Genomic DNA, 42,795 nt, shown 5'->3' with positions numbered 1-42,795 from the left:
AGGAAGAACAGGATGTTCGCGTGGGCAAAGCCTTCCTGCAGCTGCATTGCCGTGGCGTCCTGCTCGACATAGTCGATCTTGCGGCCGTACTGCGCATCGAGCTTGCTCCTGGCGTGCGTCAGCTCGTTCTTGATGATGTCGGCGATCACGACCTTGTTCGCGCCCGAGCCCACGGCCGCTTCCACGGTGCGGGGGATCACGTTGCCGAAGGCGCAGGAGGTGATCAGGATCTTCTTGCCCTTCAGGTTGGTGGCGCGCAGGCCCGCCACGATCCGGGAGACCAGCCGGTGGTACTGGAACAGCAGGATGGCCGAGATGATCGGCTGGAAGTCCACCAGCTTGATCAGCCGCATGTTCGAGTAGATCGGGTACACGTGCGAGTCGGCGCTGCGCTGGCCGGCCAGCCCGCGCACGATCAGCGTGCCGCGGGTGGTCACGAAGAAGAACAGGGCGGTCGCGGCCAGTGCCAGGACCAGCCCGATGAATGCGTTGGTGGTGAACGTGCTCATCGCTGCGTCCCCTGGTTCTGGACCCGCGCTGCGGGCCGGTTGGTGCTGCTCATGATCTTCCTTTCGATGCTGTTCTTGCTGTTCGTCGAAGCTGCCGCGAACCCCGGTGCGACGCCTGCGGCGTGGTGGCGTGCGGCCCGAAACTGTGGTTGCGGCATGGGAAGTACTGTGCCGTGACGGCGCGCCGCGCGACATCGGCGCGCCACTGAATGTTGCGGTGGGAAGAGTCCCATTTGCCGGCCTCAGACTGCCGAGCCCGGCTAGGAATCGTCCGAGCCCCGGCCGATCGGCTGGCGCGGCAGCCTGGCACGGCGTGCTAGTGGCAGGTCGCTTCGCGTGCCACGACCAGCACGCAGGCCGGCCCGTCCGATTCCGAGCAGTCCAGCCGCTGGACGACGCGGACCGGCACCGGCTGGCGGGTGCGGCCATCGACCAGGAAATGACGCTCCAGAATCTCGTCGCGTTGGGGCACGCGCTCCTCGGTCGACTCGGGCTGCAATTTGAGCAGCGAGTCGCGCGCCGACGGGTGCAGCACCCAATGCACCGTGGTCCACGCCGCATCGGTGGTTGCTGCACTCTGACTGAAGTCTGTGATTCGCGAACTCATGGGAGCAACGCATAGCGCCCGGCGACCGCGACCTTGCGCTGCAACAAGGGCGCGCCCGATTTCAGCGCCAGCGTGCTCTTGTTCTTAGATGAGTTTGCGGGAAGTTCAAGGAATTTCTCGCGCCCCTTGCCGAGCCGCAGGCCGTGGCACGCCCGTCAGCCCGCCGGCTTCGGGTCGCGCGCCGGGTCGGGCTCGACCGGCGGCGTCTCTGCTTCGGCAATCAGCCCTTCCCGGGGCTTGGCCGCCAGCGACTTCGCCAGGAATGGAAGGATGCTCGCGCTGCCGCCGCCGGTGCGTCGCCCCGGCGGTGGGATGGTCGGATCGTCTTCCCAATCGCGTTCGGACATTCGGTGATTTTCCTCCAAACACGGCCGTTCGGTGCACCTTCTGCGGCTCGACCGTGGCCGGTGGAACCATCCAGCGCAAGAGCGCGGCGGGCGCGCCCGGGCCTACCGCCGCTTGGTCGCAGTTCCTACACGTCGCCGGCCAGCCGCTGTGGATGATGCGGCCCAGCGCCCACGGCGGCGCGAATCGTGTCCCCGGGGGCACCCAGCAAATGGCAGCCTCTTGCGAAACCACCACCGACGGCTGCGCCGTGCGCAGGCGCGGCCTGGTGACGCTCGGCCTGGCCGCGCTTGCGCTGCTGGCGCTGCCCCCGGCCGCGGTGGCCGCTGGCCAGCACGCGCCCGGCACCAAGGGGCGCCGCAGCCGCAAGCAGGTCGGCAAGGCCTCCATTTACTCGCGCAAGTTCGCCGGGCGCACCATGGCGGACGGAACCCGGATGTCGCCCCACGACGACAACGCGGCGAGCAGGACGCTGCCGCTGGGCACGCCGGCCAGGGTCACCAACCTGGAGACCGGCCAGAGCACGGTGGTCACCATCCAGGATCGGGGGCCGCATGTGTCCGGCCGCATCATCGATCTCTCGCCGCGGACGGCGCGCGAGATCGGCCTGACGCAGCGGCAGGGCGTGGCGCAGGTCGAGGTGACGCCGATCGGCCCGCCCAGGTCCGATCGCCGGGATCGCGGCCCCTGACGCGCACGGTGGCCTGGGGCAGCGGCGTTCAGTCGCGGGGCGGTGCGTCCCGCTGGCCGCGCAGCAGCTCGCGCAGCGGCGGCTCGGACTGCCGGTGCAGCACCTGGACGCTGCGCCAGCGCACGACGCCCCCGCCTTCGAGCCGCTGCTCGCCGGCCGCGTCGACCGACCAGCCATCCGCGCGCCATTGCTCGACGCGCTCGGCGAGGTCGCACGGACCCAGTTGCTGCAGCAGCGCCGCCGCCTGCTCGGCCTCCTGCTCGCTGTGCGTGTCCACCACGACCACGCTGCTGCCGCGGCGCACTGCTTCGGCATAGGTGGCTGCGTGCGACCGATGCTGGGTGCGTCCCAGCAGGCGGTCGAAGAAGTGGTCCAGCGCCGACATGGCATGCGGTCCCACCGCCACCTCGCGCTCGGGACTGGCGAGGGCGCGGCTGCTGAGGCGGTCGTCGGCCTGGTCCGCCGCCGCCGAGCCGTGCAGGTGCACGTCGTCGCGCGCGAAACCTTCCTGGACGAGCCGCTCGACCGCACGTCGCGCCGCCTCGCGGTCGTCAAAGGCACTGAGCACCGTATGCATGTGTTTTCTCCCTGGTTGAGTTCGCGGGGAACGCCGCCCGCCGGCGGTCATCCCACCACACTCTAGATCAGCCGGGCGACGCGTGGGGCCGCGGCCGCACCAGGCTCGGCGGCACGGCATTCGACACTTGGCCACTGACGGCGCCATCGGCCCGCGTCGCGGGCGGGCCGCGGCACCGCGGCAGTTGCGATGGGTCAACCCCGGCGCGATGCGGCGACCTAGGCTGCAATCATGATTTCGCCCGTGGTCCCGCGGACGGCTGCCTGTCGCGCCCGGGCGGCCGTCGCACTCGCAGCCGCCTGGCTGCTGCCGGGGTGCGTCGCCCCGCCCCCGCCGCGGCCGGGCGAAGCCGTCGCGGTGCCGCCGCAATGGGCCCAGCCGCTGCCGCCGCAGGGCGCGGGACCGATCGCCGGCTGGTGGTCCGTGTTCGGCGACCCGATGCTCGTGCAATTGGTCGAGGCGGCGCAACAAGCGAACACGGACATCGGCGTGGCTGCGGCGAACCTGCGGCAGGCCCGCGCCGCCCGCGACGTGGCCGCCGCCGATCGGTGGCCCGGCGTGTCGGTGTCGGCCGCCGCCCGTCGCAGCCGGGCCGCGGGCGGCGATGGCGCCACCCGGTTCGACGCCGGCTTCGACGCGGCGTGGGAAGCCGACGTCTTCGGCGCGACCGCCCGCGGCGTCGCGGCGCAGCAGGCCCTGGTGCGATCGAGCGCGGCGACGCTCGCGTCGGTCCAGGTTTCGGTGGCGGCCGAAGTCGCGCTCGCCTATGTCGACCTGCGCGGCGCGCAGGTCCGCACCGCCGTCGCGCTGGAGAATCTGGCGAGCCAGGAAGAAACGCTGCAGATCAGCCGCTGGCGATTGCAGGCGGGCCTGGCCAGTTCGCTGGAGGTCGAGCAGGCGGTCGGCGCGGTGGAGCAGACCCGGGCGCAGGTGCCGGTGCTGCGGGCCGCCGCTGCTCGGTCCGCCCATGCCCTGGCGCTGCTGACCGGCCAGCCGCCGGCTGCCTTGCTGGAGCGCCTCGCGCCGGCCGGGGCACTGCCGCAGCCCGAGCGCGGCCTGGCGGTGGCGATTCCGGCGGCGGTGCTGCGCCAGCGCCCGGACGTGCTCGCGGCCGAGCAGCAGCTGCGGGCGGCTGCCGAACGGGTGGCGCAGGCCGACGCCCGGCGCCGGCCCAGCGTCAACCTGGCGGCGTCGCTCTCGTGGAGCGGCGTGACCCTGGGTGGGCTCGGCAGCGCCGGCGCGGCCCGCCTGCTGCTCGCTTCGATCGCCCAGCCGCTGTTCGACGCGGGCCGGCTCGACGCGCAACTGGCCGCGCAGCGCGCCGACTACGAGGCGGCGTCGCAGCGTTATCGCGCCAGCGTGCTGGGCGCCTTGCGCGAGGTGGAGGATGCCCTGGCGGGCCTGGCGGCGGCCCGCGAGCGCGCGGTCTCGCTGCAGCGGGCGCTGGAGGCGGCGCGCAACGCGGCGCTGCTCGCCACGCAGCGCCATGCGAGCGGCCTGATCGATTTCCAGACCGTGCTGGAGACGCAGCGCACGCTGCTCAACGTGCAGGACGGCGTCGCCGGCGCGCAGGCCGAACTCGCGGCCGACCATGTGCGCCTGTACAAGGCGCTCGGCGGCGGCTGGCGTGCGGTCCCGCCGGAGCAGCCATCGTGAACCGGACCGATCCGCCCCTGCACGCGGTGCTCGGCGACGCTGCCTTGCGGCCGCGGTGGCGCCGGCTGGCCGCCTGGCTGGTGCTGGTGGGGATCGTGCTCGCGCTGGCGGGCGGCTGGTGGTGGTTCGACGCCGGCACGTCGCAGTCCCAACCGCGCTTCGTGACCGAGCCGGTGGTGCGCGGCAATTTGGTGGTGAAGGTGACGGCCAACGGCACCTTGCAGCCCACCAACAAGGTCGAGATCGGCAGCGAGCTCTCGGGCACGGTGGCGCGGGTGCTGGTGGACGTCAACGACCGGGTGGCCAAGGGACAGACGCTCGCCGAGCTCGATACCAGCAAGCTGCGCGACCAGGTGGCGCGCTCGCGCGCCGGGCTCGAGGTGGCGCGGGCGAACGTGCGGCAGGCCCAGGCGACGGTGCAGGAGGCCAGCGGCAACCTGCAGCGGCTGCAGGAGGTGGCGCGCCTGTCCGGCGGCAAGGTGCCGTCGCAGGCGGAGCTGGCGTCGGCCCAGGCCGCGCTGGCGCGCGCGCAGTCGGGCGTCGCGAGCGCCGCGGCCGGCGTCGCCGATGCGCGGGCGGCGGCCAGCGCCGACCAGACCAACCTGCGCAAGGCCTCGATCCGCTCGCCGATCGACGGCGTCGTGCTCTCCCGTTCGGTGGACCCGGGCAATGCGGTCGCCGCCTCGCTGCAGGCGGTCACGCTGTTCACCCTGGCCGAGGACCTCACGCGCATGAAGCTGGCGGTGAACGTCGACGAGGCCGACGTCGGGCTGGTCGGCGACGGCCAGCAAGCCACCTTCACGGTGAGCGCCTATCCCAGCCGCAACTACCCGGCGACCATCACCCGCGTGAGCTACGGCTCCACCACCAAGGACAACGTGGTGACCTACGTCGCGGAGCTGCAGGTGGACAACAAGGACCTGACCTTGCGGCCCGGCATGAGCGCCACCGCGTCCATCTTGGCGACCGAACGCAAGGACGTGCTGCTGGTGCCCAACGCCGCGCTGCGCTTCGCGCCGGAAGCCGCGGCGCAAGCGCCGGCGCCGAGCGGGCTGGTGACCAAGCTGATGCCGCGCCCGCCCAGGGACGGCGCGCGCAAGGCGCGCACGACCACCGCTGCCGCGCGCCGGGTGTGGGTCCTGGAGGACGGCAGCGCGCGCGCCGTGGCCGTGGTGCCCGGGGTGTCGGACGGCCGGCTCACCGAGGTGGCGAGCGACACGCTCCAGCCCGGCATGGCGGTGATCATCGACCAGGCGGGCGGGAGCGCGAAGTGAATGCCGCGGCGGCGCCCCTGATCCAGCTGCGCGGCGTGAGCCGTGTCTACGGCGCGGGCCAGGCGGCGGTGTACGCACTGCGCGACGTCGACCTGCAGATCGCCCGCGGCGAGTTCGTCGCGATCATGGGGCCCAGCGGCTCGGGCAAGTCCACCGCGATGAACATGATCGGCTGCCTGGATACGCCGACCAGCGGCGAGTACCTGTTCGAGGGCCTGCCGGTCCACCGCATGACGCGCAACCAGCGCGCGCTGCTGCGGCGGCACCAGCTGGGGTTCGTTTTCCAGGGGTTCAACCTGCTGCCGCGCACCTCGGCCCAGGAGAACGTGGAGCTGCCTTTGCTGTATCGCGGCGCCGACGCCGCGGCGCGGCGCGAGCGGGCCTTCCAAGCCCTGGCGTCGGTGGGCCTGGCCGGCTGGGAGCACCACACGCCATCCGAGCTGTCGGGCGGCCAGCAGCAGCGGGTGGCGATCGCGCGGGCCCTGGTGACCGATCCCACGGTGTTGCTGGCCGACGAACCCACCGGCAACCTGGACAGCCAGCGCGGGCGCGAGATCATGGAACTGCTGCGGGCGCTGAACACCGGCCGCGGCATCACCATCGTGATGGTGACGCACGAGCCCGACATGGCCGCCTACGCGGCGCGCACCGTGCGCTTCGTCGACGGCCGCATCGCCAGCGACAGCCGCAGCCCGGCGGTCGCGCCGGCGGCGCGGGCCGGGCAGGCTGCCTGACATGTGGTGGAACACCTTCCTGCTGTCGCTGCGGGAGATCCGCCGCAACCTGATGCGCTCGTTCCTCACGGTGCTGGGCATCGTGATCGGGGTGGCGGCCGTGATCACGATGGTGACGCTGGGCAACGGCGCCACCAAGGCCGTCTCCGACCAGATCTCCAGCCTGGGCAGCAACCTGCTGATGATCCGGCCCGGCCAGCGCCTCGGGCCGGTCGGGGACGCGGCCGGCGCGCAGCCGTTCAAGGAAGCCGATGCGCAGGCCGTCGCCGTGCAGGTGGGCGGCATCCGCACGGTGGCCCCGGCCCAGAATGCCGGCGTGACGGCCGTCTACGGCGCGCGCAACTGGTCGACGCGCGTGACGGGCAGCACCAACGCCTACTTCGAGACCAACAACTGGCGGCTCGCCGATGGCCGCATCTTCACCGAGGCGGAGGAGCGCAGCGGCGCGGCCGTGTGCCTGATCGGTGCGACGGTGCGGCGCGAGCTGTTCGGCCCGCAGGATCCGGTCGGCGAGCAGGTGCGGGTCAAGCAGTTCTCCTGCCAGGTGATCGGCGTGCTGGCGTCCAAGGGCCAGGCCGCGATGGGGCAGGACCAGGACGACACCGTGGTGCTGCCGCTGCACACCGTGCAGCGCCGGCTGACGGGAAACCAGAACGTCGGCACGCTGCTGGTCTCGGTGCAGGATGGCGCGGACGCCGAGCGCGTCAAGCGCGGCATCCGCGAGCTGCTGCGCGAGCGCCGCAAGCTCAGCGAGAACGACGAGGACAACTTCAACGTGATGGACACCCGCCAGATCGCGGAGACCCTGTCCGGCACCACCCGCGTGATGACGACGCTGCTCGGGGCCGTGGCCGCCGTCAGCCTGCTGGTCGGCGGCATCGGGATCATGAACATCATGCTGGTGAGCGTGACCGAACGCACGCGCGAGATCGGGGTGCGGCTGGCGATCGGTGCGCTCGAGCGCGAGGTGCTGCTGCAGTTCCTGATCGAAGCGGTGGTGCTGGCCTGCGTTGGCGGGCTGGTCGGCGTGCTGCTGGCCACCGGCGCGTCCGTGCTGCTGGCGCGGGTGATGGCGGTGCCGTATCTGTTCGATCCCGGCATCAACCTGCTGTCGTTCGGCTTCTCGGCCGCGATCGGGGTCGTGTTCGGCTACTTCCCGGCACGCCGCGCCGCGCGCCTCGATCCGATCGAGGCGTTGCGGCACGAGTGAGCGGCGAGGGTGCTCAGCCCGTGATGATCAGTTCGTTGTTGACCGACTTCACGCCTTCGATCCGGCGCGCGGTTTCCTCGGCCTTCTTGCGCAGGGCGAAGGTCTTGACCTCGCCGCGCAGCCGCACGGCGCCTTGCGTCGTGTCCACGTTGATCTTGAGCGCGCTCAGCTCCGGGTCGGCCGCCAGGGCCGCCTTCAGCTTGGTGCCGATGGTGACGTCGTCGACCGCCTGCCCGACCGTCCGGTGCTCCCCCGGCCCGCCGCCCATCGTCCCGCAGGCGGCCAGGCTCGCGGCAACCATGGTCGCCAGCAGCAGTTTCTTCATCATTGTGGTGTTCCTCGACAGATGTTGTGGTGCGGCGAAATGTAAACCGACACGGCGCCGACACGCGTAGGACTGGTTTGACAGGGAGGCGAAGTTGTCACGGTTGGGTACTACTGATGCGCATGTATCCAACCGTACGGGAAACGGCTGTGGCATTCTTGCTGTGCTTCGCCTTCCGCGCCGCTGCTCCTCCATGAACCTCGTCGTCGCCTCCCGTCATAACGACCGCCACGTCCGTTTCGACGTGGAGGGGCGCTGGGCCAACGGCGATGCGCTCAAGCTGGCCTACATGGTCAAGGCGGCGGTGGCGCGCATGCGCCAGGATCAGGTGCTGATCGACCTGCGCCGGGTGGCGACGCCGCCCGGCGTCGACGGCAAGTTCCTGATCTGCGACCGGCTGCGCCGGGCGCTGGCACCGACGATCCGCGTCGGCGTGGTCGCCACGCCCGAACTGGTGGACGACGACCTGCCGGGCGTGCTGTCGCAGTGCGCGGACATCGCGCTCTTTGCCGCCGAGCCCGAAGCCGTGCGCTGGCTCACCCATAAGCAGGTCGCCCGCGCCAAAGAAAAAATCCCTCGGCCGTGAAGCCGAGGGATCGAAGAGCCGGGGGAAGAAACTTGAAGAAAACCCGGCCACTGCGTTGGAGTCTGCCTCCGGCGCCGGGTTCCCGGCAAGCGGTTTTTCACTGCAAATTTTCTGGCGGAACTTCGCGCGCCTTGCGACGGTCCAGCAGTGTCGCGAACGATCGCATGTCGACGACCGGCACCAGCGCAGCTTGAACCGTTGCGCGCGCGCGGCGGGCATCGCGGCCGAGCTGCGTGAATATGTCACGTGCCAGCTGTCGACCACGATTTTGATACCCATGGACGTAGCCCGTGGACTCTTGATTCTGTAGGATTGCACTGACACAGGAGAGCTCTGCCCGGCACTTCGCCAGCCGGGTGGCGGTCGAACAAGAAGACATTGCAGCGGCGATCCCGATCGGGTTGGTCCCGATCTCCGAAACAACCACGGATGCGTTGCCAGGACGTGTCCACCATGCGAGTCACCAAGGACTGTATGTCTGATCTGTCGGCCAGCCCGCAACCCACTCCCGAATCGATCCGATCCGAAGACGACCCGCGCAGCCTGTGGCTGCTCGTGAAGAAGGGCGCCGCCCGCGTGCAGGACTGGTTCACCATCCAGTCGCTCGCGGTCCGCGTGATGGTCGTCGCCGTGGCGGTGATGATTCCGGCCCTCGGCCTGTACTCGCTCGCGCTGATGCACAAGCAGGCCGCGGTCGCCCAGGAACTCAGGACGATGACGGCGGGCCAGGCCGCCGCCGCCCCGGCGCCGTTCAACACCAGCCTGCCGGTCGTGTTCGGCACCGGCTCGGTGCTCGGCTTCCTCGAGTCGCAACCGGTGGAGCGGATCACGGTGATCTACAAGCCGCTGCTGTGGAACATCTCCGAGCGCTTCGTGCTGATCGAGTCGCAGGGCAAGCAGTACGCCTATTACCCCAGCGACATGGAAACCAAGATCTTCGCCGACAAGGCGGTGACGGCCGGCTGGGGCGGCAAGCTGAATTTCGTGCCGCGCGCGGATCTCGACCGTTCCAGCATCGAGATGCTGGAGCGCCTCGACCAGCGCTTTGCCGGCGCCCGCCCGCAGTCCGAGAAGGACGGCTGGAAAGCCGGCGTGAGCGGCGTGCTGTCGGCCGCGCTCACGGTGGGACTGCTCGGCTTCCTGGCGTTCCAGTTGAAGGGCCAGTTCAAGTCGCTCAAGTTCCTCGAGCCGGGCCAGGTGCACGGCAGCATCGGCGACCTGGTCGGCATGGACGACATCAAGAGCGAAGTCGCGCAGATCAAGGACCAGTACCAGCGCCGCGCCGAATACGCCGAGTACGGCATCAGCAAGCCGTTCAACGTGATGTTCAGCGGCCCGGCCGGCACCGGCAAGACCAAGCTCGCGAGCTACCTGGCCAAGGAGCTGAACCTGCCGATCCTGTTCCATTCGGCGGCCAACCTCGAGACCGGCTATGTGGCCGGCGGCTCCAACACGCTGGCGCGCATCGCCGCGATGGCCAAGCGCCGCAAGCGCTGCATCGTGTTCCTGGACGAGGCGCAGGACCTGTTCATGAAGCGCGGCGGCCACCGCAAGTTCGACGACGACACGCAGAACTCGCTGCTGGCGATCCTGGACGGGGTGCGCAGCAAGAGCGAGGCCGAGATCATCTGGATCGTGGCCAGCAACTTCAACAGCGAGTCCATGCAGATGGACGAGGCGATGCTGCGCCGCTTCCAGATGAAGGTGGACTTCCGCCTGCCCAACAAGGAAGAGCGGCTGGCGATCGTCAGGCACTACCTGTCGCAACGGGCCGAAAAGGTGCTGCCCGAGCTCGACCTGCGCCATCTGGTGGAAGTGACGGAAGGCCGCAGCCCGGCCGACCTCGAAACCATCGTCAACCAGGCCGGCATCACCGCCGTGCAGGCCGGCGACATGATCGGCGCCGACACGCTGATGCACGCCGCCGAGCGGGTGCTGGTGGGCAACGTGAACGCCAACACCACCAAGGAGCGCGAACGCGATCGCCGCATCATCGCGATCCACGAGTGGGGCCACTTCCTGGTCGACTTCGAGCGCGAGCGCAAGCAGGCGAACAACGACTGGGAACGGATCCTGGCCGAGATGAAGACGATCAAGATTTCGCTCAAGGCGAATCCGCGCAACAACGCGCTCGGCTTCGTGTTCCACAAGCAGGGCGCCAACCTGCTCAAGACCAAGGGCGACATCGAGCACGACGTGCGCGTGCTGCTCGGCGGCATGGCCAACGAGGAGCTGTTCTTCGGGGAAGACGGCACCACCAACGGCGCCCACAACGACATCACGCGGGTGACCAAGCTGCTGCACCATGCCGTGGCCGAGATGGGCATGTACCGCAAGACGCGCCTGAACTTCGGCGCGCTGTCCAACGACGGGCAGGGCGGCGGCCGCCACGTCGACGAGGAGACCCGCGGCATCATGGAAGCGCAGAGCGAACGCCTGTACGGCGAGACCAGGGCGCTGCTGTCGCGGATGAAGCCGCTGACCGAGCACCTGGCGGGCAAGCTGATGGAGAAGGGCGAGATGGACCTGCGCGAAGCGCTGTTCGAGATCCGCAGCTTCGAGGCGGCGTGCCACGAGTTCAGCAGCCGCGCCGGCCTGGCGAACGCATAGCCGGCGAAAGCGCACGGCCGGCCGCGCGGCGGCGACTGGCGCGGCGCAGCAGCCGCAGGCAAGGAGGATCGGGGCACCGGTCCTCCTTTTGTTTTATGTGCGGTCCGGTGCGGCGGCCTGATGCGCGCCTGGGTCCGGCGGCTCCCCTGTTCACGGCGTAGGCCGCGCCGAGCCTGCCGCTCATCGGTTGTCCTACAGGGCGCCGGCTCCTTTGGTCACGCCCGTCTCATGCGTTCTCCGGCGCGGCCTCCGCGCGCGGCTGCCTACGCTGGGGGCCGGGACAAGAACAGGAGATCAGCCATGCCGGAAGACAAGACGAAGCACCAGGCCGACGAACTCGTCATCAGCCTGGAGCACGAGTGGGAACGGCGCAACTGGACCAACTGGCTGCATTGCAGCGAGCCCGAGTTGCGGCACGCGGTGGAGTCGGTGGGGCCGGATCCGGACAATGTCCGGCGGTTTCTGCGGCAGGCCCGGTAGGGCGGCGGCCGCCGGCGCGCGAGCAGGGGGCGTGCCCCCGCAGCGAGCGTTACTTGCTGGCCGGCTTGGCCGGCTTCGCGGCGCCGGATGCCGCCGGCGGCTTGGCCGTCGAGGGGGTCACACCCAGGCGCTTGGCCACGGTTTCTTCCAGCGCGCGCACCTTCGGTTCGACCGTCGAGCGCGTGTCGGCGACCAGCTTGTCGGCCAGCACCTTGTGCATGTCGTCGCCCATGGCCTGGAAGCGGCGATAGATCGGCGATTCGACGATCGAGGCCAGCTGTTTCAGTTCGTCTTCGCTGAACTTTTCTTCCAGCATGGCGCCGATGCTGGCCGGGGCGATGGCCACGGCGCGCTGCTGCACCGGCGGCACCGTGCTTTCCAGGTACTTCTGGACGTCGGCCTGGATTTCCTTGGCCAGCCCCTCCTGCTTTTCCTTCGGCACCCGGGCCTGCAGCACGTTGCCGGCGCCGCCGAGCACGTCCAGCGCGGGTTGTTCGACCAGCGATCGGGCGATGCTCTCGATGCCGGGCTGCTGCTGCTTCAGGATGCGCGCGACCAGGTCTTTCTTGGCCGGCGAGGACGGAGCGGGTGCCTGCGCATGCGCGGCAAAGGCGAGGCCCAGTGTGAGGGCGAGGATCGAATGTTTGAGCATCCGGCCATCTTACCTGCGTGCTGAAGAGCCCGCCCGACCGCGGCGCCGGGCTCCGGGTGCCGGCCTCGCGGGCCAGCGGCCCGCCAAGTCAGCTTGGTGCCGACGGCCCCGGCGCCGGCGCGAGACGCTTGACATCCAGCGACTGCATGGCGCTCACGGCCGCCTCCCAGCGGCCCTCGGCACAGAGCCCGGCGATGCCCGCGTCTTCGTACGCGGCCAGCGCCGCTTCGATACAGGCCTGGCGCACGGCCTCCAGCAACTGGGGATCGGTCATGGCCCGATTGTCGGCGCAAAGGCGGCGATCGCCGGCGGCTGGCCCTGGCAGGGGCACGGATTCGAACGCGGTCGCCCCATGGTGCGACCACCGGTGCCGCGAGGCCGGGCCACGCTCGCGCCGTCAGTAGCGGCGCGGATCGTTCGGTCGGGCATCGCGCCGGTTCGGCACGCCGTCGCCGTCGCGGTCGCGGTCGTAGCGGTCGGCGATGCCGTCACCGTCGCGATCCCGCCAGGCCGAGCCGCGGCGATGGCCATACGCCGGCGCGGGCTGGACCGTGTACGGGACGCCGTTGCCGTAGTACACCGGTCCGCTGGAGTACGGGACCCCATACGCGCCGTAGGCTCCGTAGGCACCATTGGCGCCGTAGGAGGGGTCGCCGCCATAGACGGCGCAACCGGACAGGCCGGCCGCCGCCAGCAGCGCAATCAGCAATTTCATCTCGTTCTCCTGAAGGGCCGGGGAGCCCATGGGAGCGATTCGATGCCCGCGCCGTGTCGCCGGCATGTCCCCTGGATGCACCTTGGTGTCGCTGGGTGACCAGGTGTGTCAGCCGCCCTGATGCGGCCGCTTGCCGGGGTTCTTCTTGCTGCGGGTGGCGACGCCGCGCTCGAGGCTGATGCGCTGCCCGCCGCCGCTGCGCCGCGGGGTGTAGCCCTCGGTCGCCGGCGGCGCCGGCGAACGCTTGCGATCGGCTTCGGTCACGATCTTGTTGCCCATCAAATGCTCCCTGAGTGGATTTGGAAAGCGGTATTGCGCCACAGCGGCGCGGCGCCCCTTGTAGGACAAGCGTGACGATCGGGTGGCCGCTCACGGGCAGTTCACGAGCCCGCCCTGCACGCTGCAGACGCCGCCCGGTCCGACCAGCAGGGGCCCCATCTGGTTGAGTCGCCGGCCCTGGCTGTCCCAGCAGCCGCCGGGATCGCAGGTGGTGACGACGGTGGGACGCGGGATGACCGGCGGCGGCGCGGCGACCGCCGGCGGCGGCGTTTCGCGCATGGCGGCTGCGGCGGTCGGCGGCACGACGAGCGCCGGTTCCGGCGCGCCGGCGCGCTGCGGCCGGCCGCTGGCCCGGCCCAGGCACAGGTCGGCGGCGCGGCGGCGGGCCTGTTCCAGGCGCGGGTCCGGTTTCGGGCCAAGCTGGACCAGCAGCGCCTCCAGTTCGCCACGGGCGGCCAGACACTTGGGCGTGAGCATGGGATCGGCGTCGGCGGCGCCGGCCAGCAGGGGGGCGAGCGCCGCCAGCAGGCAGCTCCAGGCGCGGTTCATGGCGATTGGAGCGAGCGGCGGCGCGCCAAGTTCTCGCGGCCTCGTCCGACAGCGTGCCGCCGCGGCGCTGCCTACGCTCGACGCATGGCTTCCCGAGCAGACACCAGCCCCAGCCGCGCCATGTCCGGCGAGCACAGCCCCGCGCATTCGATCCCGGCGTCGAGCGACGCCGGCGACAACAGCGCCAGCGAACTGATCGAGGCGCCACTTGCGTCCGACCACAATCCCCTGGACCCGCACGATTTCCGCGACGGCGGCGGCGGTGGCGGGGGCGAAGCGTTCCGCCGGACACCGCGCCCGGGCGCCAGATAGTGCGGCGGCCGCCTGCTGTTCAGGACGGCTTGTTCGCGTCCTTGTCCTTGAGGAATCCGGCCTGGTTGATGTCCGAGCCGGGTTTCGCGCTCCCGGCATCCCTGGCCCGCCCGCCTTCGCGGCGCCGCGGCTGCCCGTCGCGATCGGTTCGCGGTGCGCCGGCGGGGCCCGCGGGCGCCGCCGCGTCGGGCGCGTCCTCGCCCAGGAAGTCGGCGTTGGCGGCAACGGTGGAAAATCGGATCATGGTGGGTCTTTCGGTGCAGCGTGGCCCCGGGGCGCGGCTGCGGTGTTCGGGAGCGGTTCGGCCCACTATGCGCCGACCGTTGCGGCGGCCCTGTAGGACGGCGCCTCAGTGCATGTCCGGCGCCGCGCCGGGCCACCGCGGCGCGCGGCGATGGGCGAAGATCGCCGCATGAAGATCGCCACCTTCAACGTCAACGGCATCAAGACGCGGCTGCCGAACCTGCTGGAATGGCTCGAGCGCGAGCAGCCCGATGTCGCCTGCCTGCAGGAGCTGAAGGGGCTCGATGCCGCCTTCCCCGAGGACGCGCTGCGCGGCGCCGGCTACGAGGCCATCTGGAAGGGGCAGCGTTCCTGGAACGGCGTGGCGATCCTGGCGCGCGGCCACAAGCCCGTGCCGATCCGGCGCGAGCTGCCCGGCGATCCGGCGGACGAACAGTCCCGCTACCTCGAGGCCGCGGTCGACGGCGTCGTGATCGCCTGCCTCTACCTGCCCAACGGCAACCCCCAGCCCGGGCCCAAGTTCGACTACAAGCTGGCCTGGTTCGAGCGGCTGATCGCGCATGCGGCGACGCTGTATGCCTCCGGACACCCGGTGGTGATCGCCGGCGACTACAACGTGGTGCCGACCGATTTCGACATCTACAACCCCCGCTCCTGGCGCAAGGATGCACTGCTGCAGCCGGAAACGCGCGCCTGTTACCAGCGGCTGCTCGACCAGGGCTGGGTCGACGCGATCCGGCACCTGCATCCGGACCAGGCGATCTTCACCTTCTGGGACTACTTCCGCCAGCACTGGGACCGCGATGCGGGCCTGCGCATCGACCACCTCCTGCTGAACGCCGCGGCGCAGCCGGCGCTGGTCGGCGCCGGCGTCGACCGCTGGGTCCGCGGACAGGCGCACGCCAGCGACCATGCGCCGGCCTGGGTCGACCTGGCCGGGGGCCGGCTCGCCCAGGCGCGGCCGGCAGCGCCGGCCAAGCGCCGTCGCACCACCTGAGCGGGCGGCCGGCCGCGCGTAGGCATCCACCTACCGGTGCTGGCTTGAAACCCCGACCCGCCGTCCACGGCCGTTGACGCCACACTGCAGGTTCGGGCCGCCACACCGGGCCGGCCGGCGTCAGGAGGAGTCACATGCCGAAAGTCATCAACGCATTCGACGATCACGAGCGCGCGCAACGCGCCGTGGACCGGCTGGTCGAGGCCGGTTTCTCGCGCGACGAGGTCGCGATCCAGGCGCGGCCCCAGCCTTACCTGTTTCCCGCGAGCCCATCGTCCGGCGCGCCGGCTGACCACCACGGCCAGGGTGTGCTGGCGTCGATCGGCCACGCGATGGCGAGCGTCTTCGGGATGGACACCCCGGACGACGAGACCCAGGCCTACCTGGAGGCGGTGCGGCGCGGTGGCACGGTGGTGGCCGTCCACACGATGAACGACGACGAGACGCGGCGGGCCGCGGCCATGATGCGCGAGCTGGGGGCGATGGACATCCGTGAACGCGCCCGGCAGTGGCGACTCGAAGGCTGGAGCGGCCGCACGCTGCCGGCCCAGGCCGGACGCGCGCCGGCGGCGAACGACGAGGTCGAGCGGATGCGCGCGGCCGACCGCGCCATGGCGGCCGACCAGGCGAGCAGCGAGCGCGCCTGGGGGTTCGAGGGACCGGCGGGGGAACGCGCGGACAAGCCGGGCGGCAGCCAGCGCTGAGCCGTTGGCGCGGCTCGCCGCGTTGCGAGTCCCGTGCGACGCCCGCTCGCGGTGTGTTCCTACAAAACGCGCCCTCGCGCCTCCTTAGCCTCACGCGCAATCGCACTCACCGGCCAGGAAGATGCGCTTTCACTTCATCATGCTGCTCATCGTCGTGCTCGTCTCGCTCGGCATGCACGGCATCGCGACGGCGGCATCGCTCGCGGGCGCCGAAGCGCGCGGGGAGGCGGCGCCAGGCCGTCGGTCACCGGACTGGGCGCCAGTGCTTCGTTGAACGGAGACGGCCCGGCAGACGCCGCCGGCCTTTCACGCGCCCATGAAAAAGGGGCGCCGCGGCGCCCCTGGTCATTGGATTGTGCGATGGATGCCGCGGCACCCGTCCGGTCCACCTCAGCGGTTGCGGCTGCCCTGACCGCCTTGACCGCCCTGGCTGCCTTGGTTGCCCTGGTTGCCCTGGCTGCTGCCGCGCTCGCGCTGGCTCGAGCCCATCTGGTCGTCGTCGAGGTTCGACTGCTGGCCCATGTCGCCACGGCTGGCCTGCCCACGATCCTGCTGCTGCTGGCTGCCGCTGCGCTGCTGCCCGCCCTGCTGGCCGCTTTGCTGGCTGCCCTGTTCGGCCTGACCGCGATCCTGCTGGTTCTGCTGCTGCTGGTTCGAGCCCTGGTTGGACCGGGAGCCCTGATCCTGCTGCTGCGACCCGCGCTGGCTGCCTTGGTTGCCCTGGTTGCCCTGGTTTTGCGCCATCTCTGTCTCTCCTTCGAAGTTGAACACTGCCGTGGCCGCTGGCAGCCACGAAGCCACTCTACGAATCGCCGCGGCAGCCGGTGTCGGACGGCATTCCGGATGCCCTGTAGGAAATGGCCTTGCGCATTTACCGCTCGCGCGCAAAACGCACGGGTGGAAACACGCCGCCCGGCCTCGCAGCCTCAGCCGTTCATGTCGCCGGGTGCTGCCGCATCAGAGGCGCCGGACCCGCGCTGGTGCTGGCGGCCGGCCAGCAGATCGATGAACGCCGCGTTGAAGGCCGGAAGGTCGGCCGGCTTGCGGCTCGACACCCAGTTGCGGTCCACCACCACCGGCTCGTCGCGCCATTGGGCGCCGGCGTTGCGCAGGTCCGCCTCGAGCGTGCGCCAGCTGGTGAGCGTGCGGCCGCGCACCAGGCCGGCCGACACCAGCAGCCACGCTCCATGGCAGATGACCGCGACCGGCTTGCCTTGCCGGTCGATGGCGCGCACGAACTCCTGGGCATGGCGGCTGCTGCGAATCATGTCGGCGTTGCGCACGCCGCCGGGAATCAACACCGCGTCGAACGCCTCGGCCCTCGCCTCGGCGAGCGTGAGGTCGACGTCGAAGTGGTCGGCCGGGTGGTCGTGATGGAAGCCCTGGATGCGGCCGGGGCTCACCGCCAGGATGCGCGTCGCCGCGCCGAGGTCCTCCAGCGCGCGCTTGGGCTCGACCAGCTCGGCCTGTTCAAACCCGTTGCCGACGACGATGGCGACGGCGAGGCCGGCCAGCGGGGCTTGGGACGGTGATGCCTGGTTCATGACCCGGCAGCGTAGGCGCGGCGGGCGGTCAGCGCTGTCGGCCGGTCGGCGCAGCGGGCGTAGGACCGCGCGGCTGCCGCGTCACGGACGGCGCAGCAGTGCCTATGATTGCCTCATGGACGGGAAGAACCCACCGCCCGGCCAACCGCCGGTTCCCAGGCCAGACTGGCGCTTCACCCTCTGGTATCTCGTCTTTGCGCTGATCGCGATCGCCTGGACCCGCGACCTGTGGGTGGCCGGCCGCCGCACCGAACCGGTGGCCTACAGCGAGTTCGTGCAGCAGGTCAAGGATGGCCGCGTCGAGTCGGTCATCGTCGGCAGCAAGGTCATCGAGGGCAAGCTCAAGACGCCGATGCCGGACGGGCGCACCCACATCGTCGCCAACCGGGTCGAGCCGGCGCTGGCCGGCGAACTCATGCAGCCCGGCGTGAAGGTCAGCGGCGCGATCGAGAGCACGTTCCTGAGCGAGATGCTCTCCTGGCTGCTGCCGGCGGTGCTGCTGTTCGCCCTGTGGGGCTGGCTGGCGCAGCGGGTGGCCAAGGGCGGCGCCGGCGGCCTGGGCGGGCTGCTGTCCATCGGCAAGAGCCGCGCCCGCGTCCACCGCGAGAACGAGGTGAAGGTGACCTTCGCCGAAGTGGCCGGGGTCGACGAAGCCAAGGAGGAACTGCGCGAGTCGGTGGAGTTCCTGAAGGACCCCAAGTCGTACGGCCGGCTGGGCGCGCGCATGCCCAAGGGCGTGCTGCTGGTCGGCCCGCCCGGCACCGGCAAGACGCTGCTGGCCCGCGCGGTGGCGGGCGAGGCCGGCGTGCCGTTCTTTTCGATCACCGGCTCCGAGTTCGTCGAGATGTTCGTGGGGGTCGGCGCCGCCCGGGTGCGCGACCTGTTCGAGCAGGCGCGCGCCGCCGCACCCTGCATCATCTTCATCGATGAACTGGATGCGTTGGGCCGGGCCCGCGGCGTCGGGCCGCTGTCGGGCGGCCACGACGAGAAGGAGCAGACGCTCAACCAGCTGCTGGCCGAGATGGACGGCTTCGATGCCAGCACCGGCGTGGTGATCCTGGCGGCCACCAACCGGCCGGAGATCCTCGATCCGGCGCTGATGCGGGCCGGCCGCTTCGACCGGCAGGTGCTGGTCGACCGGCCCGACCGCAGGGGCCGCGTCGACATCCTCAAGGTGCACCTGCCGAAGGTCACGCTGGGCCCGGACGTGGACGTCGAGGCCGTTGCCGCGCTGACCCCGGGTTTCGCCGGCGCCGATCTGGCCAACCTCGTCAACGAAGCGGCGCTGCTGGCGACGCGGCGCGGCGCGGCGGCGGTGACGATGCAGGATTTCACGGCCGCCGTCGAGCGCATCGTTGCCGGCCTCGAAAAACGCAACCGCGTGATGAGCGACGTCGAGCGGCGTACCGTGGCCGTCCACGAGATGGGACACGCGCTGGTGGCGATCGCGCTGCCGGGCACCGACCCGGTGCACAAGATCTCGATCATTCCGCGCGGCATCGGCGCGCTGGGCTACACCTTGCAGCGGCCGACGGAGGATCATTACCTGGTGCGGCGGGCCGGACTGGAAAACCGCATCGCCGTCCTGTTCGGCGGGCGCGCCGCGGAGGCGCTGGTGTTCGGCGAGCTGTCCACCGGGGCGGCGGACGACCTGGCCAAGGCGAGCGAGCTGGCGCTGGACATGGTCACCCGCTTCGGCATGGCCGACGAAGTGGGGCAGGTCACCTACGAGCGGCCGCGCAGCCCCTTCCTCGACGCGCAGGGCCAGTTGCATGCCGAGCGGCCGCACAGCGAAGCGACGGCGCGCGCCATCGACCGCGCCGTGCGGCGCCTCGTCGACCAGGGGTTCGAGCGGGCCACCGCGATCCTGCGTGCGCGCCGCGACCTGCTCGACGAAGGCGCGGCGCTGCTGCTGGCGAAGGAGACGCTGACGGAAACCGAACTCGCGCCGCTGGTCGCCAGGGCCCGCGCGGCCGCCTAGATGTGCACGCCGGCCTTGGCCAGCAGCCACGCCATCGCGGCGTAGGCGCAGGCGGTGGCGGCGCAGGCCAGGGCGAGGGCCGGCCAGAACGGCCAGCCCGCGCGCAGCAGCAGCGGCAGGGCAAGGAACAGCACCAGCGACGGCAGCACCAGCCACAGGATGTTCCGGGACAGCGCGGCGATCTGCTGCGCATCGCCGCCGTCCAGGTGCAGCCACACGAACGCGAGGATCGACGTGAGCGGCAGCGAGGCCAGCGCCGCCGCCCAGAACGAATTGCGCTTGGCGATCTCGGCCACTGCCACGATGACGGCCGCGGAGACGGCGACCTTGACCGCGTACTGCCACATGGCTTCAGTCGCTCACCGCGCCGACACCGCCGCCACCACGGTGGCCAGTCCGAGCAGCAGGTTGAGGGCGACCATCTGGCGGATGCGCAGGAGGTCGGCGCCGGCGGCGGGCCAGTCGGCCGCGGCGCAGTGGTCGCGCAGCTGCGGAAACAGCGCCAGCCAGACGTAGCCGAAGACCGCGATCATGACCAGCCCGATCGTGAACATCGCGTGCCAGCCGGCGGGCGCGTTGGCGAAGCCGACCTGCAGCAGCATGGCCAGCCCGCTGCCGAAGATGGCCGCGACCGCGAGGGCCGCGAGCGGCAGGAAGCGGGCGAACGTGGCCGACCACAGCGGCAGCCGCAGCGGCGGCTGCAGCACCTTGGCCGCGGCCGGGCGCAGGCAGAAGTACGCGAAGAACATGCCCCCGATCCAGGCGATGACGCCCAGCAGGTGCGCAAGCAGCAGCAGTTGTCTCAGCATGCCCCGAGTGTAGGCGGCGGCCGCGAGCGTGCCGGCGGCTCGCCGCTCACGGCCCCGGAATCTCCGCTTCCACCAGCTGCAGCAGCAGCGCCAGCGATTCCTGCCAGCCGAGATGGCACGCCTCGGGCGGGATCACGGCCGGGATGCCTTCCTGCACGATGGTCAGGTCGGTGCCGCAGGAGACCGGCGCCAGCGTCACCGTGGTCTGCATTTCCCCGGGCAGGTTCGGATCGTCGAAGGTGGCGGTGTAGCGCAGCCGCTCGCCGGGCACCAGCTCGAGGTAGCGGCCGCCGAACGAGTGGCTGTGTCCGGTGCTGAAGTTCGTGAACGACATGCCGTAGCTGCCGCCGACCTGGGCCTCCAGGCGGTGCACCTTGCCGGTGAAGCCGTTGGGCGGCAACCATTTGGCCATGGCATCGGGGTCGAGGAAGGCGCGGTAGAGGCGCTGCGGCGTGGCCCGGACCACGCGGTGCAGGCGGACGGTATGGCTGGACATGATGGCTCCCGGTTCGGCGGAGGAAGACGCACTGTCTACACGACGGGCCGCCGTGGTCAAGATCGGCAGTGCCGGGCCCCGGGCAAACCCTGGGCCGGTCCTGCGCGGGGCCGGACGGCCAGCGCGACAGTTTCGCGGCGCAGCGGCACCGAGCACTTCCGTCGCTATGGTTCCCCCTAATGGCCCGGCCGGGTGGCTCCGCTAGATTGCCAAGTTGTCCGACAACTTGCTTTGCAACACCAGGAGACACCGATGTTCATGCGTTCCCGCCGCTGCCTGATGGGCGCCGCCGTGCTGGCGCTGGCCGCCGCCGCGCTGCCAGCCGCCGCCCAGACCTATCCGACGCGCCCGATCACGCTGATCGTTCCGTGGGGCGCCGGCGGCGGCACGGACGCCACCGCCCGGATCATCGGCAGCCTGATGGAGAAGGAGCTCGGCCAACCGGTGAACGTCGTGAACCGCACCGGCGGCAGCGGCGTGGTGGGCCACGCGGCCATCGCCTCGGCGCCGCCCGACGGCTACACCATCGGCCTGGCCACCGTCGAGATCGGCATGATGCACTGGCAGGGGCTGACCGAACTCACCGGCGCGTCGTACACGCCGATCGGCATGGTCAATGCCGACCCCGCCGGCATCCAGGTGCGCGTCGATGCGCCGTACAAGAACGTGAAGGACCTGCTGGCCGCGATCAAGGCGAATCCGGGCAAGTTCAAGGCCTCGGGCACCGGGCAGGGCGGCATCTGGCACCTGGCGATCGCCGGCATGCTGCGCGACCAGAAGATCGACCCGGCCTCGGTGCCCTGGGTGCCCAGCAACGGCGCCGCCCCCGGCCTGCAGGACATGGTCGCCGGGGGCGTCGAGATCGCGCCGGTGTCGCTGCCCGAGGCGCGTTCGCTGATCGACGCCGGCAAGGTCAAGAGCCTGGCCATCATGGACGTCAAGCCGTCGGCGCTGTATCCGAAGGTCCCGACCTTGAAGGCGGAGACCGGCAGCGACTGGACCATGGCGGCCTGGCGCGGCATCGTCGCGCCCAAGGGAATTCCCAACGACATCCGCGACAAGCTCGCCGCCGTGGTCAGGAAGATCGCCACCGGCAAGGAATACAACGACTTCATGGCCAGCCGCGGCTTCGGCGTGGTCTATGCGCCGCCGGAGGAGTTCGGCAAGTTCATGGCGAAGTCCGACGCCGACCTGGGCGCGACGATGAAGGCCGTGGGGCTGGTGAAATAACCGGCCCGTGAAACTCAACGACGCGATTTTCGGGCTGGCGCTGCTGGCCCTGGGTGCGGCCGTCCTGTTCGGCGTGCAGGGCTTTCCCAGGATTCCGGGCCAGCCGGTGGGGCCGGCGCTGTTTCCCGGCATCATCGCCGGCGGCCTGTGCATCGGCGGCGTGGTGCTGCTGGCGCGCGGGCTGCGGGCCCGGGCTCGCGCCGGCCAGCCCTGGCTGGCCTGGGACGACTGGGTGCGCTCGCCGCGCCACGTGGCGGCGCTGGCCGTGCTGATCGGCTCGGTGCTGTTCTACATCGCCGCCGCCGGCGCGCTCGGCTTCCTGCCGACGTCGGCGCTGATCCTGCTGGTGATGTTCACCATGCTGCGGGTGCCGGTGCCGCGGGCGGTGCTGCTCGCCGTCGTGGCGACGCTGGCGATCCACTTCGTCTTCTACAAGCTGCTGCGCGTGCCGCTGCCCTGGGGCGTGTTGACGCCGTATGCCTGGTGAGCGCCGCGCGCGCTTCGACCCCATAAAGGAACCACCGCATGTGGACTGCCGTTGTCCAGGCCTTCGGGATGGTGTTCGAGCCATACACCATCGCGGTGATGGTCGGCGCCTCGCTGTTCGGCCTCTTCGTGGGCGCCGTGCCCGGGCTCACCGCCACCATGGCCACCGCGCTGCTGGTGCCCGTGACGTTCTTCATGCCGCCGATCCCCGCGATCGCGGCGATGGTGACCGCCACCGCCATGGCCATCTTTTCGGGCGACATTCCCGGCTGCCTGTTGCGCATCCCGGGCACCCCGGCGTCCGCCGCCTACACCGACGAGGCCTATGCGATGACGCGCAAGGGCCACGCGGAGCTGGCGCTGGGGGCAGGGCTGGTGTTCTCCGCGGTGGGTGGCCTGTTCGGCACCGCGGTGCTGATCGTCGCCGCGCCGGCGCTGGCGGATTTCGCGCTCAACTTCAGCTCGTTCGAGTACTTCTGGCTGGTGCTGCTGGGCCTGACCTGCGCCGTGTTCATCACCTCGAGCCAGCCGGTCAAGGGCATCGTCACGCTGCTGCTGGGGCTGCTGGTCGCCTGCGTCGGCCTCGGCAATCCGGCCGGCTTCCCGCGCTTCACGTTCGGCAACGCCGAGCTGACGGGCGGCATCGGAATGATCCCGATGATGATCGGCATGTTCGCGATCTCGGAGATCATCCGCTACGTCGTGGACACCAGTCCGCCGGCCGAACTGGTGGTGGAGAAGGTCGGCAACGTGATGGCCGGGCAGTGGACCCTGGCGAAGAAGTACCCGGCGCAGATCCTGCGCGGCAGCGTGCTGGGCACGGCCGTGGGCGCGCTGCCGGGCGCGGGCGCCGACATCGCGGCGTGGATGTCGTACGCGATGAGCAAGAAGTTCTCCAAGGAGCCGCACAAGTTCGGCACCGGCCACGTGGAAGGCATCGTCGAGTCGGGCTCCGCCAACAACAGCGCGCTGGCCGGCGCCTGGATTCCGGCGCTGGTGTTCGGCATTCCGGGCGACTCGATCACGGCGATCGTCATCGGCGTGCTGTACATGAAGAACATGAACCCCGGTCCGACGCTGTTCACGACCAACCCGCAGAACATCTACGCGGTGTTCCTGCTCTTCATCATCGCCAACATCATCATGGTGCCGCTGGGCCTGCTGTGCATCAAGGCGGCCAAGCGCATCCTGCGGGTGCCGCGCAACGTGCTGATGCCGCTGATCCTGCTGTTCTGCATCGTCGGCACCTTCGCCATCAACAACACCGGCTTCGAGGTGGGCGTGATGCTGGCGGCGGGGATCGTGGCCTACGTGCTGGAGGCGAATTCGTTCCCGATCGCGCCGGCCATCCTGGGCGTGGTGCTGGGCGGAATGCTGGAGGAGAACTTCATCACCTCGATGATCAAGTCCAACGGCGATCTCGGCGCCTTCTTCGCGCGGCCGATCGCGCTGGGGCTGGCGGTGCTGACGATGGTGATCTGGTTCGCGCCGCTGGTCCTGCGGGGGCTGCGCGCGGCCCGGGCCCGGCGGCTGGCCACCTAGGCCGGCCGGCGCGCTACGGCCGTGCCGCCGGCAGCGCCACGCCCAGCTTGTCGGCCCACGGTTGCAGCGACGGCATGATCGCCGGATAGAGGGCGACGCCGCGCTCGCGCTGCTGCGCCGCGAGCTTCAGGCCCTGTTCGCCCGGCAGGCGCACGGGTCTGGCGTCGTCGGCGGGCCGGGCCGCGCGGCAGCGCTGCGCCACGGCGCCGGTCTGGCGCATGAATGCATCGAGCCCGGCGAAGGCGCGCGGGTCCATGATCTGCAGGAACACGGTCGCGCCCCAGCCCTCGGGCGGGTCGGCGCGGCCGTGACCCGCGAGGCCGCCGGTCACCGCTTCCACCAGCAGCGACAGGCCGTAGCCCTTGTGCCCAGCGTCGGTGCCGCCCAGGGGCAGGATCGTGCCCTTGGGCTCCCGGAACAGCACCGCCGGATCGTCGCTCGGACGGCCGTGGCCGTCCATGACCCAGGCGGCCGGCAGGCGACGGCCTTCCTGGTGCAGACGGTTCGTCAGGCCGTTGGTGGTGGCGGCGGTCGAGATATCCAGCACCACCGGCAGGTCGGGCGCCGGAATCCCGGCCGAAACCGGGTTGGGCGTGAACACCGGATCGAGGCCGCCGAACGGCGCGACGCTGGCGGCGTTGGGATCGGAGCAGATCAGCAGCATCAGCAGCCCCTGTTCGGTCGCCCGCCGGTGGTAGGCTGCCAGGCACGCGATGTGGTGGCTGCGCCGGATCACCACCGTGCCGGTGCCGCAGCGGCGCGCGCGCTCGGTGGCGAGGTCCATCGCCTGCAGCACCAGCCATGGTCCGGGCAGGCGGCGCCCGTCCCAGGTGACGGCGGCGGGCGCGTCGGCGATCACGGTCGGATGGCCGGCGCGCGTCATCGCGCCGCGCTCGATTTCGCCCAGGTAGGGGGCCAGCAGGGCGAGCCCGTGCGTGCTGTGGCCCATCAGGTCGCCCTCGACCAGGATGGTCGAGACGGCCTGGGCCTTGTCCTCGGGCAGGCCGGCCGCGTGCAGCAGTTGCGAGGCGAAGGCGGCGAGGTCTTCGGCGCGATAGGTGGGTGAGCTCATGGCGGAACTGTAGCGGCTCGCTGGCCGCGAAGCGCGGGGCGCCGCGGGACTGCCCATCAGGCGGGGTCCTACAGGCCGCTGGCGGGACGGACTGCAGGGGCGCGGGGGCCGCGCGACTAATCTGAACGAATCGAGTCAGGAGCCTTCGCGATGAGCCCCAGCAGCACCAGCATCGGCCGCGGGCCGGCCCACGGCAGCAACGAGAACCATGACGGCGATCCGCGCAACAAGACCCTCGGCGAGGGCGTGTCGCAGGACGAGCCGCCGGCCGGCAACGACGCCCTCGAGGGCGCTGCCCCCGATCTGCCGGCCGGCGTACCCGGCACCCGGGCCAAGCCCGGCATCGCGCAAGGACCGCGGTCCTTTCCCGACGGCCCGAACGTGGAGGCAAGTCCCTGGGAACTCGAGGCGGCCAAGGGCAAGCTGCCCAAGGAGAAGTAGCCGGGCCCCGGCTGCCCCGCGCCCGGTGGAGCGGCTAGACTGCCCGGCGGAGCGTCCGCCTCGTGTCCCAGCCCACCGACCATCCTGCCGCCAGCCGCTGCCCGGTGCTGATTGCCGGCGGCGGTCCGGTCGGGCTCGCGCTGGCCGCGCTGCTGGCGCGGCAGGGGGTGCGCTGCCGGGTGATCGAGGCCGATGAGGGCTATTGCACCGGCAGCCGCGCGATCTGCATCTCGCGCCGCTCGCAGGAGATCCTGGCCTGGGCCGGCGTGGCGCACCCGCTGGTGCAGACCGGGTTGCCGTGGACCGGCGGCCGCAGCTTCTGGCGCGCCACCGAGGTGCTGCACTTCCAGATGCCCAGCGAGCCGACCCAGCGCTTCGCGCCCATGATCAACATCCAGCAGCATCTGGTGGAGCAGTTCCTGCACGAGGCCCTGCAGCAGGCGCCCGGGCTGGCGCAGGTGAGCTGGGGCAGCCGCGTCGCGGCGGTGCGCCAGCGCGACGGCTGGGTCGAGGCCGAGGTCGAGACGCCGGCGGGGCCCGAGACGGTGCGGGCGGATTTCCTGGTCGCCTGCGACGGCGGCCGCAGCACCGTGCGCGAACAGCTTGGCCTGCAGCTCGAAGGCTCGCAGTACGAAGGGCGCTACGTCATCGTCGACGTGGTGCAGAAGACCAGGCGGCCGGTGGAGCGGCTCGCGTGGTTCGATCCGCCGTCGAATCCGGGATCGACCATCCTCATGCACCGCCAGCCGGGCGACGTGTGGCGCATCGACTACCAGATCGGCGACGACGAGGACCCGGTGGAGGCGGTCAAGCCCGAGCACGTGTTGCCGCGGGTGCGAAGCCATCTGGCGATGATCGGCGAGGACCAGCCGTGGCAGCCGCTGTGGATCTCGATCTACAACGCCAAGTGCCTCACGCTGCGCGACTACCGGCATGGGCGCGTGTTCTTCGCCGGCGATGCGGCGCACCTGGTGCCGATCTTCGGCGTGCGCGGGCTCAACTCGGGCCTCGACGACGCCGGCAACCTCGCCTGGAAGCTGGCCCGCGTGCTCGACGGCAGCGCCGCCGACGCATTGCTCGACAGCTACTCGGCCGAACGGGTGCCGGCGACGCACGAGAACATCGCGTACGGGGCCAAGAGCACCGAGTTCATGGCGCCGCCGAACTTCGCCTTCCGGCTGATGCGCGAAGCGGTGTTGCGGCTGGCCGTGACGGACCAGGCGGTGCGCCCGCTGATCAATCCGCGGCAGACGGCGCCGGTGGCCTACGCGGCGTCGCCGCTCAACGTGCCGCAGCAGGGCCAGTGGGCGAACGCGGCCGCGGCACCCGGCCTGCCCGCGCCCGAGGCCCTGCTGCGCGGACCCCACGGCGAGTTCCACCTCACCCAGTGCTTCGGCAAGGACTTCGTGTGCCTGGCGTTCGGCGACGGCCCGCTGCCCGAAGCGGTGGCCGCGCTCGCCGGGCACGGGATCGGGGTGCTGGACATCCCGCCCGAAGCCGACGCCCTGGGCCAGGCGCGCCATCGCTACGGCCTGCCCGACCCGCAGGCGCAGGCCCTGGTGCTGGTGCGGCCCGACGGCTACGTGATGGGCCGCTGGCGCGGCCTCGACCCCGCGGCGCTGCTGGCCGCCTTCCAAGAAAAAGGATTCGCCGGATGACCGACCAGGACCTGGACCGCAGCTACACCGCGGTGTGCGAAGCGTTGGCGGCCGTGGGCGAGCAGCGGTCCCAGCTGTTCCTGTCGATGCTCTGCCTGGCGCTGATGGCGCGCTACGAACGCGCCGACGACGTGCTGCCGCTGATCGCCAACGTGCAGGCGCAGTGCGCGGCCGAAGCCGGATGATGCCTTTGCCGATCCTTTACACGGCGGCTGCCGGCGCTTGACACGGGTCATGGCTGCTTGACGCGGGCCACCTAGATTCAGTGGGCCCGCATGCAGTCCCGCGCGGCGGGGCGCGCCGGGTCGACGGGAGGTTGGCATCATGAAAAGGTCGGCGCTGGCGATGGCGTGCATCGCACTGGCGGCGCTCTGCGGTGCGGCGCAGGCCCAGACCCTGGCCTACACGGCCAGGCAGGTCAATGTGCGGGCCGGACCGGCCCGCGACTATCCCGTCGTCGCGGTGCTGCCCGCGGGGTTCCAGGTGAGCGTGCAGGGCTGCCTCAGCACCTACACCTGGTGCGACGTGCTCGCCGGCACCGCCCGCGGCTGGGTCTACGCCGGCAACATCGTCTCGTACGGCCAGAACACGTACGCGCCGCTGCTCACCTGGGGCCCGGTCATCGGCGTGACGATCCTTGGCTTCGTCATCGACGACTACTGGACCCAGCACTACTGGAACCGGCCGTGGTATCCCGAGCGGCGCCGCTGGTACGACCACCCGTTGCCGCCGCCGCGGCCGCATGTGCGGCCGGACGACGGCCGGCCGCGCGACTGGCGTCCGAACGACGGGCGGCCGCGCGACTGGCGCCCCAACGATGGCCGGCCGCGCGATTGGCATCCCGGCGATGGCCGCCCGCCGGCGCCCGACGGCACCCCGCGGCCGCCGCGGCCGCGCGGCCCCGAGGGCGTTCCGCTGGAGCCGCGGCCCCATCGGCCGGCACCCGGCCAGGCGCAGCCGGGCGTGGTGCCCGTGCCACCGGGCCAGGCCCAGCCGCATCCGCAATGGCGGCCGGGCGAGGGCCGCCCGCGCCCGCACCCAGGCGCTGCCGCGCCACGACCCGGCGTCGCGCCGGCCCAGCCGGCGCCGCCGCGACCGGCCGGCGAGCGCCCGGGCCGCCGGGACAATTCGGGATGGGGCCAGCCGCAGAACCCATGAGGGCGGCGGCAGTACCCATGAAACGGGATCGTTACAGGGGGCGACCGTAAAATCGCGGGCTTCCCCCCGAAAGCCCCGATGAACGCCCCCGTCGACGTTTCCTTTTTCGCGCGCGCCGCCAAGCCGATCACCAGCTATCGCAAGTACTGGGCGGCCCGTTTCGGCACGGCGCCGTTCCTGCCGATGAGCCGGGCGGAAATGGACAAGCTCGGCTGGGACAGCTGCGACATCATCGTCGTCACCGGCGATGCCTACGTCGACCATCCCAGCTTCGGCATGGCCGTGATCGGCCGCACGCTGGAGGCGCAGGGGTTCCGGGTCGGCATCATCGCGCAGCCGGACTGGCAGAGCGCGGACCCGTTCAAGGCGCTGGGCAAGCCGAACCTGTTCTTCGGGGTGACCGGCGGCAACATGGACTCGATGATCAACCGGTACACCGCCGACCGGAAGATCCGCAGCGACGACGCCTACACGCCGGGCGACGTCGGCGGCAAGCGGCCCGACCGCGCCGCGATCGTCTACAGCCAGCGCTGCCGCGAGGCCTACAAGGACGTGCCGATCGTGCTCGGCGGCATCGAAGGCAGCCTGCGCCGGATCGCGCACTACGACTACTGGTCGGACAAGGTCCGCCGCTCGGTGCTGGTGGACGCGAAGTGCGACCTGCTGCTGTATGGCAACGCCGAGCGGGCCATCATCGAGATCGCGCACCGCCTGGCGGCCAGGGAGCCGGTGGAGCAGATCACCGACGTGCGCGGCACGGCCTTCATCCAGCGCAGCAGCCCGGAGGGCTGGTTCGAGATCGACTCGACCGCGGTGGACCAGCCGGGCCGCGTCGACGAGCACGTCAACCCGTATCACACGATTTCGGAGCAGGCAGCCGCGCAGGGCCAGGCCTGCGCCAAGGAGGAGGGCGAGGCCGCCCCGGCCGCTGGCGCGACCGTGCAGTTCGTGCCGAACCCGCGCGTCAAGCTCAAGCCTCCGCCGCGCGAGCGCACGGTCATCCGCCTGCCGTCGTACGAGCAGGTGAAGAGCGATCCCGTGCTGTACGCCCATGCCAACCGGGTGCTGCACCTCGAGACGAACCCCGGCAACGCGCGGGCGCTGGTGCAGGCCCATGGCGACCGCGACGTGTGGCTCAATCCGCCGCCGATTCCGCTGACGACGGCCGAAATGGACCACGTCTTCGGGCTGCCGTACGCGCGCAGCCCGCATCCCGCGTACGCCGACGAACAGGGCGGCCATTACGGCGCGACCAAGATCCCGGCCTGGGAGATGATCCGGTTCTCGGTCAACATCATGCGCGGCTGCTTCGGCGGCTGCACCTTCTGCTCGATCACCGAGCACGAGGGCCGGATCATCCAGAGCCGCAGCGAGGACTCGGTCATCCGCGAGATCGAGGAGATCCGCGACAAGGTGGCCGGCTTCACCGGCGTGATTTCCGACCTGGGCGGACCCACGGCCAACATGTACCGCCTCGGCTGCCGCAGCCCTGAGATCGAGTCGGCGTGCCGCAAGCCCAGCTGCGTGTACCCGGGCATCTGCCAGAACCTCAGGACCGACCACGGGCCGCTGGTCAGGATCTACCGGCGGGCGCGCCAGCTGCGCGGCATCAAGAAGATCCTGATCGGTTCCGGCCTGCGCTACGACCTGGCGATCCAGTCCCCGGAGTACGTGAAGGAACTGGTGCAGCACCACGTCGGCGGCTACCTGAAGATCGCGCCCGAGCATACCGAGCAGGGGCCGCTGACGAAGATGATGAAGCCGGGCATCGGCAACTACGACAGGTTCAAGCAGCTCTTCGAGAAGTTCAGCGCCGAGGCCGGCAAGAAGCAGTACCTCATTCCGTACTTCATCGCGGCCCATCCCGGCACCAGCGACGAGGACATGATGAACCTCGCGCTCTGGCTCAAGCGCAACGGCTTCCGCGCCGACCAGGTGCAGGCGTTCTATCCCAGCCCGATGGCCACCGCCACCGCGATGTACCACACCGGCAAGAACACCTTGCGCAAGGTCGGCCGCGACAGCGAGACCGTGGACATCGTGCGCGGCGAGCGCCGCCGGCGCCTGCACAAGGCGTTCCTGCGCTACCACGATCCCAACAACTGGCCGATGCTGCGCGATGCGCTCAAGGCCATGGGCCGGGCCGACCTGATCGGCAGCGGCAAGCACCAGCTGGTGCCGGCCTACCAGCCGATCACCGACGGCAGCTACGAGAGCGCGCGGCGCAAGAATTCGACGCCGGCGGGCAAGAAGATCGGCGCCCCGGTGAAAGGGCGGCTGCTGACGCAGCACACCGGCTTGCCGCCGCGCAAGGCGCGTTGACGCGCCGAGCGCCGCGGCGGGCGGCGGCGCGTCACGCCGCCGACACCGCCTGTCGGCGCTGCGCCATCCTGGCGAGCAGGGCTTCCACCGCCGGCAGCTCGGCCGGCTTGGTCAGGTGATGGTCGAAGCCGGCGCTCTTGGTGCGCGCCCGGTCGTCCTGCGCGCCCCAGCCGGTCAGCGCCACCAGCACCGTGTCGCGATGCCGCGGATCGCTGCGCAGCTCGCGCGCCACGTCGTAGCCGTCCTTGCCCGGCATGCCGATGTCCAGGAACATGATTTCGGGCCGGAACTCGCTGGCCGAGGCGATCGCTTCGTCGCCGTCGTGCGCCACCCGCGTCTCGTGGCCGTCGAGTTCCAGCAGCGCCGCCAGGCTCTCGGCGGCGTCGACGTTGTCGTCGACCACGAGGATGCGGAACACCGGCGCGCTCTCGCTGGCGGCTGGCGCCGCCGCTGACGGCGCGGTGACGGCCCCCTCCTCGAGCAGCGGCAGCCGCACCGTGAACGTGCTGCCCTGGCCGACGCCCGGGCTCTGCGCCGTGACGCTGCCGCCGTGCAGCTCCACCAGCCGCCGCACCAGCGCCAGGCCGCTGCCCAGGCCGCCTTGGGAGCGCTCGCGGTGCCGGCCCACCTGCGTGAACATCTCGAACACCTCGGTCAGCGCCTCGGGGGCGATGCCGATGCCGGTGTCCTTCACCGACACCAGGACCTCGGGTCCGTCCTGGCGGGCGACCAGCTCGATCCGCCCGCCATCGGGCGTGTACTTGGCCGCGTTGTTCAGGAGATTGCTCACCACCTGGGCCAGCCGGGTCGTGTCGGCCAGCACCTGCAGCCCCGGCGCCTCGATGCGCACGTCCAGCGTGTGCCCGGCCGCGGTGATCAGCGGCATGCTGCCCTCGACGGCGCTGGCCAGCACCGCATCCAGGGTGGCGCGCTCCTTCTTCAGTTCCACCTTGCCGCTGGAGATGCGGGCGATGTCCAGCAGGTCGTCGACCAGCCGCACCAGGTGCCTGAGCTGGCGCTCCATCATGCCGCGCGCCCGCTCCTTGGCTTCGCTGTCGCCGCCCACGCGCAGCAGCTGCAGGCCGTTGGAGATCGGCGCCAGCGGATTGCGCAATTCGTGGGCCAGGGTGGCCAGGAATTCGGTCTTGCGGCGGTCGCTCTCGGCCAGTTCCTCGGCCAGCCGGCGCAGGTTCTCGCCCGAGCGGCGCCGGTCGGTGATGTCGCTGAAGAACAGCGCCACCCGGTCGCTGCCCGGACCGCCGGAGCGCATCGCATACACGTCGAACCAGCGCTGCAAGGCCTTCGCCTCGTTCTCGAACCGGACCGGCTCGCCGGTCGCCGCGACGCGGCCGTAGATGTCGAACCAGTGCTGCTCGTGCTGGGGCGCGAACTCGCGCATGCGCCGGCCGCCCGCCCCGTGCATGCCGGTGTGCTTCTCGAAGGCCGGGTTGATTTCGACGAACCGGTAGTCGACCGGCCGGCCCTGCGGGTCGCGGATCATCTCGATGATCGCGAAGCCCTCGTCCATCGAGTCGAACAGCGTGCGGTAGCGCTCCTCGCCGTGGCGCAGTTCATCTTCGGCGTGCTTGCGCTGGGTGATGTCCGCCGCGGTGCCCAGCACCCGGGCGGGGTGCGCCGCCGAAGCCGGCTGCAGGATGCCGGTGAGCTCCACCCAGATCAGCGCGCCGTCGTTGCAGCGCCGAAAGCGGCCCTCGTAGTGCAGCCGTTCGCCGGTGCGCGCGGTGGCCGCCATGGCCGCCACGCAGGCCGCCGCGTCGTCGGGATGGGCCAGTTGCGACAGCCGTTCGCGCAGCAGCTGCGTCTCGGCGTCGGCCTCGCTGCGCGCCAGCCCGAAGATCTCGAACAGCCGGTCGTTCTCCCAGGTCAGGTGGTCGGAATCGGGCTCCCACACCCAGACCCCCAGTCCGGCCGCCTCGGTGGCCAGCCGCACCCGCTGCTCGCTTTCGCGCAGCCGTTCCCGGCTCTCGCGAATGAGCTCGGCGGCGGCCTCCGCCTCCTCGCGCCGGGTCTGTTCGGCGATCGCCGCCTCGCGCGCCTGCTCCGCTTCGCGCTGCGCCGAGACGTCGTGCATCGACACCACGGCACCGAGCTTGTGCCCGGCCTCGTCGTACAGCGGCTGCCCGCTCGCCAGCAGATGGCGCAGCTTGCCGCCCGGCGGCGCGATCACCATCTCCACGTTGCGTACCACCTCGCCGGCCAGCGCCCGGTGCAGCGGGACCTCCTCGGGCCGCAACGGGGTCCGGCCGTCGGGACCGTACAGGTCGTACTGCTGGGCCCAGTTGGCGGCGCTGACGGGTTCCGAGTCCATCGCGTGGAACTCGCGCGTGGCCCGATTGAACAGCGTGAGCCCACCGTCCGGTCCGCACGCCACGATCCCGTCCTCCACCGCCTCCAGCACGGCCGACAGGAAGGCCCGGTCCTGCACCGCCTTGCGCTCGGCCGCCTGCAACTCCTGGCGGCTGCGGTGCAGTTCCACGAAGAAGGCTAGCTTGGCCTTGAGCACGGCCGGCACGATCGGCTTGGTCAGGAAGTCGACGGCGCCCATCGAATAGGCCTCCTCGACCGAGAGGTCCGATGCGTCGGCCGTCACGAAGATGATCGGGGTGCGGCGCGAGCGGCGCTGGGCGCGGATGAGGCGGGCGGTCTCGAAGCCGTCCATCCCGGGCATGCGCACGTCCAGCAGCACCGCCGCGTAGTCGGCGTCGCGCAGCCGGCGCAGCGCTTCCTGGCCCGAGCCGGCCCGCACCAGCGGTTCATCCAGGGTTTGCAGGACGGCTTCGAGGGCCAGCAGGTTGGCCGGGGCATCGTCGACGAGAAGAATGGGAGCGGGGGGGCGCAAGTTCACCCCGGCACGCTACACCAAAACGGAGTGCCGTGGCGCGGCAGTCGCCGCGCCCCTGCGCTTTCGCCGGCACAACATAATCGGCCGATGCAAGAGCGCACACGCATGAGCCTCGACGAGCGCGCCGCGCGCCGGGTCCTGTTGGCCCAGGCGATCGAGGCGGGCGACAGCCAGGAAAAACTGTTGAGCAAGGCCGATCGGGACCAGATCGACGTGCTGGCGCGCCAGGCCGCGATGCAGGAGGTGACCGACGGTCCGGCCGCCGCGCCGGCGCGCTTTCTGGACCTGCGGGCGCAGCGCGTGATCCAGGCGGTCGAAGGCCGCCATCCTTCGCTGGCGGCGCTGCAGGCGCCGGGGCCGTGGCAGCGCTGGCTCGCGATCGGGCTGCCGCTGGGCGCGATCGCGCTGGGCGTGCTGACCGACGTGATCGCCAATCCGCACCGCGTCGACCTGGTCTCGCTGCCGCTGCTGGCGATCGTCGGCTGGAACCTGCTGCTGTATGCCGCGCTGCTGCTCGGATGGGCGGTCTGGGGCCGCGGCCGGCCGCGCGCGGGCGACGACCCCTCGCGCCGCCATGCCGAGGGGCTGCTGCGCTGGCGGCGGCCGACCGGCCAGGCGCGGGCCGAGGTCGCCGCGTTCTTCCAGCTGCGCTGGCAGCGCGCGGCCCGCTCGCTGTCGCTGCAGCGGCTGAAGAAAGCCCTGCACCTGGCGGCCGCCGGCTGGGCCGTCGGCATCGCGCTGTCGCTGCTCGCGCGCGGGCTGGTGGTGGAATACCGCGTCGGCTGGGAGAGCACTTTCCTGGACGCCGGCCAGGTGCACGCGATCCTCAGCGCCCTGCGGTTGCCGGCGCTGCTGCTGTTCCCGTTCCAGCCGTTCTCGGTGCAGGAAGTGGCCTCGCTGCGTTTCAGCGAGGGCGGCGGCGCCGTCGGCGGGGCGCGCTGGGTGCTGATGTACGTGGCGCTGCTGCTGGTGGTGATCGTGGTGCCCCGGCTGCTGCTGGCGGCCTGGGCGGCCTGGCGCGAGCGCTGGCTCGCCCGCCGGGTGCCGATCGACGTCGCCGATCCGTACTACCGGCGCATCCTGTCCCTGCTGACGGCGGTGCGGGTGCAACTGTGCCTGGTGACCCACCGGCCGCAGGACCGCGCGGCGGCCTTGCGGGTGCTGGCGCCACCGCCGGAGGCGGGCGGCACCCTGGTCGCGAGCCCGACCGGTGACCTGCTGCGGATGGTCGAAGTCCCCGGCGCCGCCGCGCCGCCCGAGGCGCCGGGCGCTGGCGGTTGGCTGGCGTCGCTGCGGCGGCTGGCGGGGCGGTCCGCCGCCGATCGCGAACCGTCCGAATCGCCGCTGGCGGCGGCGCGCCAGGGCAGCGACGTGGTGCTGCATGTCGCCGGGGAGCCGGGCGACGTCGATGCCGCGGCCGCGCTCCTGGGCTGGCTGGACAAGCCGGTGCTGGTGCTGCTCCACCAACCCGCCGGCGAATCCTCCGAACTCGCGGTCCAGGCGCGGGCGGCGCCGCTGGCGCGACAGGTGCTGCCGTTCGAGGACTTCGCGCGCTGCTGGGTGCAGGAGCGGGTGCTGCTGGAGGCGATCGGCGACTGCCTGCCCGAGGCCAGCCGCGAAGGATTCGCGCGCATCGCGGCGGCCTGGGAGCAGCGCAACGCCGCGCGCCTGGAGCGCTCGATGGCGGCGGTGGCGCAGCACCTGCTGTTCGCCGCGCGCCGGGTGCAGGAAGTGCCCAGCGGCGGCCTGAGCGTCAAGAGCCTGGTGCCGGCGGAGCGGCACGCGCAGGCCGGGGCGCGCCAGTCGGCGATGGACGAAGTGGTCAGGCGCCTGGAGGTCTCGGCCGGCGAGATGTTCTCGCGGCTGCGCGACCTGCACGGGCTGGAAGCGACCGACGCGGTCGCCCTGCAGCACCGGCTGCAGGAGAAGTTCGTCGTGCAGCAGGCCGTGCATGGCCCGCAGGCCGGCATGGCGGGGGCGGCCACGGGCGCCGCGATGGGCGCGTCGGTGGACCTGCTGGTGGGCGGCCTCACGCTGGGCGCCGCCACGGCCCTGGGCGCCCTGGTGGGCGGCGGCGCCGCCTACATCGCCGCCGCGTGGAAGAACCGCTCGACCCCGGGCGGCGCGACGGTGGTGCAGCTGAGCGACGAGATGCTGCAGGCGCTGGTCGAGGCCGCGCTGCTGCGCTACCTGGCGGTGGCGCACCACGCCTCCGGGCTGCCCGCCGCGGCCGAGCCGTTGCAGCCGTCGTGGCAGGGCGAGGTGGTCGCCGCCGTGCAGGCGCATCGCGACCGGCTGGTGCCGATGTGGAACGCCGCGCGCTCGCAGCCGGACGTCGGCCGCATCGCATCGACGTTCACCCACGAACTCGAAACGATCGCGCGCCAGGTGCTCGCCGGGCTGTATCCGCGGCCCTGACTTTCGCGCCGGCAGCCTGGGATCGGGGCCGCTTCGTCGGCGCGTTCCTACGCATGTCGGAGCAGTCCTACGAGGGGCGCAAAAAAATGCGGCAGCGTGGGCGGGCACGCCTCGGCCGGAGCGTTTCCGCCTCTAGAATCCCTCGTTCTTGCGCGCGCCGCCGGCGCCGTGTCTGTCACCGTTCCCCGACAACAAACCAAAGGAGCCCGGATGAAGAGGGATGTCGAAGCTTTGCTCGCGATCGTCAGCGAGGAGGAGGCCCGGATCGTCGACGAGTGGCTCAAGGAGAGCCGCGTTCCGGAACACCAGCGCAGTGCCGCCCAGGGCGAGGCGACGCAGGTGCTGCGCGAGCTGCGCGACGCGCTGGCCGCGGGCGCCGATCCGGCCATGTTGGAAGACCCGCGCTGGGCCGGTCTCAACCATGTGCTGGAGGCGCTCTCGAGCTCGCGCGCCGCGCAGGGCCGCACCGCCGGCGACACCAGCCGCTTCGTGCTCGCCTTCAAGCGCCCGGTGCTCGCGCTGGCGCAGCGCCGCCACGCCGGCGACGCCGCGCTGCTGATGGACACCGTCTGGGTAATCTCGTCGCTGGTGGACCAGATGGCGCAGCACACCGTGACCACCTACCAGCTCACGCGCGAGTCGGTGATCCGGCGCCAGCAGGAAGAACTGCTGGAGCTGTCGACGCCCGTGATCAAGCTGTGGGACGGCGTGCTGGCGGTGCCGATGATCGGCACGCTGGACAGCAGCCGCACGCAGATGGTGATGGAGTCGCTGCTGGAGAAGATCGTCGAGACCGAGTCCGCGCTGGCCATCGTCGACATCACCGGGGTGCCCACCGTCGACACGCTGGTCGCCCAGCACCTGCTCAAGACCGTCAGCGCGATCCGCCTGATGGGGGCCGACTGCATCATCAGCGGCATCCGGCCGCAGATCGCGCAGACCATCGTGCACCTGGGGATCGACCTGGAGGGCATCATGACCAAGGCCTCCCTGGCCGACGCGCTCGGACTCGCGCTGGAGCGCACCGGCCATCGCATCGTGAAGGCGGCCTGAGAACGTGGAGCGAATTCCGATTCTGCGGATGGGGCAGACGCTGCTCGTCACCATCCAGGTGGACATGATGGACCAGATGGCGCTGGCGCTGCAGGACGATCTGGCCAACCGGATCGCCGACACCGGCGCCAAGGGCGTGGTGATCGACATCTCGGCGCTGGAAATCGTCGACTCGTTCGTCGGCCGCATGCTGGCCAGCATCTCGGGCATCGCCCGGGTGCTCGACGCGGTGACGGTGGTGGTCGGCATGCGGCCGGCCGTCGCCATCACGCTGGTCGAACTGGGGTTGTCCCTGGAAGGCGTGCGCACGGCCCTGAACGTCGAGCGCGGCATGGAGTTGCTGGCGCAGTCCCGCCGGGGGGCGCCCAGTGGCCCATGACCCGAACGGGACGCTGCCGATCCAGTCGGAGCAGGATGTCGTGGCCTGCCGCCAGCTGGTGCGCGGCCTCACCCAGGAGCTGAAGTTCTCGCTGGTAGACCAGACCAAGATGGTGACGGCGGCCAGCGAGCTGTCGCGCAACACGCTGGTCCATGGCGGCGGCGGCCGCCTGCGCTGGGAAACCGTGGAGCAGGCCGGCCGCCGCGGCCTGCGCCTGCACTTCGAGGACCAGGGGCCGGGCATCGTCGACGTCGATCAGGCGCTGGTGGACGGCTGGACCTCCAACAAGGGCATGGGCCTGGGGCTGCCGGGCAGCAAGCGCCTGGTGCACGAGTTCGAGCTGGCCTCCACGCCCGGCCAGGGCACACGAGTGAGCATCACCAGGTGGAAATGATCGCCGGCTGGACGCATGTGCCGTTCCCGGTCGAGGATGCGAGCCGGGTCGGCGAGGCGCGCCGCCATGCCGGCGCCCTGGCCAGGTCGCTGGGCTGGGACGAGACCGACGCCGGCCGGCTGGCGCTGGTCGTGACCGAGCTCGCGAGCAACCTGCTCCGGCACGCCGTCAAGGGCCGCCTGCTGATCGCCGCGCGGCCCGAGCTGGGCGACATCGAGGTGCTCGCCATCGACAACGGGCCGGGCATCCCGAACGTCGGGCGGTCGATGGGCGACGGCTTCTCCACCGGCGGCACGCCGGGCACCGGCCTCGGCGCCGTGCGCCGGCTGGCCCAGCGGTTCGACATCCATTCGTCGGTGCACGGCACCGTCGTCCTGGCCCGCGTCGCCAGCCAGCGCGCGCCCGCCGCGCGGCCGCGCGAGGCACGGCTGGAGGTCGGGGCGGTCGCGCTGTGCGCGCCCGGCGAGACGGTGTGCGGCGACGGCTGGGCCGCGTGCATCGACGGCAGCCAGGCCGCGCTGCTGGTGGCCGACGGGCTTGGCCACGGGCCGCAGGCGGCCGAGGCGGCCCAGGCGGCGACCGCGGTGTTCGCGCGGGCGCCGTTCGGCGACCTGCGCGGCACGCTCGAAGAGGCCCACCGGCAGCTGCGCGCCACCCGCGGCGCCGCCGTGACGATGCTCCAGGTCGACGCCGCCGCCGGCAGCATCCGCTCGTCGGGGGCCGGCAACGTGATCTCGCGCGTCGTGGCCGGCGACTCGGACCGCACGCTGCTGTCGCAGCACGGCACCATCGGCGTGGCGATCCGGCGGGTCGAGGAAGTCCAGGCCGATTGGCCGCCGCACGCCGTCGTGGTGCTGCACACCGACGGCATCGAGGGGCGCTGGAAGCCCCAGCTGATTCATCCTTTGCTCGCGCACGATCCCGCCTTGCTGGCGGCGGTGCTGGCGCGGGACCATTTCCGCGGCCGCGACGACGCCACCGTCGTCGTGCTGCGGCGCAGGGGCTGAGCGCATGACGCAACAGCAAGAGGCCGCACCGGCCACGTTCGACGAAGCCGTCGCCGCGCTCGCGGCCAGCCGCCGCGAGATCGAGGAGCTGCGCGCCGAACTGGAAGAAACCAACCGCGGCGTGGTCGCCCTCTACGGCGAACTCGATTCGCAGGCCGACCGGCTGCGCGAGGCGACCGAGCTCAAGAGCCGATTTCTCGCCTACATGAGCCACGAGTTCCGCACGCCGATCAATTCGATCCGCAGCATCGCGCGGCTGCTCACGGACCGCCTCGACGGGCCGCTCACCGAGGAGCAGGAGCGGCAGGTGAATTTCATCCAGGACACCGCCACCGAGTTCGCGGCGATGGTCGACGACCTGCTGGACCTGGCGCGGGTCGAGGCCGGCCGGGTGGAGATCTCGCCGGCCTGGTTCGAGATGGTGGACCTGTTCACGGCATTGCGCGGCATGTTCAAGCCGGTGCTGACCAACCCGGACGTCGTGCTGGTGTTCGAGCAGCCGGCCGACATCCCGAAGCTCTACACCGACCACCACAAGCTGTCGCAGATCCTGCGCAACTACATCTCGAACGCGCTCAAGTTCACCCAGCAGGGCGAGGTGCGGGTGTCGGCCCATCGCACCGACGCCGACATGGTCACGTTCTCGGTGCGCGACACCGGCATCGGCATCGCGCCGGAATACCATGACGCGGTGTTCCAGGACTTCACCCAGGTCGACTCGCCGATCCAGAAGCGCCTGCGCGGCACCGGCCTGGGGCTGTCGCTCAGCAAGCGGCTGGCCATCCTGCTCGGGGGCAGCGTCGCGCTCGAGAGCGAGCTCGGCAAGGGCTCGACGTTTTCGGTGACGATTCCGGCGCAGCTGACGACGTCGCCATTGCAGGAGGGCTGACATGCTGCCTTCACCCGACATCATCAACACGACCATCGATCGTGCGGCGCACACGGTGCTGGTGGTCGACGACAACCCGGCGACGCGCTATTCGACGGCGCGCGTGATCCGCGCCGCGGGCTTCAAGACCGCGGAAGCCGGCACCGGCGCCGAGGCATTGGCGCTGGCGCGCACCGGCGTCTCGGCGGTGGTGCTGGACGTGGACCTGCCCGACACCAACGGCTTCGAGGTGTGCCGGATCTTGCGGTCGCAGGCCGAGACCGAGCTGCTGCCGGTGGTGCACCTGTCGGCGATCTACGCGGAGAACGAAGACCGGGTGGCCGGCTTCAATGCCGGCGCCGACGCCTACCTCATTCACCCGGCCGAACCGGCCGTGCTGATCGCCACCCTGCAGGCGCTGATTCGCGCCCGCATGGCCGAGGACAAGCTGCGCCGCAGCGAGACGCGCTTTCGGGCGATCTACAGCCAGGCCCAGAGCGGCATGTGCCTGATCGACGAGCAGGGACGGTTCGCCGACGTCAACCCGGCGTTCGAACGGCTGCTGGGTCGCCCGCGCGAGCAGCTGCTGGGGCAGCGCATCAGCGATCTCGCGCCGCCGGAATGGCTGGGCGTCGCCACCGAGCACACCGGCCGGGCCGGCGCCAGCGGCACGGCCTGGGGCGGCGAATTCCCGCTGGTGCGCGCGGATGGCGCCTGGGTGTTCCTGGAGTGGCGCATCTCGGCGCACGTGGAGCCCGGCCTGCGCGTGGGCATCGCGCTCGACATCTCCGAGCGGGCCCAGCTGGAGCAGCGCCGGCGCGAGATGCTGGAGCGCGAGCAGGCGGCCCGCGCCATCGCCGAGCGCCTGAGCCGGACCAAGGACGACTTCATCGCGGTGCTGTCGCACGAGCTGCGCACCCCGCTCAATTCGATCGTCGGCTGGGTGCACATCCTCAAGCGGCGCGGCGGCTCACCGGAACTGCTCAAGGGCCTGGAGGCGATCGACCGCGGCGTGAAGACCCAGGCGCGGATCATCTCCGACATCCTCGACGTGTCGCGCATCAATTCCGGCAAGTTGCGGCTGGAGCAGGAGTGGTGCGATCCGGCCGAACTGGTGTCCGCGTCGGTCGCCTCGCTGCGCGAGTCGCTGCAGCAGCGCAAGCTCGCGGTCACGCTGGACCTGGGGCCGGAAGCCGGCCGGGCCTGGCTCGACCCGACGCGGTTTCAGCAGATCTTCTGGAACCTGCTGACCAACGCGATCAAGTTCTCGCCCAAGGGCGGCGAGATCAAGGTGGGTCTGCATGCATCCGGGGGCGCGCTGCGGCTGCGGGTGCAGGACTTCGGTCCCGGCATCGAAGCCGAATTCATGGACCACCTGTTCGACCGCTTCACGCAGAGCGACGCGCCGGGCAACCGCTATCACGGCGGCCTGGGGCTGGGCCTGTCGATCGTCAAGCACCTGGTCGAACTGCACGGCGGCGAAGTGACCGTCGACAGCGAGCTCGGCAAGGGCACGACCATGGGCGTGACGCTGCCGCTCGCGCCCGCGGGCCACAGCGTCATCGCGGCCCCGGCGCCGGGCGAGCGGGCGGCGCCGGAGTTCGCCGAGAAGGTGCTGCAGGGCGCCGATGTGCTGGTGGTGGAGGACGACGCCGACGCCTGTGAGATGCTGTCGATGATCCTGGCCGACCGCGGCGCGCGGGTGCGCACCGGGCGCGATTTCGAATCGGCCATGCGCCAGCTGCGCGAAGGCTGGCCCGACGTGCTGGTGAGCGACATCGGGCTGCCCGGGCGCGACGGCTACGAGCTGATGCGGCTGGTGCGCGAGGCGACGCCGCCGGGCCAGGCGCGGCTGCCGGCGATCGCGCTCACCGCCTTCAGCCGCGCGGAAGACGAGGCGAGCGCGCTGGAGGCCGGCTTCGACGCGCACCTGAGCAAGCCGCTGAAACCGCACGAGCTGATCGGCGCGGTCGCCCGGATGCTGCGGCTGGGCGGCGGCCACGCCCGCAGCGACTGACGGCGCCGGCCCGAACGCAGCGCCAGGGCGGCGCCCGAGCAGCGCAATTCCTTGCTCGCCGCAGGGCCTTGATGTGGCTGCGCGCATCGTTTGACGAGGATCAGGAGGTCGCCGTGGGCGGGCGGGTATGGTTGGGCGCAACAACCATGACATCCACCTCCAACATCGCCGCGCCCGACCTGGTGTGCCCCGCGGGCAGCCTGCCCGCCTTGCGATCCGCGGTCGACAACGGCGCCAACTGCGTCTACCTGGGCTTGCGCGACGCAACCAACGCGCGCAACTTCGCCGGGCTCAACTTCGACGAGAACGCGATCGCCACCGGCATCCGCTATGCGCACGAGCACGGCGTAAAGGTGTTCATGGCGCTCAACACCTATCCGCAGGCCGGCAACCCCGCGATGTGGCGGGCCGGCATGGACAAGGCCGTGGACCTGGGCGTGGACGCCGTGATCCTGGCCGACCCGGGGCTGATGCAATACGCCGCCGGCAAGTATCCGAAGCTGCGGCTGCACCTGTCGGTGCAGGGTTCCGCGACCAACCATGACGCGATCAACTTCTACAAGGAGCAGTTCGGCGTGGTGCGGGCGGTGCTGCCGCGGGTGCTGTCGCTGGAGCAGGTGAAGCAGCTGATCGAGAAGACCTCGGTCGAGTGCGAGGTGTTCGGCTTCGGCAGCCTGTGCGTGATGGTGGAGGGCCGCTGCCAGCTGTCGTCGTACGTCACCGGCGAGTCGCCCAACACCCACGGCGTGTGCTCGCCGGCCAAGGCGGTGCGCTGGCAGGAGACGCCCACCGGCCTGGAGTCTCGCCTGGGCGGCGTGCTGATCGACCGCTACGCGCTCGGCGAGAACGCCGGCTATCCGACGCTGTGCAAGGGCCGCTTCGACGTCGGCTCGGAACAGAGCTACTACGCGATCGAGGAGCCGACCAGCCTGAACACGCTGGAGTTGCTGCCGCAGCTGTTCAAGATCGGCGTGAAGGCCATCAAGATCGAAGGACGCCAGC

Annotated in this window: 48 protein-coding genes; 29 read left to right on the top strand and 19 right to left on the bottom strand. The window is 71.2% G+C overall.

Annotated elements, in window-relative coordinates; genetic code table 11:
• From VNT59_RS10680 to VNT59_RS10670, 3 genes are all read right to left on the bottom strand, one after another.
• The coding region (locus VNT59_RS10680; protein ID WP_325498386.1) for a class I SAM-dependent methyltransferase at positions 1-509 on the bottom strand (509 nt) is incomplete at its 3' end.
• A gap of 316 nt (positions 510-825) precedes the next feature.
• Positions 826-1,116 (bottom strand): hypothetical protein, encoded by a 291-nt coding sequence (locus VNT59_RS10675; protein WP_325498385.1) that lies wholly within the window; start codon positions 1,114-1,116, stop codon positions 826-828.
• A 155-nt stretch (positions 1,117-1,271) separates the two neighbouring features.
• Positions 1,272-1,463: a hypothetical protein gene (locus VNT59_RS10670; protein WP_325498384.1), complete on the bottom strand. Its 192-nt coding sequence runs from the start codon at positions 1,461-1,463 to the stop codon at positions 1,272-1,274.
• 209 nt (positions 1,464-1,672) lie between these two features.
• Between VNT59_RS10670 and VNT59_RS10665 the strand changes: the two genes are divergently transcribed.
• Positions 1,673-2,152: a septal ring lytic transglycosylase RlpA family protein gene (locus VNT59_RS10665; RefSeq protein WP_325498383.1), complete on the top strand. Its 480-nt coding sequence runs from the start codon at positions 1,673-1,675 to the stop codon at positions 2,150-2,152.
• Between the two features lie 28 nt (positions 2,153-2,180).
• Here VNT59_RS10665 and VNT59_RS10660 read toward each other — a convergent pair whose 3' ends face one another.
• Positions 2,181-2,729: a hypothetical protein gene (locus tag VNT59_RS10660; RefSeq protein ID WP_325498382.1), complete on the bottom strand. Its 549-nt coding sequence runs from the start codon at positions 2,727-2,729 to the stop codon at positions 2,181-2,183.
• A gap of 231 nt (positions 2,730-2,960) precedes the next feature.
• Here VNT59_RS10660 and VNT59_RS10655 point away from each other — a divergent pair, with 231 nt between their 5' ends.
• The 4 genes from VNT59_RS10655 to VNT59_RS10640 are packed head-to-tail and all read left to right on the top strand — an operon-like array spanning position 2,961 to position 7,603.
• Positions 2,961-4,385, top strand: a complete 1,425-nt coding sequence (locus VNT59_RS10655) for an efflux transporter outer membrane subunit (protein ID WP_325498381.1) — start codon at positions 2,961-2,963, stop codon at positions 4,383-4,385.
• The gene (locus VNT59_RS10650; RefSeq protein WP_325498380.1) at positions 4,382-5,659 is read left to right on the top strand and encodes an efflux RND transporter periplasmic adaptor subunit; all 1,278 of its coding nucleotides are present in this window, start codon (positions 4,382-4,384) and stop codon (positions 5,657-5,659) included. The genes VNT59_RS10655 and VNT59_RS10650 overlap by 4 nt, the downstream gene beginning before the upstream one ends.
• On the top strand, positions 5,656-6,393 hold the full coding sequence (locus VNT59_RS10645; protein ID WP_325498379.1) for an ABC transporter ATP-binding protein: 738 nt from the start codon (positions 5,656-5,658) through the stop codon (positions 6,391-6,393). The genes VNT59_RS10650 and VNT59_RS10645 overlap by 4 nt, the downstream gene beginning before the upstream one ends.
• Before the next feature lies 1 nt (position 6,394).
• Positions 6,395-7,603, top strand: a complete 1,209-nt coding sequence (locus VNT59_RS10640; protein WP_325498378.1) for an ABC transporter permease — start codon at positions 6,395-6,397, stop codon at positions 7,601-7,603.
• Positions 7,604-7,616: 13 nt separating this feature from the next.
• Here the strand turns inward: VNT59_RS10640 and VNT59_RS10635 are convergent, their stop codons facing one another.
• A complete protein-coding gene (locus tag VNT59_RS10635) occupies positions 7,617-7,931 on the bottom strand; it encodes a BON domain-containing protein (RefSeq protein WP_325498377.1) in 315 nt (104 codons plus the stop codon).
• Positions 7,932-8,121: 190 nt separating this feature from the next.
• Between VNT59_RS10635 and VNT59_RS10630 the strand changes: the two genes are divergently transcribed.
• On the top strand, positions 8,122-8,514 hold the full coding sequence (locus VNT59_RS10630; protein WP_325498376.1) for a hypothetical protein: 393 nt from the start codon (positions 8,122-8,124) through the stop codon (positions 8,512-8,514).
• 97 nt (positions 8,515-8,611) lie between these two features.
• On the opposite strand, the gene VNT59_RS10625 is transcribed toward VNT59_RS10630, so the two are convergent.
• Positions 8,612-8,941: a hypothetical protein gene (locus tag VNT59_RS10625; RefSeq protein ID WP_325498375.1), complete on the bottom strand. Its 330-nt coding sequence runs from the start codon at positions 8,939-8,941 to the stop codon at positions 8,612-8,614.
• A gap of 47 nt (positions 8,942-8,988) precedes the next feature.
• Between VNT59_RS10625 and VNT59_RS10620 the strand changes: the two genes are divergently transcribed.
• Both VNT59_RS10620 and VNT59_RS10615 read left to right on the top strand, forming a co-directional pair.
• A complete protein-coding gene (locus VNT59_RS10620; protein WP_325498374.1) occupies positions 8,989-11,124 on the top strand; it encodes an AAA family ATPase in 2,136 nt (711 codons plus the stop codon).
• A gap of 300 nt (positions 11,125-11,424) precedes the next feature.
• A complete protein-coding gene (locus tag VNT59_RS10615; RefSeq protein WP_325498373.1) occupies positions 11,425-11,604 on the top strand; it encodes a DUF3606 domain-containing protein in 180 nt (59 codons plus the stop codon).
• A gap of 49 nt (positions 11,605-11,653) precedes the next feature.
• On the opposite strand, the gene VNT59_RS10610 is transcribed toward VNT59_RS10615, so the two are convergent.
• From VNT59_RS10610 to VNT59_RS10590, 5 genes are all read right to left on the bottom strand, one after another.
• On the bottom strand, positions 11,654-12,256 hold the full coding sequence (locus tag VNT59_RS10610) for a hypothetical protein (protein WP_325498372.1): 603 nt from the start codon (positions 12,254-12,256) through the stop codon (positions 11,654-11,656).
• An 88-nt stretch (positions 12,257-12,344) separates the two neighbouring features.
• Positions 12,345-12,530, bottom strand: coding sequence for a hypothetical protein (locus tag VNT59_RS10605; RefSeq protein WP_325498371.1), 186 nt, complete (start codon positions 12,528-12,530; stop codon positions 12,345-12,347).
• A 123-nt stretch (positions 12,531-12,653) separates the two neighbouring features.
• Positions 12,654-12,971 carry a hypothetical protein gene (locus VNT59_RS10600; protein ID WP_325498370.1) on the bottom strand — a complete coding sequence of 106 codons (318 nt, stop codon included), beginning with the start codon at positions 12,969-12,971 and terminating at the stop codon, positions 12,654-12,656.
• Between the two features lie 108 nt (positions 12,972-13,079).
• A complete protein-coding gene (locus tag VNT59_RS10595; protein WP_325498369.1) occupies positions 13,080-13,250 on the bottom strand; it encodes a hypothetical protein in 171 nt (56 codons plus the stop codon).
• A gap of 90 nt (positions 13,251-13,340) precedes the next feature.
• Positions 13,341-13,799, bottom strand: a complete 459-nt coding sequence (locus tag VNT59_RS10590) for a hypothetical protein (protein ID WP_325498368.1) — start codon at positions 13,797-13,799, stop codon at positions 13,341-13,343.
• Between the two features lie 84 nt (positions 13,800-13,883).
• Between VNT59_RS10590 and VNT59_RS10585 the strand changes: the two genes are divergently transcribed.
• The gene (locus VNT59_RS10585; RefSeq protein ID WP_325498367.1) at positions 13,884-14,111 is read left to right on the top strand and encodes a hypothetical protein; all 228 of its coding nucleotides are present in this window, start codon (positions 13,884-13,886) and stop codon (positions 14,109-14,111) included.
• A gap of 19 nt (positions 14,112-14,130) precedes the next feature.
• Here the strand turns inward: VNT59_RS10585 and VNT59_RS10580 are convergent, their stop codons facing one another.
• Positions 14,131-14,355, bottom strand: a complete 225-nt coding sequence (locus VNT59_RS10580) for a hypothetical protein (RefSeq protein ID WP_325498366.1) — start codon at positions 14,353-14,355, stop codon at positions 14,131-14,133.
• A 168-nt stretch (positions 14,356-14,523) separates the two neighbouring features.
• Here VNT59_RS10580 and VNT59_RS10575 point away from each other — a divergent pair, with 168 nt between their 5' ends.
• The 3 genes from VNT59_RS10575 to VNT59_RS10565 all read left to right on the top strand — a co-directional run bounded on the left by VNT59_RS10575 (position 14,524) and on the right by VNT59_RS10565 (position 16,329).
• Entirely contained in the window at positions 14,524-15,351 is an 828-nt protein-coding gene (locus VNT59_RS10575; RefSeq protein WP_325498365.1) for an exodeoxyribonuclease III, read from the top strand.
• Positions 15,352-15,485: 134 nt separating this feature from the next.
• Positions 15,486-16,055, top strand: a complete 570-nt coding sequence (locus tag VNT59_RS10570) for a hypothetical protein (protein ID WP_325498364.1) — start codon at positions 15,486-15,488, stop codon at positions 16,053-16,055.
• A 139-nt stretch (positions 16,056-16,194) separates the two neighbouring features.
• On the top strand, positions 16,195-16,329 hold the full coding sequence (locus tag VNT59_RS10565; RefSeq protein WP_325498363.1) for a hypothetical protein: 135 nt from the start codon (positions 16,195-16,197) through the stop codon (positions 16,327-16,329).
• Between the two features lie 116 nt (positions 16,330-16,445).
• On the opposite strand, the gene VNT59_RS10560 is transcribed toward VNT59_RS10565, so the two are convergent.
• Both VNT59_RS10560 and VNT59_RS10555 read right to left on the bottom strand, forming a co-directional pair.
• Positions 16,446-16,799, bottom strand: a complete 354-nt coding sequence (locus VNT59_RS10560) for a hypothetical protein (RefSeq protein WP_325498362.1) — start codon at positions 16,797-16,799, stop codon at positions 16,446-16,448.
• Positions 16,800-16,981: 182 nt separating this feature from the next.
• A complete protein-coding gene (locus VNT59_RS10555; protein WP_325498361.1) occupies positions 16,982-17,599 on the bottom strand; it encodes a type 1 glutamine amidotransferase domain-containing protein in 618 nt (205 codons plus the stop codon).
• A 115-nt stretch (positions 17,600-17,714) separates the two neighbouring features.
• Here VNT59_RS10555 and ftsH point away from each other — a divergent pair, with 115 nt between their 5' ends.
• Positions 17,715-19,580 (top strand): ATP-dependent zinc metalloprotease FtsH, encoded by a 1,866-nt coding sequence (gene ftsH, locus VNT59_RS10550; RefSeq protein ID WP_325498360.1) that lies wholly within the window; start codon positions 17,715-17,717, stop codon positions 19,578-19,580.
• Here ftsH and VNT59_RS10545 read toward each other — a convergent pair.
• From VNT59_RS10545 to VNT59_RS10535, 3 genes are read right to left on the bottom strand one after another with little or no spacing between them, the layout of a single operon-like run.
• The gene (locus VNT59_RS10545; protein ID WP_325498359.1) at positions 19,577-19,927 is read right to left on the bottom strand and encodes a DUF3147 family protein; all 351 of its coding nucleotides are present in this window, start codon (positions 19,925-19,927) and stop codon (positions 19,577-19,579) included. The genes ftsH and VNT59_RS10545 overlap by 4 nt on opposite strands.
• A gap of 12 nt (positions 19,928-19,939) precedes the next feature.
• On the bottom strand, positions 19,940-20,389 hold the full coding sequence (locus VNT59_RS10540) for a CopD family protein (RefSeq protein ID WP_325498358.1): 450 nt from the start codon (positions 20,387-20,389) through the stop codon (positions 19,940-19,942).
• A 46-nt stretch (positions 20,390-20,435) separates the two neighbouring features.
• Entirely contained in the window at positions 20,436-20,885 is a 450-nt protein-coding gene (locus VNT59_RS10535) for an SRPBCC family protein (protein WP_325498357.1), read from the bottom strand.
• Between the two features lie 258 nt (positions 20,886-21,143).
• Between VNT59_RS10535 and VNT59_RS10530 the strand changes: the two genes are divergently transcribed.
• The 3 genes from VNT59_RS10530 to VNT59_RS10520 are packed head-to-tail and all read left to right on the top strand — an operon-like array spanning position 21,144 to position 24,143.
• Positions 21,144-22,115 (top strand): tripartite tricarboxylate transporter substrate binding protein, encoded by a 972-nt coding sequence (locus VNT59_RS10530; RefSeq protein WP_325498388.1) that lies wholly within the window; start codon positions 21,144-21,146, stop codon positions 22,113-22,115.
• A 7-nt stretch (positions 22,116-22,122) separates the two neighbouring features.
• The gene (locus VNT59_RS10525) at positions 22,123-22,602 is read left to right on the top strand and encodes a tripartite tricarboxylate transporter TctB family protein (RefSeq protein WP_325498356.1); all 480 of its coding nucleotides are present in this window, start codon (positions 22,123-22,125) and stop codon (positions 22,600-22,602) included.
• 38 nt (positions 22,603-22,640) lie between these two features.
• On the top strand, positions 22,641-24,143 hold the full coding sequence (locus VNT59_RS10520; RefSeq protein WP_325498355.1) for a tripartite tricarboxylate transporter permease: 1,503 nt from the start codon (positions 22,641-22,643) through the stop codon (positions 24,141-24,143).
• A 13-nt stretch (positions 24,144-24,156) separates the two neighbouring features.
• On the opposite strand, the gene VNT59_RS10515 is transcribed toward VNT59_RS10520, so the two are convergent.
• The gene (locus tag VNT59_RS10515) at positions 24,157-25,215 is read right to left on the bottom strand and encodes an Ldh family oxidoreductase (protein WP_325498354.1); all 1,059 of its coding nucleotides are present in this window, start codon (positions 25,213-25,215) and stop codon (positions 24,157-24,159) included.
• Between the two features lie 150 nt (positions 25,216-25,365).
• Between VNT59_RS10515 and VNT59_RS10510 the strand changes: the two genes are divergently transcribed.
• The 5 genes from VNT59_RS10510 to VNT59_RS10490 all read left to right on the top strand — a co-directional run bounded on the left by VNT59_RS10510 (position 25,366) and on the right by VNT59_RS10490 (position 30,794).
• The gene (locus VNT59_RS10510) at positions 25,366-25,656 is read left to right on the top strand and encodes a hypothetical protein (protein WP_325498353.1); all 291 of its coding nucleotides are present in this window, start codon (positions 25,366-25,368) and stop codon (positions 25,654-25,656) included.
• Positions 25,657-25,718: 62 nt separating this feature from the next.
• The gene (locus VNT59_RS10505; protein WP_325498352.1) at positions 25,719-27,314 is read left to right on the top strand and encodes an FAD-dependent monooxygenase; all 1,596 of its coding nucleotides are present in this window, start codon (positions 25,719-25,721) and stop codon (positions 27,312-27,314) included.
• Positions 27,311-27,499, top strand: coding sequence for a hypothetical protein (locus VNT59_RS10500; RefSeq protein ID WP_325498351.1), 189 nt, complete (start codon positions 27,311-27,313; stop codon positions 27,497-27,499). The genes VNT59_RS10505 and VNT59_RS10500 overlap by 4 nt, the downstream gene beginning before the upstream one ends.
• 139 nt (positions 27,500-27,638) lie before the next feature.
• The gene (locus tag VNT59_RS10495; RefSeq protein ID WP_325498350.1) at positions 27,639-28,472 is read left to right on the top strand and encodes an SH3 domain-containing protein; all 834 of its coding nucleotides are present in this window, start codon (positions 27,639-27,641) and stop codon (positions 28,470-28,472) included.
• Positions 28,473-28,550: 78 nt separating this feature from the next.
• Positions 28,551-30,794, top strand: a complete 2,244-nt coding sequence (locus VNT59_RS10490; RefSeq protein WP_325498349.1) for a YgiQ family radical SAM protein — start codon at positions 28,551-28,553, stop codon at positions 30,792-30,794.
• 31 nt (positions 30,795-30,825) lie between these two features.
• On the opposite strand, the gene VNT59_RS10485 is transcribed toward VNT59_RS10490, so the two are convergent.
• The gene (locus VNT59_RS10485) at positions 30,826-33,660 is read right to left on the bottom strand and encodes a response regulator (RefSeq protein WP_325498348.1); all 2,835 of its coding nucleotides are present in this window, start codon (positions 33,658-33,660) and stop codon (positions 30,826-30,828) included.
• Positions 33,661-33,744: 84 nt separating this feature from the next.
• Between VNT59_RS10485 and VNT59_RS10480 the strand changes: the two genes are divergently transcribed.
• The 8 genes from VNT59_RS10480 to ubiU form a co-directional block, all read left to right on the top strand.
• Positions 33,745-36,075 carry a DUF3482 domain-containing protein gene (locus VNT59_RS10480; RefSeq protein WP_325498347.1) on the top strand — a complete coding sequence of 777 codons (2,331 nt, stop codon included), beginning with the start codon at positions 33,745-33,747 and terminating at the stop codon, positions 36,073-36,075.
• Positions 36,076-36,285: 210 nt separating this feature from the next.
• Positions 36,286-37,128, top strand: a complete 843-nt coding sequence (locus VNT59_RS10475; RefSeq protein ID WP_325498346.1) for an STAS domain-containing protein — start codon at positions 36,286-36,288, stop codon at positions 37,126-37,128.
• Between the two features lie 4 nt (positions 37,129-37,132).
• Positions 37,133-37,507, top strand: a complete 375-nt coding sequence (locus VNT59_RS10470; RefSeq protein ID WP_325498345.1) for an STAS domain-containing protein — start codon at positions 37,133-37,135, stop codon at positions 37,505-37,507.
• Complete coding sequence (locus VNT59_RS10465; protein ID WP_325498344.1) at positions 37,497-37,901, top strand: anti-sigma regulatory factor; 405 nt, start codon at positions 37,497-37,499, stop codon at positions 37,899-37,901. Before VNT59_RS10470 ends, VNT59_RS10465 begins: the two co-directional genes overlap by 11 nt.
• Positions 37,898-38,908, top strand: coding sequence for an ATP-binding protein (locus VNT59_RS10460; protein ID WP_325498387.1), 1,011 nt, complete (start codon positions 37,898-37,900; stop codon positions 38,906-38,908). The genes VNT59_RS10465 and VNT59_RS10460 overlap by 4 nt, the downstream gene beginning before the upstream one ends.
• A gap of 4 nt (positions 38,909-38,912) precedes the next feature.
• A complete protein-coding gene (locus VNT59_RS10455; protein ID WP_325498343.1) occupies positions 38,913-39,797 on the top strand; it encodes a sensor histidine kinase in 885 nt (294 codons plus the stop codon).
• A 1-nt stretch (position 39,798) separates the two neighbouring features.
• Complete coding sequence (locus VNT59_RS10450; RefSeq protein WP_325498342.1) at positions 39,799-41,793, top strand: response regulator; 1,995 nt, start codon at positions 39,799-39,801, stop codon at positions 41,791-41,793.
• Between the two features lie 146 nt (positions 41,794-41,939).
• On the top strand, positions 41,940-42,795 hold an 856-nt coding region (gene ubiU / locus VNT59_RS10445; RefSeq protein WP_325498341.1), incomplete at its 3' end, for a ubiquinone anaerobic biosynthesis protein UbiU.

Source organism: Ramlibacter sp., from assembly GCF_035554825.1.
GTDB lineage: Bacteria > Pseudomonadota > Gammaproteobacteria > Burkholderiales > Burkholderiaceae_C > Ramlibacter.
This window is presented reverse-complemented; position numbering and strand designations above follow the sequence as displayed.

What these genes read in the sequence shown, in the direction of transcription:
- VNT59_RS10670 (WP_325498384.1), bottom strand. Translation starts at nt 1,463, where the DNA reads ATGTCCGAACGCGATTGGGAAGACGATCCGACCATCCCACCGCCGGGG.
- VNT59_RS10475 (WP_325498346.1), top strand. Translation starts at nt 36,286, where the DNA reads ATGAAGAGGGATGTCGAAGCTTTGCTCGCGATCGTCAGCGAGGAGGAG.
- VNT59_RS10450 (WP_325498342.1), top strand. Translation starts at nt 39,799, where the DNA reads ATGCTGCCTTCACCCGACATCATCAACACGACCATCGATCGTGCGGCG.
- VNT59_RS10590 (WP_325498368.1), bottom strand. Translation starts at nt 13,799, where the DNA reads ATGAACCGCGCCTGGAGCTGCCTGCTGGCGGCGCTCGCCCCCCTGCTG.
- VNT59_RS10490 (WP_325498349.1), top strand. Translation starts at nt 28,551, where the DNA reads ATGAACGCCCCCGTCGACGTTTCCTTTTTCGCGCGCGCCGCCAAGCCG.
- VNT59_RS10480 (WP_325498347.1), top strand. Translation starts at nt 33,745, where the DNA reads ATGCAAGAGCGCACACGCATGAGCCTCGACGAGCGCGCCGCGCGCCGG.
- VNT59_RS10580 (WP_325498366.1), bottom strand. Translation starts at nt 14,355, where the DNA reads ATGATCCGATTTTCCACCGTTGCCGCCAACGCCGACTTCCTGGGCGAG.
- VNT59_RS10640 (WP_325498378.1), top strand. Translation starts at nt 6,395, where the DNA reads ATGTGGTGGAACACCTTCCTGCTGTCGCTGCGGGAGATCCGCCGCAAC.
- VNT59_RS10555 (WP_325498361.1), bottom strand. Translation starts at nt 17,599, where the DNA reads ATGAACCAGGCATCACCGTCCCAAGCCCCGCTGGCCGGCCTCGCCGTC.
- VNT59_RS10560 (WP_325498362.1), bottom strand. Translation starts at nt 16,799, where the DNA reads ATGGCGCAAAACCAGGGCAACCAGGGCAACCAAGGCAGCCAGCGCGGG.
- VNT59_RS10575 (WP_325498365.1), top strand. Translation starts at nt 14,524, where the DNA reads ATGAAGATCGCCACCTTCAACGTCAACGGCATCAAGACGCGGCTGCCG.
- VNT59_RS10595 (WP_325498369.1), bottom strand. Translation starts at nt 13,250, where the DNA reads ATGGGCAACAAGATCGTGACCGAAGCCGATCGCAAGCGTTCGCCGGCG.
- VNT59_RS10610 (WP_325498372.1), bottom strand. Translation starts at nt 12,256, where the DNA reads ATGCTCAAACATTCGATCCTCGCCCTCACACTGGGCCTCGCCTTTGCC.
- VNT59_RS10565 (WP_325498363.1), top strand. Translation starts at nt 16,195, where the DNA reads ATGCTGCTCATCGTCGTGCTCGTCTCGCTCGGCATGCACGGCATCGCG.
- VNT59_RS10620 (WP_325498374.1), top strand. Translation starts at nt 8,989, where the DNA reads ATGTCTGATCTGTCGGCCAGCCCGCAACCCACTCCCGAATCGATCCGA.
- VNT59_RS10630 (WP_325498376.1), top strand. Translation starts at nt 8,122, where the DNA reads ATGAACCTCGTCGTCGCCTCCCGTCATAACGACCGCCACGTCCGTTTC.
- VNT59_RS10675 (WP_325498385.1), bottom strand. Translation starts at nt 1,116, where the DNA reads ATGAGTTCGCGAATCACAGACTTCAGTCAGAGTGCAGCAACCACCGAT.
- VNT59_RS10585 (WP_325498367.1), top strand. Translation starts at nt 13,884, where the DNA reads ATGGCTTCCCGAGCAGACACCAGCCCCAGCCGCGCCATGTCCGGCGAG.
- VNT59_RS10455 (WP_325498343.1), top strand. Translation starts at nt 38,913, where the DNA reads ATGACGCAACAGCAAGAGGCCGCACCGGCCACGTTCGACGAAGCCGTC.
- VNT59_RS10520 (WP_325498355.1), top strand. Translation starts at nt 22,641, where the DNA reads ATGTGGACTGCCGTTGTCCAGGCCTTCGGGATGGTGTTCGAGCCATAC.
- VNT59_RS10615 (WP_325498373.1), top strand. Translation starts at nt 11,425, where the DNA reads ATGCCGGAAGACAAGACGAAGCACCAGGCCGACGAACTCGTCATCAGC.
- VNT59_RS10500 (WP_325498351.1), top strand. Translation starts at nt 27,311, where the DNA reads ATGACCGACCAGGACCTGGACCGCAGCTACACCGCGGTGTGCGAAGCG.
- VNT59_RS10540 (WP_325498358.1), bottom strand. Translation starts at nt 20,389, where the DNA reads ATGCTGAGACAACTGCTGCTGCTTGCGCACCTGCTGGGCGTCATCGCC.
- VNT59_RS10515 (WP_325498354.1), bottom strand. Translation starts at nt 25,215, where the DNA reads ATGAGCTCACCCACCTATCGCGCCGAAGACCTCGCCGCCTTCGCCTCG.
- VNT59_RS10535 (WP_325498357.1), bottom strand. Translation starts at nt 20,885, where the DNA reads ATGTCCAGCCATACCGTCCGCCTGCACCGCGTGGTCCGGGCCACGCCG.
- VNT59_RS10545 (WP_325498359.1), bottom strand. Translation starts at nt 19,927, where the DNA reads ATGTGGCAGTACGCGGTCAAGGTCGCCGTCTCCGCGGCCGTCATCGTG.
- VNT59_RS10665 (WP_325498383.1), top strand. Translation starts at nt 1,673, where the DNA reads ATGGCAGCCTCTTGCGAAACCACCACCGACGGCTGCGCCGTGCGCAGG.
- VNT59_RS10460 (WP_325498387.1), top strand. Translation starts at nt 37,898, where the DNA reads ATGATCGCCGGCTGGACGCATGTGCCGTTCCCGGTCGAGGATGCGAGC.
- VNT59_RS10655 (WP_325498381.1), top strand. Translation starts at nt 2,961, where the DNA reads ATGATTTCGCCCGTGGTCCCGCGGACGGCTGCCTGTCGCGCCCGGGCG.
- VNT59_RS10570 (WP_325498364.1), top strand. Translation starts at nt 15,486, where the DNA reads ATGCCGAAAGTCATCAACGCATTCGACGATCACGAGCGCGCGCAACGC.
- VNT59_RS10510 (WP_325498353.1), top strand. Translation starts at nt 25,366, where the DNA reads ATGAGCCCCAGCAGCACCAGCATCGGCCGCGGGCCGGCCCACGGCAGC.
- VNT59_RS10605 (WP_325498371.1), bottom strand. Translation starts at nt 12,530, where the DNA reads ATGACCGATCCCCAGTTGCTGGAGGCCGTGCGCCAGGCCTGTATCGAA.
- VNT59_RS10495 (WP_325498350.1), top strand. Translation starts at nt 27,639, where the DNA reads ATGAAAAGGTCGGCGCTGGCGATGGCGTGCATCGCACTGGCGGCGCTC.
- VNT59_RS10635 (WP_325498377.1), bottom strand. Translation starts at nt 7,931, where the DNA reads ATGATGAAGAAACTGCTGCTGGCGACCATGGTTGCCGCGAGCCTGGCC.
- VNT59_RS10660 (WP_325498382.1), bottom strand. Translation starts at nt 2,729, where the DNA reads ATGCATACGGTGCTCAGTGCCTTTGACGACCGCGAGGCGGCGCGACGT.
- VNT59_RS10600 (WP_325498370.1), bottom strand. Translation starts at nt 12,971, where the DNA reads ATGAAATTGCTGATTGCGCTGCTGGCGGCGGCCGGCCTGTCCGGTTGC.
- VNT59_RS10530 (WP_325498388.1), top strand. Translation starts at nt 21,144, where the DNA reads ATGCGTTCCCGCCGCTGCCTGATGGGCGCCGCCGTGCTGGCGCTGGCC.
- ftsH (WP_325498360.1), top strand. Translation starts at nt 17,715, where the DNA reads ATGGACGGGAAGAACCCACCGCCCGGCCAACCGCCGGTTCCCAGGCCA.